Source organism: Streptomyces stelliscabiei, from assembly GCF_014873495.1.
Taxonomy (GTDB): Bacteria; Actinomycetota; Actinomycetes; order Streptomycetales; family Streptomycetaceae; genus Streptomyces; species Streptomyces bottropensis.
On the sequence record NZ_JADBGF010000001.1, the window covers coordinates 1,956,033 to 2,012,820 of the forward strand.

Sequence of the window (56,788 nt, forward strand, 5' to 3'; positions counted from 1 at the left end):
TGATCCTGTTGCTGGCGCTGATGAGCGTCTCCAGCCTGAAGGGTGAGCAGCTGTCCACGGACGGTCTGCAGTACGTCGTGCTCAACGTGCTCGGCCCGACGGCCGGCAAGGCGATGCTGTGGTGCGTCCTGATCGCGGTCACCGTGTGCGCCCTGGCCGTGCACACCGCCGCCGTCCGGCTGACCTTCGCCATGGCCCGGGACAACAACCTGCCCGCCTCCTCGAAGCTCGCCAAGATCCACCCGCGTTTCCAGACGCCGGTGCTGCCGACCGTGATCATCGGTGTGCTGGCGCTGGGCATCCTCGTGGTCAACATCCGTCAGCCGCAGATCTTCACCGTGGTGACCAGCATCGGCATCATCATGATCTACCTGGCCTATCTGGGCGTCACCGTGCCCATGCTCGTGGCGCGGCTGCGCGGCACGTGGCAGCCGGCCGGGGACGGCAGGTTCTCCCTGGGCCGCTGGGGGGTCGTCGTGAACATCCTCGCCGTCGTGTGGGGCGCGGGCATGACCCTCAACCTGATCTGGCCGAGGGCGGCGGTCTACAACGCGGCCGCCCCGTTCCACTGGTACCTGCAGTGGGGCGCGGTCCTCTTCGTCGGGATCATCGCCGGCGGCGGCTTCGCCTACTACTGGTTCATCCAGCGGCACAAGACCGGTGTGCTCGCCGAGCACCGCGTGATCGCGGACGCCGGGCCCACGTCTCCGCCCGTACCGCCGGCCGCCCCGGTGGCCGCTCCGGCGGGTGACTGAGAGCCGGTTTCCTCCCCCAGTCCGACACAGCACAACGGCACGGCAGCACAGCAACGCAGGAGGTCGACCCCCATGAAGGCAGACGAATTCGACTACGTCGTGGTCGGCGGCGGCACCGCGGGAAACGTCGTCGCGGCCAGACTCTCCGAGGATCCGTCGGTCACGGTATGTGTACTCGAAGCGGGCCCCAGTGACGTCGGCGACGACGACGTCCTGAAACTGGAACGCTGGATGGGCCTGCTGGAGTCCGGCTACGACTGGGACTACCCGGTCGAACCGCAGGCCAGCGGCAACAGCTTCATGCGGCACGCGCGGGCGAAGGTCCTCGGCGGCTGCTCCTCCCACAACTCGTGCATCGCCTTCTGGGCGCCGGCGGAAGACCTCGACGACTGGGCGGCCGCAGGCTGTACGGGCTGGTCCGCGGCCGACCTCTTCCCGCTCTACCGGCGCCTGGAGACCAACGACGCGCCGGGCGAGCACCACGGGCGCTCCGGACCGGTGAAGCTGCGCACCATCAAGAGCGAGGACCCGTGCGGCAACGCGCTGCTGGAGGCGTGCGCCCAGGCGGGTATCCCGACGACGCCGTTCAACACGGGGACGACGGTGGTGCGGGGTGCCAACTGGTTCCAGATCAACTCCGACGAGAACAACATCCGGCAGTCCTCCTCGGTGGCGTACCTCCATCCGATCATGGGCAGGCGCCCCAACCTGGAGGTCCGCACCGGGGTCCGCGCCAAGAAGCTGGTGCTGGAGGGGCGTCGCTGTGTCGGCGCCGAGTATCTGGACCCGGACCTCATCCACACCCGGACGGTACGTGCCCGCCGTGAGGTCATCGTCTCCTGCGGCGCGATCGACACCCCGAAGATCCTGATGCTCTCCGGCATCGGCCCCGCCGAACAGCTGCGCGAGGTGGGCGTGGACGTGGTCGTGGACTCGGCGGGCGTCGGCGAGAACCTCCAGGACCACCCCGAGGGCGTCATCATGTGGGAGGCCGCACAGCCGATGCCCACCGAGTCCAACCAGTGGTGGGAGGCGGGCATCTTCTACGACACCGAACCGGGCCTGGACCGCCCCGACCTGATGTTCCATTACGGGTCCGTGCCGTTCGACATGAACACGGCCCGTCACGGCTACCCGACCTCCGAGAACGCGTTCTGTCTGACGCCGAACGTGACGCGGGCGAAGTCCCGGGGCACCGTGCGGCTGCGCACCCGGGACTACCGGGACAAGCCGAAGGTCGACCCGCGCTACTTCACGCACGAGCACGACGTGCGCGTGATGACGTACGGCCTTCGTCTCGCCCGGCAGATCGCGGCGCAGCCGGCGCTGAGCGGCTGGGCGGGGGCCGAACTGGCGCCCGGGCCCGACGTGCGGAGCGACGAGGAACTGCTCGACTACATCCAGAAGACCCACAACACCGTCTACCACCCGGCCTGCACCGTGAAGATGGGCGCGGACGACGACGCCTCGGCGCCGCTGGACGCGCGACTGCGGGTGAAGGGGATCGAGGGGCTGCGGGTCGCGGACGGGTCGGTGATGCCGGATCTGGTGACGGTGAATCCGTGCATCACGACGATGATGATCGGCGAGAAGTGCGCGGATCTTCTGAAAGCCGACGCCTGAGCAGGAGGGTGCCTGGGGGCGTGGGGCGACTGCGGGTCCGTGTCGGCTGATCCCGCAGTCCCCCGCGCCCCTTCAGGGCGCGGTCGTCGTGGGCCTCCTGTACATGCGTGTCGCCGTGATCTCGGTGTGCGCCGCCTCCCCCGCCTGGGGCTGCTTGGGCAGTCCCGGGCGGAGGTGTTCCTCCACGCTGATGTACTTCAGGCCCGCCCTCAGGTCGGCGTCGTTGCGCAGGCGGATCACCAGCGGGAACTCCGCCAGTGCGGTCGTGTCGAAGAGGCCGGTGGTGTAGAGGAGCTGGACGCCGAGCGCGTCGGAGACGGCGCGCTGGAGTTCCAGCAGGTAGGTCGCGTTGGCGCGGCCGATGGGGTTGTCCAGGAACAGCGTGCCCGCGTGGCGGTGCTTGTCCCGGCCCCGGTCGTTGCTGCGGAGCGCGGCCATCGTGCAGTAGAGAGCGATGGCGGCGGTGAGCAGCTGGCCGCCGGAGAAGACGTCGCCCATCTGCCCGACGGGGACACGCTCGGCCCTCAGCACGGCGTCCGGCTTGAGGATCTCCACGGCGATGCCCTTGGGCTGGAGCGCGGCACCGACACCCCGCAGCAGCAGGGACATGCCGTCGCGGCGCATGTCGGAGTTCTTCTTCACGGCCGCGCGGGTCGCCTCGTCGACGACCTCACCGAGCCGCTCGGTGAGCGTGGCCTGGTCGGGTTCCTCGAAGCGGATGCGCAGGAACTCCTGGCCGGACCACTCCCCGAGGCCCTCGGGGAGCCTGGACAGCCGCTGGGCGGAGCGGAGCGTGGCGAGGGCCGATTCCACCAGGCCCCGCAGCCGGTCGACGATCGAGTCCCGGTTGCGTTCCAGCTGGGCCAGCTCGTCCGTGAGGACCCTGAGGCGGGGCGCGAACGCGTCGGCCCACTTCTGGGCGTGCTCGGGGAGCGAGGCCGCGGGCAGCTCGCGGATCTGCTGACGGGCGGGGGTGCGGACCTGCTCGTAGCGCGTGGAGTTGGCGTGGCGCACGAGGATGTCACTGGCCTCGCGTACGGAGCCCTCGGCGGCGGACAGGTCGGCGGCGCAGCCGCGCAGGGAGCGGCGGGCCTCGGCGGCGGCCCTGCGTGCCTCCTCGGGGCCGCCCGGGTAGGGCTCGGGCTCCTCCTGGTCGTCGTCCGTGGAGTGGTCGCGCAGGAGGTCCCGGAGCAGGGCGGCGGTCTCGTCGAAGCCGCCGGCCGCGTCCTCGGCGGCGCGGTGGGACTCCAGCAGCTCGGCGTGGGCCTCGCGGGCCCCGGCCAGCTGCTCGGCCCGGGAGGCGAGTTCGGCGGTGGCGGTGCGCAGCAGGGCCTGGGCGTGCTCGGCGTCGCGCGGGTGCAGGTCCTCGGGCAGCTCGGTGTGCGCGTCGCCGTCCTCGGGGGCGTGCCGCTCGGCCTCGCCACGCAGCCGCCCGAGCTGCTCGCTCGACAGGGACACCCGGCTCTCCAGGAGCTGGACGAGTTCCTCGGCGCGGGCGACGGCGGCCTGCCGGGAGGGCGCGTCGGAGCCGTCGGGGGACTGCAGCAGCTGTTCGGCGCGGTTACGGACCTTGTTGGTCAGCCGGCCGAGTTCGGCGATCGCGGAACTCTCGTCGCTCTCGGCCCGTGCCTGCTCGGCGCGCAGGTCGGCGCCGACGCCGACCTTCTCGTAGACCTGGGAGGCGGCTCGATAGGCCTCGCGGAGGGCCGCGAGGGGGTGCCTGGGCGCGTCGGGGTCGCTCTCCGGTACGTCGTCGGGGGCGCCCGCGATCTCCGCGCGCTCGGCGCGCAGCGCACGCGCCGTACGGCGGGCGTCGTCGGCGGCGCGCTGGGTGGCGCGGCGGTCCTCGTCGGCGGCGCGGGCGCGCTCCAGACAGGACTGGGCGCGGGCCTCGGACTCGGCGGCCTCGTCGGCGAGTTCGCGGAGCTTGACCTGCCAGCCGGCGCGCTCACGCAACCGGTAGGCGAGTCCGGCGAGGGCGTCGGCGGCGCGGCGGGCCTTCTGTGCGGCCTCCTGCCGTTCGTCGCGCACCTGGGCCGCCTCGGCCGCCGCTTCCTCGGTCTCGGCCCGGACGGTCCGTGCCTCCGAGAGCTCCGCCTCGGCCTCCTCGGCGAACGCCCGTGTCTCCCCCGCGGCAGCGGCCAGCTCGGTGAGCCGGCCCGCCGGGCATCCCGTGCGCCACGAGGAGAGCCGGGCCGCCAGCTCCCGGTCCTTGCCGAGCCGGGCCGCCAGCCGGCGGATCTCCTCGTCCCGCTCGGTCGCCCGCGCGCGCAGCGTCCGGCGCTCCTCGTCGGCGGCGTGCTCGTCGTGCATGGCCGGGTTGGGCGGGACGAGGAACACGTCCGAGGAGAAGCCGTCGCCCGCGTCGACCGGCGGCGTCGGGGCCAGCAGGGCGGCCGCCGTGCCGACGGCGACGGCGGACCTCGGCAGCAGTGCCGCCTCGCTCAGTGCCTCGCGGGCCCGGGCGTGGGAGGCCGGGTCGGTGATGATGACCCCGTCGACCAGCTCCGGGCGGGCGGCGAGCACGCGTGCGTGGTCGACCGGGTCCACGGCCTGGGCGAGGTAGCGCCAGCCGGGCAGGGCCGGGATGCCGTGCTCGCCGAGGAACTCGACCGTGGCCAGGACGTCGGGGCCCGGCGGCAGCAGCCCGCCGTCGCCGAGGGCGCCCAGGATGCGGGAGTCGTCGGCCGCGGCGGTGCGCAGCTCGAAGAGGTGGCGCTCGGCGGACGTCACGTTGTCGTCGAGGAGTTCGCGCAGTTCGTCGGCGAAGCGGTCCAGCTCCTCGGGGGTGAGGGGGCCGGTGGCGAGTTCGCGTGCGACGGCGTCGGCCGCGGAGCGCCGGGCGCGGGCGGCGGGCACGGAGACACTCTTCCCCCCGGTCGCCGTGTCGGCCCGGCCGACGGCGCCGGTGGTGACATCGCCCGAGCCGAGGGGGCCGGGTCCGGCCGGGCCCTCTGTGCCGCCGACGTGGCCCGGGGCGCCCCGCGTGCCGTCGTCGGCACCGGCGTCGGCGTCGGTCTCGGCCCCGCCCCGGCGAGGCCCCGGCACGCCGCCCGTTCCCCGGCCGGCGGCACCCGGCAGGCTCAGCAGCTCCGCCAGCCGCTCCTCCCCCGCCAGGGCCTCCGCCGTGCGGCGCTCCGCGTCGTAGGCCCGTTCGGCGGCGGTCGCCGCGTCCGCCGCGCGGGCGGCCGTCAGCTCCGCGCGGGACTCGGCGGAGGCGGCCTCCCGGGCGTGCTCGGAGGCGCGACGCGAGGCCTCGCGCGCCGTGTCCCAGTCGGCCACGGCCGTCTTCTCGGCGTCGCTCGCGGCGAGGGCGGCACGGGCCGGGTCGGCGTCGGGCGCGGTGTCGTCGAGCCAGCCCGCGCGGACGGCCTCGGCGGTCTCCTGCTCGACCTCGCCGAGCCGCTGCCTGAGGTGCCCGACCTCGCTGCGGGCGCGCTGCGCCTCGGTGGCGGCGACGGTCGCGTCCCGGTGGGCGGCCTCACCGACCTCTTGCAGGGCGACCGACTTCTCCTCGCCCTCGTTCGCCAGGTTCTCGGCGCTCTCGGCGGCGGCGTGCAGAGCGCGGACGAGGTCGACGGCGGCCTTGGCGCGGGCGGCGAGCGCGGGGGCCGCGTCCCGTTCGGCCTCCTGGATGGCCGCTGCCACCCGGGCGACGCGGTCGGCGGCGGCCCGGTGCCTGAGCACGGCCTCGGCGGCCTGCCAGGCGGCGTGCAGGGTGCGCGCGTCGGCCAGCTCCCGCTTCTGCGCGGCGGCCGACTTCTCGGCGGCGGCCAGCGCCAACGAGGCGTGTCGGTAGGCGAGTTCGGCCGCGATCAGTGCGCTGCGGTCACAGGCGGCCTCGCAGTGGGTCACCGCGTACGCGGCGGCGGTGGTCCGCTGGGCGAGGTCGGTGCCCCGCAGCCGCTCCCGGGCGGCCCGCGCCGAAAGGCGTCGTGCCAGGGTGCGTGTGCGCCGCTCGGCTCCCGCGTGGATGTCCCGGGCCCGTGCGCGGCCCTCGGCGGCCTCGACGATCCGGCCCAGCAGATCCACGGACCCGGCGGTGAAGTCCCGCTCGGCGATCAGCTCCGCCCGCCGCCCGAGCTTGTTGCCGAACCCGCCGACCAGGTCGGCGAGCCCGTCCGTGTCACGGGTGTCGGTGACGGCCCGCAGCAGCAGGTCGGTGAAGTCGGAGTCCTTCTTCACCGCGAAGAGTCCGGCGGCCTCGCCCTCGTCGGCGTTCATCTCCCGCTGGTAGCGGAAGAGTTCCGGATCGAGGCCGAGGTCGGTCAGATGCTCGTTCCAGCGGTCGTGGATCTCCTCCCAGTGCACTTCGAGGTGCGGATACGCCTTGCCCGCCTCGGTGAGGGCGTCCCGGAAGCCCTTCATGGTCCGCCGCCGGCCCTGCGCGCCGGAGGCGCCCTCGACGGGCGGGCGGACGGTGGTGGACTCGGCCACGGGCAGGTTGTCGAGGCTCAGTCCCGGACCGGGCCGGAAGGAGTACCAGGCCTCGGCGAACTTCCGCGGGTCGCCGGAGACCTGCCGGCCCCGCCACTCGCTCACCTTGCCCACGACGACGCACTCGCCGGTCAGCGTGTGCTGCCACTCCAGGGCGACGTGCCCGCAGTCGTCGGCCAGCAGGAACTTGCGCAGCACACCAGAGCTGGCGCCGCCCAGGGTGTTGCGGTGGCCCGGCAGCATCACCGAGAAGATCAGCTTGAGCAGGACGGACTTGCCGCCGCCGTTCTCCAGGAAGAGGACACCGGCGGGTGCCGGCCGACGCGGCGGCCCGGTGGGCTCGTCCTCGAAGAACTCCGCCTGCTGCGGCGCGGGGTCGGGCACGTGAGCGCCGACACCCCGCAGATCCAGCACGGTGTCGGCGTAGCGCGCACCGGCCGGCCCGATGGAGTAGAGGCGGATCCGGGACAGCTCGTACATGGCGGCGGACTTTCGCGGTCGTAAGGGTGGTTCGTGCGGTGCGGTCGTCAGGCTGGTTCGTGCGGTGCGGTCGTGACGGCGGGCCGACGTCGGGCGGGGTCGTAGGGGCGGACGGGTGGTCGTGGTGCTCAGGAGCGACCTTGGAGCGACGGGGACCGATCGGTGCGCTCAGGAGTGGAACGGCAGGCCGGCGTCGGCCACCAGCTCCAGATCGTCGGTGTCCTCGGCGGGCAGCAGCGTGGCCGAGCCGTCGGTGACGGGCACGATGCCCAGCTCCAGCAGTTCGGCCATCGCGGCGCTGCCCGCCATGTCCCGCACCTGGAGCTGGTAACGCGCGGTCGTCCGGTACGTACCGCCGTTGTCGTCGCCGGTGCGCTGCAGGAACCCCGAGTCGGTCAGGAAGCCCACGGCCTTGCCGATGATGCCGGTGGTGGACCCGGCCAGGCGGCGCGCGTCCTTGGTGGCGCCGGTGGAGCTGCGTCTGGCCCAGATCCGCCAGGCCGACTCCAGGCCCGGTGCGTCGGTCGCCGGGTCGGTGTTCTCGCCCTGTTCCTCGGCGCGCTCCTCCAGCCGGCGGCAGGCCTGCCGGACGAAGGCGTCGACCCCGTTGACCGATACCCGCCCGATGTACCCGTCGTCCGCGAGGTCCTCCGGCCGGGGGAACGCCATGGCGGCCACGGCGAGATGGGCCAGCCCGTGCAGGAACCGGTCCACCGAGTCCGCCGCCGTCCGTCGCGCGTAGTCCCCCATCCGCACGGCGAAGACGGAGTCCTCGGCCGCCGTCACCGCCATGCCCGCCCGCGGTGACACCTCCAGCACGACCAGTCCCAGCCCGGTGGCCACGGCATCGGCGAGCCGCGCGAACCCCGGATCCTCCCGGTACCGCCGCAACAGCTCTCCGTACTCCTGGTCACGGGCGGGCTGCAGCTTCGGCTGCAGCCCGAAGGCGACGAGCCGGGCGGCGTCGGCGGCATCGGCGGGTGTGAGGGCGGCAGCCACCGGAGCGGTGGCCGTCTCCGGCTCACTCCACTCGACATGCTCACTCACGGCAGGAACTCCTCGATCTCATCACCAGGCGGTACGGCAAGCGACTCTCCAGGGGCGCGGTACACCGTGCGGGGCACCGCGCGATCAGCCACGAACAACCCGCACACGAACGACGGCCGGAACCCCGGCGGCGTCCTCACGCCGCCTCCCTGTCCGCCGCCATCCCCGCGGAATCCAGCAGGGCCATCCCCACGATCAGATCCGCCCCACCGAACTCGGGATCGTCCAGCTCCACCCCGTCGTCCACGGCGAACAACAGCTTCTCCTCGCCCTGCCGATAGGCCGTACCGACGGGCGGGCTGGCCGCGTGAACCGCCAACAGGGCCACCAGGTAGGGCAGTTCAGGATCCTGGAGGCGGGCCTCGGCCAACAGGCCGGACAGCCGGCGCGGCGCGTCCGCCGGCAGATCCAGCAGGCGCTTCGCCGCCGCCAGCTGCTCCTCACTGAACCGGCTGTCGTCGGGTGTGGCGATCAGATCCGGCTCGGGCATCTCAGCCCCGAGGTGTTCCCGCTCCACCGGGGGCGTGAACAGCAGCTCGACGAGGTCCCCGACCCGCACGGACCCCGGCGTGCGCAGGCCCGTACCGCGTGCGAAGAACGCGTCGGTCACCCGCCGGGCCTCCTCCACGGGCAGCGGAAGCAGGGGCGCGAGGAGATGGCCGTAGAGGTCCGTCCCCGAGGTCGTCATCGGCGTGGCGAAGGCCTGCCGGTCCTGCTCCGCGCGGAACAGCGGTCCGGCCTCCAGCAGCCGGGACTGCAGCTGCGTGTGGCGGCGGATGCAGTCCTTGACGATGTCCACGAGCTCGGCGGCGCGCCGCTTGTGCTCGGGTTCCTCGGACTCGTCGCGGGCCTTGCGGATGTTGGTGAGGATCGCGTTCTCGTGGCGGTAGCGGTCGGCGACGTGGTCGAGTGCCTCGGCGATCATGTCGGGCACGGTCCGGAGCCAGTCGACCGCCCGCACGTTGCGCCGGGTGGCGTCCAGTGCCCTGCGCAGGGTCTCGGAGTACTGCACGGTCCGGTAGCGGGCCTGCTCCGCGGCGAGCTGGGCGTCGGCGAGCCGGCCCCGGCTGATCAGGACCTCCAGCTTGACCTCGGCGGCGATCTGGGCGCTGGTGACATCGGTGTCGAGGGCGCCCACCAGGACGTTGACGGCCTCGTCGGTCGTCCGGAGGTAGACACCGCCGCCGTAGCCGGGGACCTCCTCGATCAGTTTGAAGTCGTAGTCGCGGCGGACGTAGGTGCCGTCGGACGCGAACGTCCCGTACACGGCCCGGAAGCCGCGGTCGACACTGCCGACGTTGATCAGGTTCTCCAGGACCCAGCGGGCCACCCGCTCGTGCTCCTCGACGGGCCGCCGCGGTGCCTGGGCGGCGATGCGCGGGATGAGGCGGGCGACGATCTGGTCGTGGTCCGCGCCCGTGTCGAAGTCCATGTTCAGGGTGACCAGGTCGATGGCGGCGAGGGCGACCTCCGCCATGCCGTACACCGAGTACTCACCGGCGAGGTTCGCCTTGCGCGCGTCCAGGTCGTGCAGCGGCGCGGTGCAGGCGAGCGCGCGCAGCCGCCGCGCCAGACCCTCGTCGGCGGCCGGGCCCGGTGCCGGGCGCGGCCCCGCGCCGGGCTGGGGCGGAACGCTGTCCGTCGATGCGGGTGAAGTCACGGTGCACAGAGTAGGTCCTGGGTCCGACAACGACCCAAATCGTTCCGCCGGGCGGGGCCGGGACGCCTCCGCCCGAGCCGTGCGTCGCCTCAGGAGACGTCGGCCACCCGTCGCCCGTACACCGTGACCAGGTTCTTCAGCGAGTCGTCCAGGTACGCCGCCAGCAGCCGCTCGGCCTCCTCCCGCTCCCCCCGCTGCAGGGTCCGCAGGATGAGAAGGTTGCGCGCCAGGTACGGCTCGTACAGCTCGCGCGGATCGTCCACCACGTGGAAGGCGAGCCGGAGTTCGGCGAAGACGCTGCGCATCAGTTCGTCGGTGCGGGCGCTGCCGGCGAGGGCGACCAGTTCGCGGTGGAAGTGGATGTTGGCGGTGGAGACGCCTTTCCAGTCGTCCTCGTCGGCCGCGCGCTGCCCTTCCGCGACGGCTTCGGCGAGCCGGTCGAGCCCGTACGGCGGGGCTCCGAGGCCGCGTACGACGGCGCATTCGACGAGGCGGCGGGTGCGGTAGATGTCCTCGACGTCCTCGACGGTCAGGACCCGCACGAAGACTCCGCGGTTGAGCTCGTGGACGAGGAGCCGTTCGTGGGTGAGCAGGCGGAACGCCTCGCGGAGGGTGTTGCGGGAGACGCCGAGGGCGCCGCCGATGCTGTCCTCGGACAGCCGTGTCCCGGGCGGGAAGAAGCCCTCGGCGATCCGGCTGCGGAGGATGTCCGAGACTCGCTCGGCGGTGCTGGTGCGACCCAGGAGGGCGCGGTCGTCGGCAAGTCCGGTCAGTTCGGCGGCCATGCCGGAATTCAATCGCAGACTCGAGAACGAGACAACATAGGTATTGAAGGATCGTTCAACGATCCTCTACCTTGCTGGACAGGCGCCCCTCCGTTCGACGCTCGGCGCCACACGTTCCGGCCCGGCCCGGCTCCCTGTCTCACGCACTCTCCCCCTCACCGCGAGGTGCCCATGAGTACGACCCCTCCCTCCCCGGTCCCGACCTCCACACCCCAGCCCGACACGGCCCCACCGGCCTTCGACGACGGCGCGTTCGGCTGGCTGCGCGCCCTCGGCCCGCGCGGCCGCCGCGCCTTCGGCGGTGCGTTCGGCGGCTATGCGCTCGACTCGTACGACTACTTCACGCTGCCGCTGAGCATGGTCGCGCTCACGGCCTACTTCGGCCTGGACGACGGCCAGACCGGGCTGTTCACCACGGTCACCCTGGTCGTCTCGGCGATCGGCGGCGCCGCCGCGGGCGTGCTCGCGGACCGGATCGGGCGGGTCAAGGCCCTGATGATCACCGTGGTGACCTACGCGGTGTTCACCGTGGCCTGCGGCTTCGCGCCCAACTACGAGACGCTGCTGGTCTTCCGCGCCCTTCAGGGGCTGGGCTTCGGCGGGGAGTGGGCGGTCGGCGCGATCCTGGTCGCCGAGTACGCGAGCGCCAAGCACCGGGGGCGTACGCTCGGCGCGATCCAGAGCTCCTGGGCGGTCGGGTGGGGACTGGCCGTGATCGTGTACACGACCGTCTTCTCCTTCCTCGACGACGACCTGGCCTGGCGCGTGATGTTCTGGACCGGCGCGCTGCCCGCGCTCCTGGTGATCTGGGTGCGCCGCTCGGTCGAGGACGCCCCGCAGGCCGCCGCCGCGCGGGAGAGGAGCGCCGAGAAGGGCTCGTTCGCCGCGATCTTCCGACGGGGCACGGCCGCCTCGCCCGGTCTGCTGCGCACCACGGTCTTCGCGGTGCTGCTCTCCACCGGCGTCCAGGGCGGCTACTACACGCTGGCGACCTGGGTGCCCACGTATCTCAAGACGGAGCGGGGCCTGTCGGTCGTCGGCACCGGCGGCTACCTCACCTTCCTCATCTCCGGCGCCTTCATCGGCTATCTGACCGGCGGCTACCTCACCGACCGTCTGGGCCGCCGACGCAACATCTGGCTCTTCGCCGTGCTCTCGGCGCTGTGCATCCTGGCGTACGCGAACATCCCGAGCAGCGCGGACACCCTTCTCCTGGTGCTCGGCTTCCCGCTGGGGTTCTGCATGTCGGCGATCTTCAGCGGCTTCGGCTCGTTCCTCAGCGAGCTGTACCCGTCGGCCGTCCGGGGCACCGGGCAGGGCTTCACGTACAACACCGGGCGGGCCGTGGGGGCCGTCTTCCCCACCACGGTCGGCTTCCTGGCCGACAGCTGGGGCGTGGGCGGCGCGCTGATCTTCGGCGCGCTCGGCTACGGCCTCGCGGCGGTGGCCCTGCTCGGCCTCCCGGAGACGCGCGGAAAGGAACTCGTGTGAACCGCATGACGACCGACCACCGCCCCGCGGCCCGCACGCCCCGGAACCGGCCCACCGCCTCCGCCCCGCACGACCCGCCCCTCACCTCCGTCGATCCGCACGCGCACGCGTGGACCCCCGAGAAGGCCCGCGCCCGGTTCCGTTCGGGGGTCGCCGGCTCCACCGCCGGGGTCGCCGCCGGCCACACCCAGGCCAACCTGATCTCGGTGCCCGCCGACTGGGCGTACGACATGCTGCTGTTCTGCCAGCGCAACCCCAAACCCTGTCCCGTGCTCGACGTGACGGACGCCGGCGCGTGGACGACGCCGCTCGCTCCGGGCGCGGACCTGCGCACCGACCTGCCGCGCTACCGGGTGTGGGAGCACGGCGAGCCGGTGGCGGAGCCGACGGACGTGGTCGACGTCTGGCGGGAGGACCTGGTGTCGTTCCTGATCGGGTGCAGTTTCACCTTCGAGTCGGCGCTGACCGGGGCGGGCGTCCCGATGCGCCACATCGAGCAGGGCCGCAACGTCTCCATGTACGTCACCGACCGCCGGTGCCGGCCCGCCGGGCGGATGCGCGGCCCGATGGTGGTGTCGATGCGTCCGGTGCCGCCCGAGCACCTGGCCACCGCGATCCGCGAGAGCAGCCTGCTGCCGGCCGTGCACGGCGGCCCGGTGCACTGCGGCGATCCGGCGGGCCTCGGCATCGCGGACCTGTCCCGCCCGGACTTCGGCGACCCGGTGGACGCGGAGCCGGACGACATCCCGGTGTTCTGGGCCTGCGGAGTGACACCGCAGGCCGCGGTGACGGCCTCGCGCCCGCCGTTCGCGATCACCCACGCGCCGGGCCAGATGTTCCTGACCGACGCCCGCGACGAGCAGTACCGCGTCCTCTGACGAACAAGCAGGAGAATGGCATTCATGAGCTCCATCGATCTCAACGCCGACCTCGGCGAGGGCTTCGGGCGCTGGACGCTGACCGACGACGAACAGCTGCTGTCCGTCGTCACCAGCGCCAATGTGGCCTGCGGTTTCCACGCCGGGGACGCGGCCACCATGCGGCGGGTCTGCGAGCTGGCGGCCGAGCGCGGCGTACGGGTCGGGGCCCAGGTCTCGTACCGCGACCTGGCGGGCTTCGGGCGGCGCGCGATGGACGTGCCGTCCGCCGAACTGGCGGCCGAGGTGGCGTACCAGATCGGCGCCCTGGAGGTCTTCGCCCGCGCGGCGGGCACGCGCGTGTCGTACGTGAAGCCGCACGGCGCGCTCTACAACCGGGTCGTGCACGACGCGGAGCAGGCGGCGGCGGTGGTCGACGGGGTGCTCCTCGCCGACGCCACGCTGCCCGTCCTCGGCCTGCCCGGCTCGCGTCTCCTCGCGCTGGCCGAGGGGGCGGGGCTGCCCGCCGTCACCGAGGCGTTCGCGGACCGCGCCTACACCGACGAGGGCACGCTGGTACCGCGCGGCCGTGAGGGCGCCGTGATCACGGACGCCGACGCGGTGGTGGCCCGCTCGGTGGGTCTCGCCGGCGAGGGCACGGTCACGTCGCACTCCGGCACGCGCATCACCGTCCGGGCCCGCTCCCTGTGCCTGCACGGCGACACTCCGGGCGCGGTGGAACTGGCCCGGCGGGTACGGGCCGAGCTGGCGGCGACGGGCGTGCGTGTGGAGGCGTTCTCATGAGGGCGCTCCCGGTCGGGGACCGCGCGCTGCTGATCGAGGTGGGCACCGACGAGGAGGCGCAGGCGCTCCACGCCGAGCTGCTGCGCCGCCGCGAGACGGGCGAGCTGTCGGCGGCCGAGATCGTCCCCGCCGCCCGGACGGTCCTCCTGGACGGCCTCACCGACCCGACCCGCCTCGCCGGACGCCTCGCCTCCTGGGACATCCCGCCCCTCCCCCCGCGCGCTCGGGACGTCGTGGAGATCCCGGTCCGCTACGACGGCCCCGACCTGCCGGACGTCGCCGCCCACTGGGGTGTCGACGTCGCCGAGGTCGCCCGTCTCCACGCCGCGGCCGAGTACCGGGTGGCCTTCTGCGGCTTCGCCCCCGGCTTCGGCTACCTCACGGGGCTGCCCCGGGAGGTCCCGCGCCGGGCCACTCCCCGTACGGCGGTCCCCTCGGGATCGGTCGCGCTGGCCGGCCCGTACACCGGCGTGTACCCGCGTGCCTCCCCGGGCGGCTGGCAGCTGATCGGTACGACGGACGCCGTGCTGTGGGACACCGCGCGCGTGCCGGCCGCCCTGCTGGCGCCGGGCACGCGGGTGCGCTTCACACCCGAGGGGGCATCGTGACGGACCACGCCCTCGTGGTGGTCCGGGCGGGCGCCCTGACCACCGTCCAGGACCGGGGCCGCCCCGGCCTGGCCCACCTCGGCGTACCCCGGTCGGGAGCGCTCGACGCGCCCGCGGCCGAGCTGGCCGGACGTCTGGTGGGCAATCCCCCCGGGGCCGCCGTCCTGGAGACCACCCTCAACGGCTGCTCCGTGCGCCCCCGCTCCACGGTCACCATGGCCGTCTGCGGGGCCCCCTGCGCCGTCACCCTGGACGGCCGCCCGGCCCCGTGGGGAGCCCCGCTACGGGTCCCCGGCGGGGCGCTCCTCGACATCGGCGCCGCCCGTTGCGGCGTGCGCAGCTACCTCGCCGTCGCCGGCGGCGTGACCGTGGAGCCGGTCCTCGGCAGCCGCGCCACGGACCTGCTGTCGGGCCTCGGCCCGCCGCCGCTGACGGACGGCACGGTGCTCCCGCTCGGCCGTCCGGGCCACCCCCACGCGCGCGTGGACGTCGTCCCGCATCCGGCGCCGCCCTCCGAACTCGTCCTGCGCGTGACCCTCGGCCCGCGCGACGACTGGTTCACGGACACGGCCCTGCGCACCCTCACCCGGCGCCCCTATGCCGTCTCGTCGGCGAGCAACCGCATCGGGCTGCGCACGGAGGGGCCCGCCCTGGAGCGCCTGCGCGCGGGTGAACTGCCCAGTGAGGGGATGGTGCTGGGAGCGGTCCAGGTGCCGCCGGACGGCCGCCCGGTGGTCTTCCTGGCCGACCACCCGACCACCGGGGGCTACCCGGTGATCGCGGTCGTCGACCCGGCGGACCTGCCCGCCGCGGCCCAGGCCACGCCGGGCACCCCGGTGCGGTTCGTCGCCGTGGGGCACCGCCGCTGACCGGTCCTCCGGCGCCGGCTCACGCCACCTCCGGGCTCGGGTCGGCCACGGTCAGCGCGGCGAGGGCCGCCGCCACCGCGTGGGAGGCGGACAGGTCCAGCCGGGCGCTGGTGCCGCGGGCCGTGTGGCGTACCTCGGCGGCGGCGAGGGTGAGGAGCTGCGGCAGGAGGTCGGTGCAGCGCCGGGCCACCCAGGCCGTCCCCGCGGTGGCCAGCCACCGCAGGCCGTCGCCGCGCGTGGGCGCCGGGGACCCGGGCTCGGCGGCGGGCGCCGGTCCCGTGGCGATCCCCGCCCCCGTGAGCAGCGCGTGGAAGCGGAGGGCGAACTGCCGGTGCCCCCGCTCACCGGGGTGCAGCCGGTCCGCGCTCCACAGCGCACGGTCCGTCAGCCAGGCACCCTCCGAGGCGTGCAGATGCACCGCCCCGTGCCGCTCGGACAGGGCGTGGACGACGGTGTTGACGGCCCGCTGCCGCCGGGCGAGGGGCCGGGCGAGCGCCCCGGGCAGGCCGAGCATCGCCCCGGGGTCGGGCAGGCACGCGGTGAGCAGCACCACGTCCCGCTCCCGGAGGGCCCCGTAGATCTCGTCGAGGCGGGCGGCGACGGCGTGGATGTCGAAGGTGCAGCGCAGGGTGTCGTTGACGCCGATGACGACGGAGGCGATGTCCGGGCGGAGGGCGAGCGCGGCGGGCAGTTGGCGGTCGAGCACTTCGCGGGTCTGGGCGCCGCTGACGGCCAGGTTGACGAACTGTGTACCGGGGCCGAGCCCGTCGGCGAGCAGCGCGGCCCAGCCCCGCCGACGCCCCCCGACCGGGTCGCCCACGCCCTCGGTGAGGGAGTCGCCGAGGGCCACGAACCGTGCGGCTCTCATCCGACGCCCTTCCGTACCGGGCGCCCGACGGTCGCGTCGTGCGCGGCGAGGAACGCGTCCACCGCGCTCTGCCAGCCGAAGCACGCGGCACGCGCGCGTGCCGCTGCCCTGCGGTCGGTCTCGGACCGGTCGAGCAGCAGCTCGACGGCGTCCGCGAAGGACTCCCCGTCGTCCGCCGCCGTCGCCCCGGCCGAGCCGATCACCTCGGGCAGCGCGGACGACGAGCTGGCCACCACGGGCGTGCCGCAGGCCATGGCCTCCAGCGCGGCCAGCCCGAACGTCTCGGCGGGGCCGGGAGCCAGGGCCACGTCGGCGGAGGCCTGCAGGGCGCCCAGCACGTCGCGGTCACCGACGTGCCCGAGGAAGGTCACCGGGAGCCCCTTCGCCCGCTGTTCGAGCCTGCCGCGCAGCGGCCCGTCACCGGCGACGACCAGCACGGCCCGCCGTCCGCGCCGGATCAGCGCCTCCAGCGCCGCGAGGGCCGTACCGGGCCGCTTCTCGACGGACAGCCGGGAGCACATCACGAGCAGGATCTCGCCCCCGCGCGCGTACCGCCCGCGCAGCGCCGCGTCCCGGAGGGCGGGGTGCCGTCCCACGAGATCGACGCCCAGCGGTGCCCGGACGACGTTCCGGGCACCGATCCGTACGAACTCCCGTTCGGCGAACTCGGTGGTGCACACCACCCGCGCGTAGGTGTGGGCCGTACGGACGTTGAGGGCGTCGGAGGCCCGCCGGGCCATGCCCTCGGAGAGGCCCCAGGCGCGCAGCACGCCGTCGGCGGTCTCGTGCGAGACCATCACGGCGCGCACCCTGGCCCGCCGGGCCCACGCCCCGGTCCAGCGCAGCGTGGTCCGGTCGGAGACCTCCAGCCGGTCGGGCCCCAGCGACTCCAGAAGGCCGGCCACCCGCCGCCTGTCCATGAGGACCCGGTAGCCACCGGTCCCCGGCAGCAGCGGTCCGGGCAGGGTGATCACCCTGCCCTGCTCGGTCGCGCTGTCGGTGTACCGCTCGCCGGGCACGACGAGCACGGCCTCGTGCCCGGCGGCCTCGTACCCCGTGCCGAGTTCCCGCAGCGCGGTGCGCAGACCGCCCGAGGAGGGCGCGACGAAGTTGGCGAGCCGTACGATCCGCAGCTTCCGTGCGGCGTCCCCGCTCACGCGGCCACCGCCGTCCGCGTCGACAGCACGTCGGCGTAGTGCCCGAGGAGCTGGTCACCGACGGCCGCCCAGGTGCGCCCCTCGACCATGGCCCGCCCTGCTGACCCGTACACGGCCCGCAGCTCCGCGTCGTCGGCCAGGGACCGCACGGCGTCGCGTACGGCCGCCACGTCGCGCGGCGGGACCAGGAGCCCCGTGCGCCCGTGGGCGACGAGGTCCAGCGGCCCTCCGGCGGCCGGCGCCACCACGGGGACTCCGCTGGCCATGGCCTCCTGCACGGTCTGGCAGAAGGTCTCGAAGGGGCCGGTGTGGGCGAAGACGTCGAAGGAGGCGAAGATCCGGGCGAGTTCGTCGCCGGTGCGGCGGCCGAGGAACACGGCCCCGGGCAGGGCCTCGCGCAGGCCCGGCTCGCTGGGCCCGTCGCCCACGATCACGACCTTCACACCGTCCAGACCGCACACTCCGCCGAGCAGTTCGACCTGCTTCTCGGGAGCGAGGCGGCCGACGTAGCCGACGATCAGCTCGCCGCCCGGTGCCAGTCGGCGGCGCAGCGCCTCGTCGCGCAGCTGGGGGCGGAACCGGACGGTGTCCACCCCGCGCGGCCACAGGCTGACCCGGGGCACACCGTGTGTCTCCAGGTCGCGCAGGGCCGCGCTGGACGGGGCGAGGGTGCGGTCGGCGGCGGCGTGCACGGAGCGGATGCGCCGCCAGGCCGCCGCCTCACCGGCGTGGACGTAGGTGCGGGCGTAACCGGCGAGATCGGTCTGGTAGATCGCGACGGCGGGGACACCGAGGCGGGCGGCGGCCGCCATGCCCCGGACACCGAGGACGAAGGGGCTGGCCAGGTGGACGATGTCGGCCCGGTGTTCGACGATCGCCGCGGCGACCCGGCGGCTGGGGAGGGCGACGCGGACCTGGGGATAGCCCGGGAGCGGGAGGGAGGGGACACGGACGACGGGGCACGGTGCCTGGAGGTCGGCTCCGGCCCCGGTTCCCTGGGCGGTGGCCGGGGCCACGACGAGCGGGGCGTGCCCCCGCGCGACGAGGTGCCGCGCGGTCTGCAGGGCGCAGTGGGCCACGCCGTTCACATCGGGGGGAAAGGACTCGGTCACTATGACGACACGCATACCCGTGTTGTCGTCGCACCGGACGTGGCCGCGTCAACGTGGATCTTTCCTGGCGGGGAACGTCCCATGAGCGTTGCGCTGCACACCTGTCCAGGTCAGACCGTGTCCATGCCCTCCTGACCTCCGGGTCGCCGAGCGTTCACATGGCGGGCATGTCGGGGCCGATCCGACTGCGTACGGCGCTCTGGACGTCGTCCTCCTCGGCCGGGTCGGCGGCGAGCCGGCGGAGCTGGTCGACGACGCGCGTGTCACCGGTCTCGGCGTGCCGGGCGGCGATCTCGCGGGTGGTCTCCTCACAGTCCCAGAGGCACTCGACGGCGAAGCCGGCCGGGAAGGAGGGGTCGGTGGCGGCGAGCGCGCGGGCGGCGCGGCCGCGGAGATGGGAGGAGGCGGTCTCGCGGTAGATATGGCGCAGGACGGGCGCGGCGCACGCGATGCCGAGGCGGCCGGTGCCGTCGACGAGCGTCCACAGGGTCGGCGCGTCGGGCCCTTCGCCCCGTACGGCCTCCCGCAGCGCGCCCAGCACCAGGTCGCTGTCCTTGGCTCCGCCGAGGCAGGCGAGCAGGCGTCCGGCGGCGGCGCCCAGCGGGTCGGGCCGGTGCACCCAGCCACGCGCCCGGTCGACGGCGGCCAGGCTGCGCATCCGTTCGAAGGCGGCGACGGCGGCCTCCACGACCGTCGTCGTCCCGTCGGTCACGGCGCCCTCGATCAGGTCGAGGGCGTCCGGATCGTTGCCGTCGGCGAGGTAGCGCAAGGCGGTGCAGCGGGCGCCGTCGTCCCCGGTCCGGGCCGCGAGGAGGATCTCGGGCCGGTCCTCGGGGCCGGCGACGGCCGTGAGACACCGGGCGGCCGGCACATGGAGGACGGCTCCGCGTTCGATGCCCTGCTGGGCCCACTCGAACACGGCCCTGACGCTCCACCCCGGCCGGGGCCCGCTCGGCCGCATCTGCCGCTGCCAGCGGTCGAAGCAGCCGGTCTCCTGGGCGGCCCGCACGCGGGTGGCGACCGCCTCCCGGGGATCGTCGGCCCACAGCCGCCAGGGCCGCGGTTCGAAGGCGTCGCGGACGGCGGCGGCCAGCTCGGCCTCGCCCTCCGGGTCTGTGGTGAAGCGGGCCAGCACGGGTTCGGCGAGGGCGCGCAGCCCTTCGTCGTCGTCCCTGAGGGCCAGCTCGTCGAGGGCCCAGGCCCAGCTCGTGCCGGCAGCGGCGTACCTGCGCAGCAGTTCGAGCGCGTCCCGCCTGCCGTACGAGGCGAGGTGCCCGAGGACCGCGAGGGCCAGCCCGGTGCGTGACTCGTCGGAGTCCAGCACGTCCTCGGCGTCGAAGAGGTGCCGCTCGATCTCGTCCAGCTCGCCGCTCAGGTCGAGGTAGAGACGGGCGTAGTACAGGGAGCGGTTCTCCACCTGCCAGTCGTGGCGGGGGTCGCTCAGCACACAGTGGTTCAGTGCCGCGAGCGCCTCGGCCCGCGGGGCGGTGAGCGCGTGCAGGGTGCCGTCGCCGCGGCCCCGCTGCAGCAGGCCGAGCAGCGTACCGCTGGGCGCTATGACCGGTTCGAACATGGGAAACAGCCTCACATCAAGCGTCGACGCAACCGGGGATCTTGCTTTACCTGGCCGCGTGACAACACGTCGGAGCGCCCGCCGTCTCTTGCTTGCTGTAGACCATCTTCCTCTGCCTCTCGTCGGTGGCCCATGCGGACCGCGTCACGGCCCACGCGGTGCGGCAACACCTGCCCAGCCATCATGTCCGTGAATCACGACGTCATGATGACCCGGCGGTTCTTCCTACCGCGACCGAAATATCCGGCGGCCCCGTTCCGCCTCCCCCGTCTTTCGTGTTCTCCCTGGTCAGAACCTGTGGATCAGTGTGCTGCGAACAGTTCGAGCAGTTCTGTCTTACCGAACATCCGTGCGGTATCGATCGCGTTCGGAGTGCCCGCGGCCGGATCGGCCCCGCTGTCCAGAAGGACCCGGACGACACTCTCCTCACCCTTGAAGACCGCCCCGGCCAGGGGGGTCTGCCCCCGGTCGTTGACGCGGTCGGCCTCTCCGCCACGGGCCAGGAGGGCCCGCACCGCGTCGGCGTGACCGTGGTACGCGGCGAGCATCACGAGCGAGTCGCCGCGGTCGTTGGTGAGGTCGGCCGGAACGCCCGCGTCGACGTACGCCACGAGCGCCTCGGTCTGGCCCCGTCGGGCCAGATCGAAGATCCTCGTCGCCAGCTCCACGACCTCCGGGTCGGGGGCTTCGCTCATCGCCGGGACCACCTCTCACAAACGCACTTCGAGCCGAACGGGTGAATCGCCAGAGTACTGGCTTCCCGCACGCGGCAGCGGACACAGCCGAGGCAAAGATCACACCGAGTCCCGTCCCGCGCAACAGCCCGGCCCGGACGGCCCAACCAGGATTCGGCCACTCGGGCGAAATCAGCCGAATTTCACTCTTTTGCACCTTTTATCGTATGGATACATGCCGTGACTCTGGAAGAACTCATGGTGACTGTCCCCATCAACCAGGAGAACCCACATGATCCTGAACATCTCAGGCGTCGTCCTGCTCGGCGTCATCGTCTTCCTGTTCTTCCGCAAGGACGGCCTGAAGGCCTCGCACTGCATCGTCGTCACCCTCTTCGGGTTCTACCTCGCCAGCACGGGTATCGCCCCGAGCATCACAGCGGGCGGCGAAAGCCTCGCGAGCCTCCTCGGCGGGATCAAGTTCTGACCCCGTCCCCATCCGCACGCACCCCCCAGGAGACAGCCGTGGCCCGGGTCCCCCTCCCCCGCATTCTGAGCAGCGGCGGCGCGCACCTCGCCAGGAGCCGGGAGCTGGCCCGGACGGCCGCCGACGGCGCCACCGACGTCCTCCACCCGTTGATCACGATCACGCGTGGACTGCGCCGGCTGGTCGCCGCCGGGCGGCTCAGATGGGCACAGACCCCGAAGGACCGTCGCGGGTCACTGCTCTTCCTGGCGGCCTCGGTCGTCCTGGTCGTGACCCTGGTGCCGTACGGCCCGCTGCTCGCCGTCATCGCCCTGATGGCGGCGGCAGCCTGGGCGGGCCGCGCCGGCGCCGTCGCGGAGCCGACCGGCCCCGACGAGTCGCAGACCCAGCGCCTGCGGTCCCTCTACGAGGCCCTGGTCCCCTACTTCTCGTCCCCCGAGGACCCCGAGCCCCTCTACGCGCACGGGGGCGCCTGGGAGGACGCCTTCCCCACCTACGCGTTCGACGGAACCGGCCGCGTCAACCGGCTGCTGATCCGGTATCCCGCCTACTTCACCGACGGCGAGGCGGAGTCCCGCGCGCGGATCGAGCAGCTGCTGCACGCCAAGTCCGGCCGCGGCCGGGAGTACCGCTTCACCTGGGACGAGGAGGGCAACGAACTCACCGTCGCCGTCCTCCCCCCGCTCGCCTGCGACATCACCGCCCAGCGCTTCGTCACGGCACCGGGCGAGACGGTCCTCGGCTTCACCGACGCCGTCCACGTCCAGCGCACCCTCCCCCTCTCCTGCGGAGAGGAGCGGCGCGACGTGCCGCCGGTCGTCTGGCGCACCGGCGCACGCTCCACCGAACCCCACCTGCTGGCCGTGGGCGGACCCGGCAGCGGCACGACGACCCTCCTGCGCTGCATCGCCCTCCAGGCCCTGCAGCACGGCGACGTCGTCATCGTCGAGGGAGGCGGCAGCGGCGAGTACGCCTGCCTCACGGGCCGCGACGGCGTCCTCGCCGTCGAGAGCGGGCTCGGTGGAGCCCTGGCGAGCCTGGAGTGGGCCTCCCAGGAGACCGAACGCCGGCTGATCGCCACGAACGCCGCCCGTCAGGCGGGACATCCCGCGCCGGACGACATCCGCCGCCCTCTCTGGCTCCTCCTCGACCGCCCGAGCGTGCTGAGCCACCTCGCCGCGGCCGACGGCCGGCGCGACCCGCAGTCCCTGCTCCAGGTCCCCCTGCGGCACGGCCGCGCGGTCAACGTCACCGTCGTGATCACCGAACAGTTCGACCATCTGGACACCCTCACGGACGCGGTACGCGGGCAGACCCGCGCGCGCGTCGTCCTGGGCCCGGCCTCGCCCGAGCAGATGGAGACGGTCCTGGGCACGGCACCCCCCACCACCCCCGCCCCGGACGTCCCCCCGGGGCGCGGCTACGCCCGCCTGGGCACGGCCCCCACCCTCCGCCTCCAGGTCCCCGCCACCCCGGACCCCCACGACGAGAACACCCCCGAGGCCCACCGTCAGGCGATCCTCGACCTGCTCCCGCCGCACACGACCCCGGCGGACGCTCTCACCAAGGCCGCGCCGGTGGAGACCTGAGGCCCCGTCAGGCCACGAACGTCCGCGGCCCCTCGCTCCCGCCCGACGCGCCGTCACGCACCAGCCGCGCCGCCGCGGCCAGGCGCGCGGCCGCCTCCTCGGCGACCGCTCCCCCCACGGTGAACGGCAGGCGCACATACCCCTCGAAGGCCCCGTCGACCCCGAACCGGGGCCCGGAGGGCACCCGCACCCCGACCCGCTCGCCCACCTCCGCGAGCCGCGACCCCGACAGGCCCCCGGTACGGACCCACAGGGTCAGCCCGCCCCTCGGCTCCGCGAACTCCCAGTCCGGCAGTTCCCGGCGCACCGCCGCCACCAGCGCGTCCCGGTTGTCCCGGGCCTGCTCCCGCCGGATTCCCACGGCCTGCGCCCAACCCCCGGTACTCATCAGCCAGTTCACGGCCAGCTGTTCCAGCACGGGTGTCCCCAGATCGGCGTACGCCCGTGCCGCGACGAGGCTCCGGATGACATCCGGTGCCGCCCGCACCCACCCGATCCGCATCCCCGCCCAGAACGCCTTGCTCGCCGACCCGACCGTGATGACGGTGGATCCCGCCGGATCGAACGCGCACACGGGGCGCGGCATCTCCACATCGTCGTCGAGCCACAACTCGCTCATCGTCTCGTCGGCCACGAGCACCGTCCCGGCGCCCCGGGCCGCGTCGACGAGCCCCCGGCGCCGGTCCTCGTCGGCGAGGGCCCCGGTGGGGTTGTGGAAGTCGGCGACGACATAGGCGAGCCGGGGCGCCGCGTCCCGCAGGACCTGCCGCCACCGGTCCATGTCCCACCCGGCGAGCCCGTCGGCCATGGCGACCGGCACCAGCCGCGCCCCCGCCTCCCGCATCAACTGCAGGATGTTGGCGTACGACGGCGACTCCACCGCGATCCGCTCCCCGCGTCCCGCGAAGAGGTGACAGATCGCGTCCATGGCGCCCATGGCCCCGGTCGTGACCATGATCTGCTCGGGCATCGTCGGAATGCCGCGAGCGGTGTAGCGGTCGGCGAGCATGGCGCGCAGCGCGGGCAGGCCGGCCGGGTAGTCGCCGTGCGTGTGGGCGTAGGGCGGCAGTTCCTCCAGCGCGCCCTGCACGGCCCTGGTGAGCCAGGGCTCGGGGGCGGGCAGGGCCGCACAGCCCAGGTCGATCATGGAACCGAGCGCCTCGGGCGGCAGCGGTTCCAGTCCGCGCGCGGGCAGCGGATTCCCGGCCGGTACGGCCGTCCAGCTGCCCGCTCCCCGCCGGGACTCCAGGAACCCCTCGGTGCGCAGCGCCTCGTAGGCCGCCGCGACGGTCGTACGGCTGACGGTGAGGGCCAGTGCCAGTTCCCGTTCGGCGGGCAGCCGGGCGGCCACCGGCACCCGGCCCTCCAGGACCAGCAGCCGGATGCCGTCGGCCAGCGCACGGTAGGCGGGCGGGCGGCGGGTGCCGGGCCCGGCGGGGCGCTCCTGTTGCGAGGTGAGCAGCCGCGCGAGCTGAGCCGCCCCCACCGCCGAAGTCCACTGCGCCATGATTTCCAGTCCACCTTCCCCGAATTGGCCATGGATGGCTTGACTCTCCAAGCCACACAGTGTCATGTGTCAGGCCACCGGCACCACCCAGGGGGAAGCCTTGCCCGCCGCACAGCACGAGCCGCCGCACGATCCGCAGCCGGACCCGCGACCGGACCCGCAGAACCGGCGGGACGGACACCGTCCGCAGCCCCGCCGTCTGGGCCGGCGGCTGACCCAGCTCTACACGGGCCTCGCCCTCTACGGCGCCAGCTCCGCCCTCCTCGTGCAGGCCGGCCTCGGTCTGGAACCGTGGAACGTGCTGCACCAGGGCCTGGCGGAGCTGACCGGCCTGACCATCGGCGTGGTCTCGATCGTCGTGGGCGCGCTGGTGCTCCTGCTGTGGATCCCGCTGCGCCAGCGTCCGGGCCTCGGCACGGTCTCGAACGTCTTCGTGGTCGGCATCGCGATGGACGCCACCCTGGCCCTGGTGCCCGAGGCGCACACCATGGCCGTGCGGATCCCCCTGCTCGTCGCGGGGATCGTGCTGAACGGCGTGGCGACCGGCCTCTACATCGCGGCGCGCTTCGGACCGGGCCCGCGCGACGGCCTGATGACGGGACTGCACCGCCGTACCGGACGCTCGGTCCGGCTGATGCGGACCGCCGTGGAGGTGGCGGTGCTGGCGACGGGCTTCGCCCTCGGCGGCACGGTCGGCGTGGGAACCGCTCTCTACGCCCTCTCCATCGGCCCGCTGGCCCAGCTCTTCCTGCGCCTGTTCGCCGTCCCCTCGGAATCCGGCAGCACTGTCGTTGCCACCGGGCCGTCGAAGCGGGCCATACTGCCCGGGTGACCGCCCTCGTACGCCACCCCTACCTCGACCATCCCGGCCCGATCGCCTTCGCCCACCGGGGCGGGGCGGCGGACGGCCTGGAGAACACGATGGCCCAGTTCCGTCGGGCGGTGGAGTCGGGGTACCGCTACATCGAGACCGACGTCCACGCCACGCTCGACGGCAAGCTGGTCGCCTTCCACGACTCGACCCTGGACCGGATGACCGACGGGGCGGGCCGGATAGCTGATCTGCCGTGGAAGGAGATACGGCACGCGCGCGTGGCGGGCGCCGAGCCGGTGCCCCTCTTCGAGGACCTCCTGGAGGCGTTCCCCGAGGTCCGCTGGAACGTGGACCTGAAGGCGGAGCCCGCGCTCCACCCCCTGCTCAACCTGATCGCCCGCACCGGGTCCTGGGACCGCGTCTGCGTCGGCTCCTTCTCCGAGTCCCGGGTCGCCCGCGCCCAGCGCCTCGCCGGACCGCGTCTGGCCACCTCGTACGGCACGGGCGGCGTGCTGGGCCTGCGGCTGCGGTCCTGGGGCCTGCCGGCCGCGCTGCGCCGTACGGCGGTCGCCGCACAGGTGCCCGAAGCGCAGTCCGGGGTGCCGGTGGTCGACCGCCGGTTCGTGCGCGCCGCCCACGCGCGCGGGCTGCAGGTCCATGTCTGGACCGTGAACGAACCGCAACGTATGCACCGGCTGCTGGACCTGGGCGTCGATGGCATCATGACCGATCACATCGACACGCTGCGCGGGGTGCTTGAGGACCGGGGGACCTGGGTCTGACGCCTCGCGCGGCCCTGCAGGGGGAAGCGAGGGGCACGGGTGGGCACCGACACCGTGCGGACGGACCCGGCCGACGAGGCCGCGGGCAGGCGGCGCGAACAGCGCGGCTAGTACTTCTACGACTGGGCCTGCTCCGTCTACTCGACCAGCGTCCTGACCGTGTTCCTCGGTCCCTATCTGACCGAGGTCGCCAAGTCCGCCGCAGACGCGGACGGTTACGTCCACCCGCTGGGCATATCGGTCCGCGCCGGCTCCTTCTTCGCGTACTCGGTGTCCCTGTCGGTGATCCTCGCCGTCGTGATCATGCCACTGGTGGGCGCGGCCGCCGACCGCACCGGCCGCAAGAAGCCCCTCCTGGGCGCGGCCGCCTACGTCGGCGCCGGCGCGACCGCAGGCATGTTCTTCCTGGACGGCGAGCGCTACCTGCTCGGCGGGATCCTGCTGATCATCGCGAACGCGGCGCAGTCCGTGGCGATGATGCTCTACAACTCCTATCTCCCGCAGATCGCGCCCCCGGAGGAACGCGACGCCGTCTCCTCGCGAGGCTGGGCGTTCGGCTACGCGGCCGGTTCCCTGGTCCTGGTCGGGAACCTGATCCTCTTCACCGCCCACGACTCCTTCGGCGTCTCCGAGGGCATGGCCGTGCGTATCTGTCTGGCCTCGGCCGGCCTGTGGTGGGGCGCGTTCACCCTGATCCCGCTCAGCCGCCTGCGCGACCGCCGCGGCCCCGCGGGCGGGTCCGAGGGGTCGAGGGAGGCGACCGCCCCCGGTCTGCGCCAGCTCGCCGCGACCGTCCGGGACATGCGCCGCCACCCGCTGACCCTGGGCTTCCTCCTCGCCTACCTCGTCTACAACGACGGCATCCAGACGGTGATCTCCCAGGCCTCGGTCTACGGCTCCGAGGAACTCGACCTGGAGCAGTCCACGCTCATCGTGGCGGTCCTGCTGGTGCAGATCCTCGCGGTGGGCGGGGCCCTCGGCATGGGCCGGCTCGCCCGCCGCTACGGCGCCAAGCGGACGATCCTCGGCTCCCTGGTCGCGTGGACGCTGATCCTCGGCGTCGGCTACTTCCTCCCGGCGGGCGCCCCCGTCTGGTTCTTCGTCCTCGCCTCGGGCATCGGCCTGGTCCTCGGCGGCAGCCAGGCCCTCTCCCGCTCGCTCTTCTCCCACCTCGTCCCGCCGGGGAAGGAGGCGGAATACTTCTCCGCGTACGAGATGAGCGACCGCGGCATGAGCTGGCTCGGCCCGCTGCTGTTCGGTGTGACGTACCAGCTGACCGGAAGTTATCGGGACGCGATCATCTCCCTGGTGGTCTTCTTCGTCCTGGGATTCGCCCTGCTCGCGAGGGTTCCGGTGCGCCGGGCGATCAGCGACGCGGGCAATCCCGTACCGGACAGGATTTAGCGCCGGGAGCGAAAGGGCTGTAGTGTACGCGTTTGGCCTGCCAGGCGTACCGTTACTGCGCGTCAAAGATGCCGAAACGCTGGGTGACATCTGCTGTCAGATGTGACAAACCGGGCGCGGGTGGGTACAACAAGGGCGGCTACGACGGCGACGCTTGACCCGGAACGGGACACGCAACGGGAATCTTTACCGCCGACCGGACGTTGACCGGATGACGACGACAGCGACACCTGTCCTGTGGGCGACAAGCCCGGGAGGCACGATTCATGAGTGAGCGAGCTCTTCGCGGCACGCGCCTCGTGGTGACCAGCTACGAGACGGACCGCGGCATCGACTTGGCTCCGCGCCAGGCCGTGGAGTACGCATGCGAGAAGGGGCACCGCTTCGAGATGCCCTTCTCGGTCGAGGCGGAGATTCCGCCGGAGTGGGAGTGCAAGGTCTGCGGGGCCCAAGCACTCCTCGTGGACGGCGACGGCCCTGAGGAAAAGAAGGCCAAGCCCGCGCGTACACATTGGGACATGCTGATGGAGCGGCGCACCCGTGAGGAACTCGAAGAGGTCCTCGAAGAGCGCCTTGCGGTTCTCCGCTCCGGCGCGATGAACATCGCGGTACATCCGCGAGACAGCCGCAAGTCCGCATAGCCCCTCAGGGGGCTGGACGATCCACACAGCGCAACCGAACAGACCGCGGGCGCCGTACGAACCTGTACGGCGCCCGCGGTCTTTGCTGTGCGCCTGATCCACCTGGGGCGCGCTGTCAGGTGCGGGGCCCGGGGACTTCTCGCGCCGTTCTCCGCGCCCTTGAGGAAGCGGGGCTGCGCCCCGGCTCTCCCAGGACCCGTCAGCGGTTCAGCGGGGGATGGGGGCCGGGCGGTGGCGCGTCGTCCCGGATCACCTCGCCCTGCACGACCTTCCCGTCGGGCTGGTGCATCCGCGCCTGCTGGAACGCGCCGGCGAAGTCCCCGGCACCGGCGGCCTCCCGCAGCTTCCGCTCGAACGTCCGCTCGGCATATCGTCCCAGCGCCTTCTGCACCGGCGGAATCAGCAGCACCAGCCCCACCGCGTCGGACACCAGCCCGGGCAGCATCAGCAGCAAACCCCCCAGCATCAGGAACCCGTTGCCCTCGCTGCGCCCCGCACCGGCGCCGGGCGCACCCGCGCCCCCCTGCTGCTGTTGCAGTGTCTCGGCCAGCGCCCGGAACGCCCGCCGCCCGGCCCGCTTGACCACCGCGGAACCCGCGACGAACCCGGCGACGAGGAGCAGGAAGACCGTGAACCCACCGGCCGCGCCCGCGACCACGGTGAGCAGCCAGATCTCCAGGACCAGCCACGCCGCGACTCCCAGCGGCAGAAACGTGCGCAGCCGGGATCGCCGGGGCCGGGCGGGGTACGTCGAGGACGGAACGCCAGTCGTCATGCTCCCAGTGTGCCTGGCCCCTGCTCAGCACGGGATAAGGGCAGAGCCCGGGACAGCGAGGGTGATCAGGCCTTCTTGTCGTCCCGGCCCAGCACCTTGCCGATCCGCTCCCCCACGCCCCACGCCGTGACCCGCCACAGGGCCTCGACGAGGATGTCGCGGCTCATCTTGGAGTCGCCCAGCTCGCGCTCGACGAAGGTGATGGGCACCTCGACGACGTGGTAGCCCGCCTTGATCGCGCGGCGCGCGAGGTCGACCTGGAAGCAGTAGCCCTGGGAGGCGACCTCGTCGAGGCCGAGCCCTTCGAGGGTCTCGCTGCGGAAGGCCCGGTAGCCGCCGGTCACGTCACGGACCGGCACGTCGAGCAGGACACGGGAGTAGAGGCTGCCGCCGCGGGAGATGTACTCGCGCGACTTGGGCCAGTTCACCACGCGCCCGCCCGGCACCCAGCGGGAGCCGAGGACGAGGTCGGCGCCCTTGAGGGCGGTCAGCAGCCGGGGCAGCTCCTCGGGCTGGTGGGAGCCGTCGGCGTCCATCTCGATGAGGACGCCGTAGCCGTGCTCCATGCCCCAGCGGAAGCCCGCGAGATAGGCGGCGCCCAGCCCTTCCTTGCCCTTGCGGTGCAGCACCTGGACGCGGTCGTCCTCGGCTGCCAGTTCGTCGGCGAGCTTGCCGGTGCCGTCGGGGCTGTTGTCGTCGGCCACCAGGACGTGCGCCTCGGGAACGGCCTTCCGCACCCGGCCGACGATCGCCTTGATGTTCTCCGCCTCGTTGTAGGTCGGAATGATCACCAAGGCCGTGCCGAGCGGGCCGAACCGCCTCTCCTGGCCTTCCGCCGCGATCGTCCCGTCGCCGTCGTTCACCGCTGCCCCTTCAGGTCCTCCGTGCGCAGAGGACCACCATAGTGGCCACGGCCTGCGCGGAAGTGTCGGCCGTGACCCAAGGGGCCCCGGATCGACAGGGGGTGTGCGCGAGCGCGCTCTGCGTAGTCCCGCGACTCCCCGGAACACCACTGTGCCGTCGGCGCGGGACGGAGTACAGGGGTCGTCGGCTGCGGATGGGGGCCCGACGCCCTTCGGGCCGACCTGGGGCCCGCTGGCTGCGAGACCGAAAGCCGTTGTCTACTGAGCGTCCGGGCCCCACCCGGGTCACACCTACCCGACCTGGCCGGAACGTTCCCTCGCCGGAGCGCGAAGCCTGGGCCTGGCTGCCGGTGGCGGTGCGCCGGTACGGCACACCAACCCTGACCCAGCGGCACTCCGACGACCGCGCGGAAGTTCCCCGGTCGGACGTCCGGTGGTGGACCCGGCAGAACCTACCCGTCGCCTGCGGCCGCCTGTCAACCTCCGTCTGACCTGCGGAGTTCCCCTCAAATGCCTGGTCGGCGGGGAGGAGCCGCAGGTCGTGCGGCGCGCCGCCGGGCCGTCGCCGGGTCCGTGCCGGGCCGGGAGATCACTCGCCCGGCCGTACGAAGACCGTTCGCCCGGCCACCACGGTCCGCAGGCAGACGGGCAGCTCGGTGCCGGGGCTCAGGTCGGGCAGGCCGGGGGTGCCGGAACGGGGGTCGGTCGACCAGCGCGCGACGCGGTCGTCGGGGGCCTGGACGACGAGTTCGCCGGTGCGCCACACCGCGTAGTCCGCGGGCGCGCCCGGGACGAGAACGCCCGCGTCGTCGCGTCCGACCGCCCGCCAGCCGCCCCGCGTGTGCGCCGTGAACGCGGCGCGCACGGACACCCGGTGCTCCGGCGTGCGGTGGAACGCCGCCGCGCGGACGGTCCCCCATGGATCGAGCGGGGTGACCGGACTGTCCGAGCCGAAGGCCAGGGGCACGCCGGCGCGCAGCAGGGCGGCGAACGGGTTGAGGGTGCGGGCCCGCTCCGGGCCGAGCCGCTCGGCGTACATGCCCTCCGCGCCGCCCCACAGCGCGTCGAAGGCCGGCTGGACGGAGGCGGTGAGGCCGAGTTCGGCGAAGGCGGCGACGCTCTCGGGGGCGAGCATCTCGACGTGCTCGACGCGGTGCCGGGCGGCCCTCACCCGGGCCAGGCCGACCTTCTCCGCGGCCGCGCGCACTCCCTCGACGACGGAGGCCACCGCGGCGTCCCCGATGGCGTGGAAGCCCGCCTGGAGGCCCGTCTCGGTGCAGGCGACCACATGGGCGGCGACGGCCGTCGCGTCCAGGTACGCCGTGCCGGTGTGCGCGGCGTCGGCGTACGGCTCGTGCAGACAGGCGGTGTGCGAGCCGAGGGCCCCGTCGACGAAGAGGTCGCCCGCGGCGCCGACGGCTCCGAGGGCGCGGGCCTTGTCGACGTCGCGTTCCGCCCAGTAGCCGACCACGCGCGGGCCCGGCTCCTCGGCGGCGAGCCGGAGCAGTCCCGTGAAGTCGTCCTCGGAGGAGATCTCGGGGCCCGCGCACTCGTGGACCGAGCCGATGCCGAGCGAGCCGGCGTGGGCGAGGGCGGCCCGCTGGGCCTCGGTGCGCTGGGCGGGGGTGAGGGCGCCCAGGGCGGTGGCCCGTACGGCGTGGTGGGCGTCCCGGGTCAGGGGCCCGTCCTCGAAGGAGCCGGCGCCCGGGACCAGGTCGAGCAGGGCGGAGCTGACGACGGCCGAGTGGACGTCGATCCGGCTCAGGTAGAGCGGGCGGCCGCCGGTGGCCTCGTCGAGTTCGGCGCGGGTCGGCGGACGGCCGCCGGGCCAGCGGGCGGCGTCCCAGCCGTGACCGAGGAGGACGCGGTCGGCCGGGCGGGCCGTCGCGAATTCCCGTACGAGAACGAGGGCGGCCTCCAGGGTGGGGGCGCCGGAGAGGTCGAGGCCGGTGAGGGCGAGGCCGGTCGCCGTGGTGTGGACGTGGGCGTCGGTGAACGCCGGGGTGACCAGGGCGCCTTCGAGGTCCTCCACCTCGTCGACGTCGGCGGCGAAGGCGTCGGCGGCGCCCTCGGAGCCGACCCAGGCGATCTGGCCGTGCTCCACGACCATCGCGGTGGCGAACGGGTCGGCGGGGCTGTGGACTTCTCCGCCGCGGAGCAACACGGTCTTCGACGGGGCGGTGCGATCACTCATGGGGACAGTCTCGCTCGTGCCGAGCGCCGCGGTGCACCAGGGCGGAGCTTCCGGGGCGCCCGGCGGTCGCGGGCGTCAGATCCTCGGCGGTCTGGCCTCGTACGGCGTCGACAGGACCACCGTCGTGCGGGTGGACACTCCCGCCAGGGACCGCAGCCGGGCGAGGAGTTCCTCCAGCTCGTGCGGGGTGGCCACGCGGACCTTGAGGATGTAGTTCTCGTCGCCGGCGACGCTGTGGCAGGCCTCGATCTCCGGGACGCCCGCGAGGCGTTCGGCGATGTCGTCGGGGGCGCTGGGGTCGAAGGGTTTGACCGAGATGAACGCGGTCAGCGGCAGCCCGACGGCCTCCGGGTCGACGACCGCGGCATAGCCGCGGATGACGCCACGCTGCTCAAGTCGGCGCACGCGCTGATGCACGGCCGACGTGGACAGGCCCGTGGCCTTGCCCAGGTCGGTGTAGCTCATCCGCCCGTCCGCGACGAGCAGCTGCACGATCTGTCGGTCCAGCTCCTCCATGGCGCAAGAACCTACAGGGCGGTTGATCTCCTTCGATACCTGAGCGGCGCAGGTCATACCCGGTTCGTGATGTGGCCGCGAGCCACTTGTGAGCCATACGGGTGACAGCCTCGCCGTGTCGGGCATCTGCGAGCGGCATGTGACGAAGACCACATCACCCGGACAGGCTCTGTGATGATCTCGTGATTACCTTCGGGACAGGGCGGGAAGTGCTTGCTGTGGTCGGAGGCCGCAGCGCCTTCACGGCCCAGCCCGAGGGGGAGAATCCCATGCAGAATCCCAAGCGCCCTGGTCGAACCGCACCCAAGCGGCTCCAGGCGGTCGTCGATCTTGAGCCGGAGGGCGTCGAACCGGACGACGAGTTCGACGCGTACGACACCTTCGAGATGTACCGGGTCTTCTGCCCGGACTGCGCTCAGCCCATCGCCCTGCTGTCCGACGAGGACCGCCTGCCCGAGCACGCGCTGGTCGTGTCGCCGTGGAACCCGTTCGGGCTCACGGTCTGCGCCGGTACGGGCCGCTCGGCCGGCGACGCCCGCGCCGCGGACGAGACCGTCGAGCCGCAGGCGCAGGAGACCGCCCTGCTGTTGACGCTGCCGCAGGGCCTCGACTGGCGGACGCAGCCGTTCTCGCACGTCGGCGGCCCGGGCTCGCGCCCGATGCGCGTGCCGGTGATGCGGCCTCAGCAGTCCGACCAGCGCCAAGCGGCCTGATCCCGGGGCCGGTTCGGCCCACGGCGTCCGCGCGCCCGACGGGCAGGACTCGTCCTGCCCCCTACGGTTCGGTCGCGAACTCAGAGACGATTCCCGGAAGGGGTGACCGGCCCGCCCGCACGCGCGTTGGCACGGTATGACCCCAACTTTCCCGGTGACCGGGCATCGGCGTCACATCTTTGTGCCGGCTTCGGCAGAATCGCTTCCGCAGGGGCCGGCCCAGCAGCAGGACCCGCCCATCTACCGGGCCCTGCTGCGGACCTGGGCCGACCGCGGCCGCACCCTGCCGGGGCGTCACGACCCGGAGTGGGTGCGGCTGGCGACGCCGCCGAGCGGCCTCGACCAGTTCCGCACCACCGTGGACCCCTTCGGGGCCCCCGACTTCTTCCGCGGTTCCTTCAGCGTGACTCGGGCCCCGCGAGGTGGCGGGCGATGACCATGCGCTGGATCTGGTTGGTGCCCTCCACGATCTGGAGCACCTTCGCCTCACGCATGTACCGCTCGGCGGGGAAGTCCGCCGTGTAGCCGTACCCGCCGAGGATCTGCACGGCGTCCGTGGTGACCTTCATCGCGGCATCGGTGCACAGCAGCTTCGCCATGGCCGCCTGCTTGGAGAACGGCCGGCCCGCGTCGCGCAGCCGGGCCGCGGAGAGGTAGAGCGCCCGGCCCGCCTCTATCTGCGTCGCCATGTCCGCGAGCATGAAACGCAGCCCCTGGAAGTCGGAGATCGGCCGCCCGAACTGCTGCCGCCCGGTGGCGTAGGCGACCGCCTCGTCCAGTGCCGCCTGGGCCACGCCGATCGCGCAGGCCGCGATGCCGAGCCGCCCGGAGTCGAGCGCGGACAGGGCGATCGCGAAACCCTGACCCTCCTCACCGAGGCGCCGGGCGTCACCGACGCGCACCCCGTCGAAGTTGAGCTGCGCGGTGGGTGAGCCCTTCATGCCCATCTTCTTCTCGGGCGCGGCGGCGCTCAGCCCCTCGGCGTCGCCGGGCACCAGGAAGGCGCTGATGCCCCGGGAGCCCTCGCTGCCCGTGCGGGCCATGACCGTGTAGAAGTCGGCGATGCCGCCGTGGGTGATCCAGGCCTTGGTGCCGGTGATCACCCACTCGTCGCCCTCCCGCACGGCCTTCGTCCGCAGGGAGGCGGCGTCCGAGCCGGACGAGGGCTCGGAGAGGCAGTACGCGCCGAGCAGGCCGCCGCCGAGCATCGCCGGCAGATGCTCGACCTGCTGCTCCTTGGTGCCGTAGTTGGCGAGGGCGTGGCAGGCGAGCGTGTGGACGCTCACGCCGAGACCCACGGTGAGGCGGGCCATGGCGAGTTCTTCCAGGACCTGGAGATAGACCTCGTACGGCTGGTCGCCGCCGCCGTGCTCCGAGTCGTACGGCAGGCCGAGCAGCCCCGACTCCGAGAGCAGGCCGAAGAGTTCGCGCGGGAACCGGCTGGCGTCCTCCTCCTCGGCCGCGTGCGGGGCGATCTCCCGCTGTGCGATCTCGCGGACGAGCGAGATCAGATCCCGGGCCTCTTCCGTGGGCAGCTGACGGTCCACCGGCTGCGGGGCGCGGTCGGGCATGGCGACGCTCTCCTCCCTGTCGGGCACTGCGGCGGACACGCACAGGGGATGTCGTGGTGCCACCGGGTCTCACGTGCCACTGCCGATGGTCCTCCTCCGGATCACGGAAGCCGCTGATCAGCGGCGGTGGCGCTAGGAGTATGCCCGATCCGGAGCAGCCCGTCACCGGTTAACGAGCGTTCATTGGGACACATTCGAGAGCCCGCCGCGCGGGGGCGGTATTGGTCCGAACCATTGACCCCAGTGGTCTAGTCCTCTACGTTCTCCCCCAGCGGCGCGGACACGCGTCCACGCCGATCGGCACAGCAGGTCCAGGCAGCACCCTCCCCGCGCCACGCTCCCCTCCCCCGGAGTCACGATGCTCAGACCGCACACCTCCCGCCTCCCCGTCAGGACACTCGTCGCCGCCACGTGTTGCGCCGCACTCGGCGCCGGGCTCCTCGTCGGAGCGGGCACCGCGACCGCCACGCCCGCGAAGCCGAACGCCGGAACCCACGCGCCCGACGCGTCCCGTTCGAAGGTCGTCGGCTACTTCATCGACTGGGGCGTCTACGGCCGCCAGTACTACGTCAAGAACATCGAGACGTCCGGCTCGGCGAAGAAGCTCACCCACATCAACTACGCCTTCGGCAACGTCGTCGACGGCAAGTGCGCGATCGGTGACCCCTGGGCGGACACCGACATGCCGTTCACCGCCGAGGAGTCCGTGGACGGCGTCGCCGACGGCGCGGACCAGTCGCTGAGCGGCAACTTCAACCAGCTGCGCAAGCTGAAGAAGCTGCACCCGAACCTCAAGATCGTCTGGTCCTTCGGCGGCTGGACCTGGTCCGGCGGCTTCGGCGAGGCGGCGAAGGACCCGGCCGCCTTCGCGAACTCCTGCTACGACCTCGTCGAGAACTCCCGGTGGAAGGACGTCTTCGACGGCATCGACATCGACTGGGAGTACCCCAACGCCTGCGGTCTCACCTGCGACACCAGCGGCTCGGAGGCCTTCGAGGACGTGATGGCGGCGCTGCGCAAACGATTCGGCAAGAAGGAGCTGGTCACCGCGGCGATCACAGCCGACGCCAAGAGCGGCGGAAAGATCGACGCGGCGGACTACGCGGGCGCCGCGAAGTACGTCGACTGGTACAACCCGATGACGTACGACTACTTCGGTTCCTGGGACGCGACCACCGCCCCGCACTCCCCGCTGTACCCGTACCCCGGCATCGCCGACAAGGCGTTCAACACCGCCGCGACCATCAAGAAGCTCAGGGGACTCGGCATCCCGCCGTCCAAGCTGCTGCTCGGCATCGGCTTCTACGGGCGGGGCTGGACCGGGGTCACGCGGTCGGCACCCGGCGGCACCGCCACCGGCCCGGCGGCGGGCACGTACGAGGCCGGCTACGAGGACTACAAGGTGCTGAAGGCGACCTGCCCGGCCAACGGGATCGTCGGGGGGACCGCGTACGCCAAGTGCGGTGACGACTGGTGGAGTTACGACACCCCCCGCACCATCAAGGGCAAGATGGCCTACAAGAACGCACAGGGCCTGGGCGGCACCTTCTTCTGGGAGCTGAGCGGCGACACCGCCGACGGTGAGCTGATCAAGGCGATCAAGTAGCCCTCGTGGCGCGTGACGTGGGGCGGGGGCCGGCCGGTGGGCTCCCCGCCCCGGGCGCCCGGCCGCGGTGCCGACGCGCTCAGGCGTCGCGGCGGGCGGGCTCGGGCGTGCGGTAGGCGGGGGCGAGTTCCTCGATGGCGCGCAGCGAGCCGCCCAGCATCTTGACCAGCAGATCGCGCATGGTGTCGCGGGGCAGCTCGGGGCGGGCGATCCAGTCGAGGGTGGCGCCCTCGACCGCGCAGACCCAGCCGAACAGGCCCATGCGGGCCACCGGTTCGATGTCGCTCCTGCCGTACGCGCCCTCGGCGACGGTGGCGACCATCGCCTCGCGGACACCGTCCCTGATGGCGTGCACCTGGGCGTCGAAGCCGACGCCGCCGCTGACGATCGTGCGGTAGGCGGCCTGGTTCTCCTCCGCGTAGCGCAGATAGCCCTCGATGGTCCGGTGCACCCGGTCCACGGGCGGCAGTTCGAGGCCGCTCGCCGCGAACGTGATCAGATCGGCGACGGAGTCCTCGACGATCGCGAGGTAGTAGCCGCGCTTGGACTTGAAGTAGTAGTAGATCAGTCCCTTGGCCACATGCGCCTGCCGTGCGATGTCGTCCATCGACAACGTGTCGTACGAGGTGTCGGCGAACAACTTGCGCCCGATGGAGATGAGTTCGGCGCGGCGGGTCACCGAACGGTCGGTGCCGCGGGCCCGCGGCGGTTCGACACCAAGCTGTTGACTACTATTCAATTTCGGGTCCTGGTCTCCGACTGGCAGCGGGACAACCGCAGTATGGCAGACCCTCACCACCAGCTTGTTCGACTCCGATCGACAGAAGTCGGCCGGCGGATCAGGTCACAGCAGGCCCAGCTGCGTCACCAGCATCGCGACCACCACGACCAGGGTCCAGCCCATGAGGTGTTCGACGATCTTGGGGCCGTCGTCGCGGGGGCCGCCCGTGCCGGTCTGGACACGGTTGGCGGTGGCGGAGGTCGCGGTCATGGCAGCTCGCTGGTGTGATCGGCGTGCGGTGGCGGGTGTCAGGCATGCGGCGGACCGGCCCGCCGTTTCGGTCCACCTTGCCACCGGATGGGCGGTTCGCGGCCGAGAGCTTGGTCACACGTGCGAGCAGACGGACGGCGCGGCCCCGGTCCCCCGGAAGCCGCGCCGCGTCACCGGGCCCGCATCAGCCCGCCCGCGTCAGCAGACGCCCACCGCCGCGAGCGCCGCGCGCTGACGGGCCGTGGGCCGCGCCGGGAAGTACAGGTAGCAGATGCCGCCGGTGCCGGAGACGATCTTGCCGGCGGCGTTGTACCGCTTGGTCCGCAGCCAGATGTTCTCCCACTCGCGGCGCCGGTAGACCCGGCGCACCGCCTCGTTGGTCGGCGAGTTCGGGTCGTTGGCGACCACATCGCCGTCGGCGGTGAAGCCGATGACCGTCATGAGGTGTCCGGCCGTGCCGTAGCCCGCGCCCGTCAGCTCCGCCGCCAGGAAGGACTGGGAGGTGATCGCCGGGATGCCCGCCGCGATCAGGGTCTCCAGGTCGGTGAGCGAGCCCAGGCGGGTCACCACACCCTGCATGTCCTTGTAGGTGGCGGCATACGCGGCATTGAAGGGCCAGTTGCCACAGCCCTCGTACTGGTAGTCGAAGGTGAACCGCGCCGCGTGGCACACCTGCGGGTCCGCGTACTGCGGGTTCACCCAGGCCAGATCCGCGGCGCTGGGCTTCCGGCCCCAGAACTCTATGATCATCTGCGAGGAGGTGGGGCTGCACCAGGCCTCACCGCCGTTGTCGTACTCGGGGTACTGGCCCTTGTGGGTCTCCTGGGAGTAGCGCGGGACGTTCAGCTCCCGCGCGATCCCGGGGACGGAGGCCGGGACGGTGAAGCGGTCGGGCACGTCGGAGCCCATCGCACCGAGCCGCCACACCGTGGGCGTGAGCCGGGTGCCGGGCGTGCGGTACAGGGTCAGACGCAGCCGGTACGAGGCGAGACGCAGGCCGGTGGCCGGGTCGTCGATCGCGAAGGTGTCGGTCCAGACACTGCTCCTGCCGTCCTTCTGGTCGTCGACGGAGGTGCGCCTGATGTCCTGGTCGCCGGCCGCCCATCGGCCGAGCACGTACCAGGGCGTGTCCGTGCCGTCGGAGTACGTGCCCCGCAGCTCGATCTGGACCCAGGTGCCGGCCGGGGTGCGCGCGTTCCAGGACGCGATGACCTCGGTGGCGGGCACGGTGAGCCGGTGGACCGGGGAGGTCCAGGTCGCGTACTCCCAGGCGGCCGTGCGCCCGGTGTGGGGGTCGGTGTGGTCGACCGTGCCGAGCGGCACGTCGATCGCCAGCCCCGGCCGCTCCCCCGCCTCGGCCCGGGTGCCTCCGGGGCTGCCGGAGCGCCAGTCGGTGTAGGTGGTCCAGGAGTGGTAGTCCGTGAGGCGTTCCGGTGCGGGCGCGAGGTGGGCGAGGGCTTCGCCCCGGCCGCTCGTGGTGTCGGCGACCGCCTGCCCCGTCGAACCCCCGGCCGCCGCCGCTGCGGCGGCGGTGACGGCTGCGGTCAGGACGGTTCTGCGGGACGGCTCGGAAAGGCTCGTCATCTGCGGGAGACCCCCAGTGATCCGGAAGGAACAGGTCAGACGCACGGCTGTTCGCCCACTATGGACGGCGGGCGACGGCTTCGGCCAGCACCTCGCGCTTCGCCACGCCCGCCAATATTGGTCGAGACCATTGGCATGGTCAGGGCCGCGCGGCACGGTGTTCAATCCAGGTATGCACATCTCCCCCGGTCCCATGGACCCCGCGGTCGACGCCGTCGCCGCCCGGCTGCGACGGCTGCCGCCCTCCTGCGGACCGGTCCGGCTGGTCGGGGTCGACGGGCACGCCGGCTCCGGGAAGAGCACGTTCGCCGGGCGCCTGGCCGACGCGCTCGGCGGCGCCCCGGTGCTGCACCTCGACGACGTCGCCACGCACGAGGAACTGTTCTCCTGGACCGACCGCCTGCTCGACCAGGTGATCGAGCCGTTCCGGCACGGCCGGAGCGCGCGCTGCGCCCCGTACGACTGGCGTGCGCGCGCGTTCGGTCCCGCGCGTGCCCTGCCGCCCGCGCCCGTGATCGTCGTCGAGGGGGTGGGCGCGGGCCGGCGTGCGCTGCGACCGCACCTGGCGGGGCTGGTGTGGATGGAGGTGCCGGAGGAGATGGCCTGGGCTCGTGGGCGGGCGCGGGACGGTGCGGAACAGAGCGAGTTCTGGGCCGGCTGGGTCCGGGCGGAGCGCCGGCACTTCGCCGAGGACCCTTCTCGGCCGTTCGCCGATCTGCTGATTCGGCCGGGAGACAAGGGCTACGAGATGCTGACGGGACCTGCGACGACTCCCGGAACGAGGCCCTCGCTCACTTAGGGTGACGAGCCATCCGCAATGTGCTGAACCTGTGAAGGCGGCTGTCCGAGAAGTGCCCCGAGTGCCCCAACTCGGCTTGACCGAGGGGCCGTACAGGTCTTACGTTCTCAATGTGCGGTCATCAGTCACCGCCCATCTACGCGAAGCCCCCGGTTGTTCCCCCGTGATCGGGGGCTTCGTTCTGCCCTCTTCCGGCCCTTCCGGAAGGCATGCGGCACGATTCCTTCACCCTCGGTGACCGTCAGCGACGCACCCCGTCCCCTCCCACCTCGCCGGACGAGCACTGCGGCACCCTTCGATGGGCGACCGACCCGCAGGTACGATGCCCAGGGTGCGACCTTCGGACGGCTGCAGCAACGCGCCGGCGCAACTCCCGTCCGCTGCACAGCGGTTCGACGAAGGCTGCCGACGGGCACCGGCCCGTTCGGTTTCCAACGGGGGCACGGTTTGTGGGGGACGTGATGGACTTCGGCTCGCGGGGCCCCGAGGCTCCGGCCGACCTCGCCTGGCTGCGAGGCGTGGACGCCTACACGATGGGCGCCTATCCGCAGGCGGAGGAGGAGTTCCGCGCCGCGGTGCGGATGGATCCCGGGATGGCCGACGGCTGGCTCGGGCTGCACGCGCTGCGGGTGGACACGACGACCGCGCTGCTGAGGATGTTCCGGCACCGGGAGCGCTTCGGGGAGCAGCGCTCGCGACACCGGCGCACCCTCAACTCCTGGTACTGGCTGGGCTGGTGGGTGCAGCCGGTGCTGGAGAGCCCGCGCGATCTGCTGCTCGCGCACGCCTCGCACTGGCTGGACGGACGCCATGTGCCCGAGCTGGACCGGGCGCTGGCGGGGCTGCCGCCGGTCGACGCGGACCACCAGGTGCGCTTCCTGCATGCCTGTCGCGCCTATCTCGTCAAGGACTGGGAGCAGTTGGTGCGGCACACCGACCCGCTGCTCGACGACGCGCTGCTGGGCATCGAGGCGGGCCTCTTCGGTGGTATGGCCCGGGTGCGGCTGGAGACGTACGGACAGGCCGAGCCGCTGCTCTCCGCCGCGCTGATGCGCTGCCGCAGCGAGCAGCCGCAGCGCAAGGAGCTGCGCTACTGGTTGGCGCGTGCCCATGAGGGCACGGGGCGCAGCGCGGCCGCGCTGCCGCTGTACCGGGCCGTGCACCGGGTCGACCCCGCCTTCATGGACACCTCCGCGCGGCTCGCGGCGATCGCCGAGGGCGACGGGTACGACGACGAGGCGAGCGACTTCGCGGCGATCGCGCTCGCCGGGATCGGACAGGACATCCTCGACGGCGACGGACTGGAGCCGTTCTTCGACCCCGAGGGCCGGGACCTCAAGGTCTCCGATCCCGGGCTCCCGCCGCCGGGCGGGCTGCCGCCCGAGGCCGGCGACACCTTCGTACGGGAGAAGTCCGTGGTGCCGGTGCAGCCCGTGTCCCTGCCGGCCGGGCCGACGGATCCGGAACTGCTGGAGGAGGCGCTCGCGGAGCTGGAGCGGATGGTCGGGCTGGAGCCGGTGAAACGGCAGGTCAAGGCGTTGTCCGCGCAGTTGAACATGGCGCGGCTGCGGGCGGGCCAGGGGCTGCCGGTCCAGCCGCCGAAGCGGCACTTCGTCTTCTCCGGACCCTCGGGGACGGGCAAGACGACCGTGGCGCGAATACTGGGCCGGGTCTTCTACGCGCTCGGGCTGCTGGGCGGCGATCATCTCGTGGAGGCGCAGCGCGCGGACCTCGTGGGCGAGTACCTCGGGCAGACCGCCGTGAAGGCCAACGAGCTGATCGACTCGGCGATCGGCGGCGTGCTGTTCGTGGACGAGGCGTACTCCCTGTCCAACTCCGGATACGGGAAGGGCGACGCGTACGGCGACGAGGCGCTGCAGGTGCTGCTGAAGCGGGCCGAGGACAACCGGGATCATCTGGTCGTGATCCTGGCGGGCTATCCGGAGGGCATGGACCGGCTGCTGGCCGCGAACCCCGGGCTGTCCTCCCGGTTCACCACCCGGGTCGACTTCCCCTCCTACCGGCCGCTGGAGCTGACCTCCATCGGGGAGGTGCTCGCCGCGGAGAACGGGGACGTGTGGGACGAGGAGGCGCTCGACGAGCTGCGGTCCGTGTCCGGGCATGTCGTCGATCAGGGGTGGATCGACGAGCTGGGGAACGGGCGGTTCCTGCGGACGCTGTACGAGAAGAGCTGTGCGTACCGGGATCTGCGGCTGTCGGGGTATCCGACGATTCCCACGCGGGACGATCTGTCGACGTTGCGGCTGCCGGATCTCATGCAGGCGTATGGAGAGGTGTTGTCGGGGCGGGGGCCGGGGGAGGCTTCGGCGATGTGAGGCGGGGGGTGGTCCGGGGATTCTTCTCGCCCCCCGCCGCCCCCACCCATCCCCAGGGGCTGCGCGCCCCCTCCACCCCCGCTCAAAGACTCGGGGCTCCGCCCCGGACCCCGTTCGCGCAGTTCCCCGCGCCCCTGAAAGGCGACAGGGGCGCGGGGCAGCGTGGTCAGCTCGCCAGGACCTCCTCCGGGGTCTCGCTGCCCCTTGGTTCGGCCAGGCGGACCGGGTGTACCTCGCGGTGGGCCGGGTCACGGACCTCGCCGACGATGAGTTCCAGGACATCCTCCAGGGCGACCAGGCCCAGCACCTTGCCGGAGGAGTCCGCCACCTGGGCGAGGTGGGTGGCGGCCCGGCGCATGACGGTCAGCGCGTCGTCCAGCGGGAGTTCCGCGCGGAGGGTGGTCATGGGGCGCCAGACCTGCTGGGGGACCGCGCGGTCGGAGTCCTCCAGGTCGAGGACGTCCTTGACGTGGAGGTAGCGGCCCATGAAGGCGCCGTTCTCGGCGACGACCGGGAAGCGTGAGTAGCCCGTGCGGGCGGTCAGGGCGACGACCTGGGCGGGGGTCACCGAGGGGACCACCGTCACCAGGGAGTCACGCCTCAGCAGGACGTCCGTCACCGGGCGGGAGCCCAGCTCCAGCGCGTCCTCCAGGCGTTCCTGCTCCTCGGGGTCGAGCAGCCCGGCCTGGCCGGAGTCCTCCACCAGCCGCACCAGCTGGACACTGGTGAAGACCGCCTCGACCTCGTCCTTGGGCTCGACGTGGAAGAGCTTCAGCACGAGGCGGGCACCGGCGCCGAGGCCGATCGTGACCGGCTTGCACAGCCTCGCGAAGGCCACCAGCGCCGGGCTCAGCCACAGCGCCGTCTTCTCCGGCGCCGCCATCGCCAGGTTCTTCGGCAGCATCTCGCCGATGACCAGGTGCAGGAAGACGACGGCGGCCAGGGCGATCACATAGCCCAGGGGATGGATCATGCCGTGCGGCAGTCGGATCGCCTCGAAGACGGGCTCCAGCAGCTGCGCCACCGTCGGCTCGGCCACCGCGCCCAGCGTCAGCGAGCAGACGGTGATGCCGAACTGGGCCGCCGCCATCATCTGGGGCAGGTTCTCCAGGCCGTAGAGGACCTGGCGGGCCCGTGTGGTCCCGAGCGGTTCGATCTGGCTGCGGCGGACCGAGACCAGGGCGAACTCGGCGCCGACGAAGAAGCCGTTGGCGAGCACGAGGAGCAGGGCGAACAGGAGTTGGAGCATGCTCATCGGGCTGCCTCCGCGAGTGGGGCGGAGTCCGTGGCGGGGGCGGTGCGCACCAGGCGTACGCGCTCCGCCCGGTAGTGCCCGACCTGCCGCACCGCGAGCCGCCAGCCGGGCAGCTCGGCCTTGTCACCCGGCGCGGGGATACGGCCGAGGAGGTCGGCGACGAGGCCGGCGACCGTCTCGTAGGGGCCCTCCGGGACGTCGAGGCCGATGCGCTGGAGCGCGTCGACCCGACAGCTGCCGTCGGCGTCCCAGGCGAGGCGGCCGTCCTCGGGCGGGGCGGCGGCGAGTTCGGGCCGCTCGTGCCCGTCGTGCTCGTCGCGGACCTCGCCGACCAGTTCCTCGACGATGTCCTCCAGGGTCACCACCCCGGCCGTGCCGCCGTACTCGTCGACGACGACGGCGATGGGCTGCTCGCTGCGCAGCCTGGCCAGGAGCGGCTGCACCGGAAGCGACTCCGGGACCAGCAGCGGGGCCTTCGCGATACGCCCGACCGGGGTGTGCAGCCGTTCATGGGCCGGGATCGCGAGGGCGTCCTTGAGGTGGGCCATGCCGACGATCTCGTCGATCCGCTCCCGGTAGACGGGGAAGCGGGAGAGGCCCGTGGCCCGGGTCAGGTTGACCACGTCCTCGGCGGTGGCCGACGACTGCAGGGCGCTGACCTTCACGCGCGGCGTCATCACGTTCTCCGCGGTCAGCTCGCCCAGGGAGAGGGTGCGGACGAAGAGGTCGGCCGTGTCCTGTTCCAGCGCGCCGGCCTGGGCCGAGTGCCGGGCGAGGGAGACCAGTTCGCCGGGGGTGCGGGCGGAGGCCAGCTCGTCGGTGGGTTCGACGCCGAAGGCGCGGACCAGACGGTTGGCGACCGCGTTGAGCGCGGCGATGACCGGGCGGAAGAGGCGGGAGAAGACGTACTGGGGGCCCGCGACGAAACGGGCGACCTGCATCGGCTTCGACACCGCCCAGTTCTTGGGCACCAGCTCGCCGATCACCATCTGCACGGCGGAGGCCAGCAGCATGCCGACGACCACGGCGATCCCGGAGACCGCGCCTTCGGGTATGCCGAGGGCGGTGAAGGGGCCGTGGAGTATCTCCGCGAGCGCCGGTTCGGCGAGCATGCCGACGACGAGGGAGGTGATGGTGATGCCGAGCTGGGTGCCGGAGAGCTGGAACGACAGCTCCTTGAGCGCGTCCACCACCTTGTGGGCCCGGCGGTCACCCTCGGCCGCGGCCTTCTCGGCCTCCGCCCGTTCGACCGTCACGAGGCCGAACTCGGCGGCCACGAAGAAGCCGTTGGCGAGGATCAGCAGGAACGCGGCTCCGAGGAGCAACAGGGAGATGATCATGCCGCCGCCTCGATGGGCCTGGAGGGGGCGGCGCAGGTACTACAGGACGATCCGTCCATCGCTGGAAGGAGTCACTCCTCGAACTAGCAGGGAGCCCCTGCCTTCCGGGGGCGGAACGGCAGAAGCGGAGGCGCGACGAAAACGTCTCCGCCAACAGATTAATCAAGACAGGGGCCACTGCGGCAGGGGCGGCGGCCCTGAGTCGGCCCTGATCTTGCTCCGGTCCCCCTCCGGGCCGTCCCCGATGTGCGCAAGCGTCGGGCCCCGATAGCTGAGCAGGGTCAGTCCTGACACTGCTCCGGCTCGGTGACCGACCGGGCCTCGACCAGCGCCCGGAGCGTCCGGGCGTCCTCGATGGCGCGCTTCTTGGCGATGCCCGGCTGGATGCCGAGCGCGGGCAGGCTGGTGCCGTCGGTCAGGTCGAGGAAGACCCAGGGGTCGCCGACCCGCAGGTTCACCTGCACGATCTCCGCCCAGCCCAGGTGCCGCCGCCCGGCGATGTTGACGACGGTCACACCGGATTCGTCGGCGACCACCCGGGGCCGGGAGAGCACACCCAGCACCCCGGCGAGCATGGCCGCCGTGAAGACGAAGCTGAGCCGCTCCCCGGGACCGAGCGTCGGCAGCAGCAGCGCGACCACCGTGATGACCACGAAGATCGCGCCCGCGGCCGACAGCAGCACGGCGCGGGTGCGGCCCGGCCGAAAAGTGACCGGCAGGGCGGGGAGGGCGGACTGGTCCGGCATGGCGTGCGGCTCCCGGCCGTCAGAGGCGGCAGGCGTGGATGGCGGTGGTCAGGATGGCCCGCGCGCCGATGTCGTACAGATCGTCCATGATCCGCTGGGCCTCCTTGGCCGGGACCATGGCGCGGACGGCGACCCAGCCCTCGTTGTGCAGCGGCGAGACGGTCGGGGATTCCAGGCCCGGTGTGAGGGCGACGGCCTTCTCCAGCTGCTCGACGCGGCAGTCGTAGTCCATCATCACGTACGTCCGGGCGACGAGGACGCCCTGGAGGCGGCGCAGGAACTGCTGCACCTTGGGCTCGTTCTCCGACTCCGCGGACGTGTCGGCGCCGACACGGCGGATGACGACGGCCTCGGACTTCATGATCGGCTCGCCGAACACCTCGAGGCCCGCGTTGCGCAGGGAGGTGCCGGTCTCGACGACGTCGGCGATGACCTCGGCGACCCCCAGTTCGATGGCAGTCTCGACGGCTCCGTCGAGGTGGACCACGGAGGCGTCGATGCCGTTGTCCGCGAGGTGCCCGGCGACGATGCCCTCGTAGGAGGTGGCGACCGTCTTGCCCTTGAGGTCCTCGACGCCGTTCGCCGTCCCCGGCTTGGAGGCGAAGCGGAAGGTGGAGCGGGCGAAGCCGAGCGGGAGGATCTCCTCGGCGTTGGCGCCGGAGTCGATGAGCAGGTCCCGGCCGGTGATGCCGATGTCGAGGCGGCCGGAGGAGACGTAGATCGCGATGTCGCGGGGGCGGAGGTAGAAGAACTCCACCTCGTTGACCGGGTCGACGATCCGCAGCTCCTTGGACTCCCGGCGCTGCTGGTAGCCGGCCTCATGCAGCATCTCCCCCGCAGGTCCGGACAGGGAACCCTTGTTGGGGACGGCGATGCGCAGCATGAGGCGAGCTTCCTTCGTTCGTTCGGGAGGGGATGCGTGCGGTGCGGTTCAGAGGTGGGCGTACACGTCGTCCAGGGAGATGCCGCGGGCGACCATCATCACCTGGACGTGGTACAGCAGCTGCGAGATCTCCTCGGCGGCCGCTTCCTTGCCCTCGTACTCGGCGGCCATCCAGACCTCGGCGGCCTCTTCGACGACCTTCTTGCCGATGGCATGGACGCCCTTGCCGACCAGCTCTGCGGTGCGGGAAGTGGCGGGGTCGCCGGTGGCGGCCTTGTGCTGGAGCTCGGTGAACAGCTCCTCGAACGTCTTCTTGGACATGGTGAGGCTCACCCTACGCGCAACCGGCCCCGCCTCAGCGCCAGGGTTCAGATACTGAGCGGAGGGTGGCCGCGGTCGCCACCGCCGCCGTCACCGCCTCGTGGCCCTTGTCCTCGTTCGAGCCCTCGATGCCGGCGCGGTCCAGGGCCTGCTCCTCGGTGTCGCAGGTCAGTACCCCCATGCCGACGGGGACGCCGGTGTCGACGGAGACCTGGGTGAGGCCCTGGGTGACGCCCTGGCACACGTACTCGAAGTGGGGGGTGCCGCCGCGGATGACGACGCCGAGGGCCACGATGGCGTCGTAGCCGCGGCCCGCGAGGACCTTGGCGACGACCGGGAGTTCCCAGCTGCCGGGGACCCGCAGGAGGGTCGGCTCGTCGATGCCCAGGTCGTGCAGGGCGCGCAGGGCGCCTTCGACGAGGCCGTCCATCACCTTCTCGTGCCACTGGGCCGCGATGACCGCGACGCGCAGGTCGCCGCAGTTGCTTACGGACAGTTCGGGTGCGCCCTTGCCGCTCACGTTGCTCCTTGGTTCCTGGGACTGCTGTTCGTGGATCTTGCCGCTGGTTGTTACTGGTTGCCGCAGGTGGACGCCGTGGTGGTGTCCAGCCAGGGCAGGTCGTGGCCCATCCGGTCGCGCTTGGTGCGCAGGTAGCGGAGGTTGTGCTCGCCCGCGCGGACCGGCATCGGTTCACGGTCGGTGACGCGCAGGCCGTGCCGGACGAGGGCGTCGGTCTTCTCGGGGTTGTTGGTCATCAGGCGCAGGCTGCGTACGCCCAGGTCCACGAGGATCTGCGCGCCGGCGCCGTAGTCGCGGGCGTCGGCGGGCAGGCCCAGCTCCAGGTTGGCGTCGAGGGTGTCGCGGCCGCGCTCCTGGAGTTCGTAGGCGCGCAGCTTGGACAGCAGTCCGATGCCCCGGCCCTCGTGGCCGCGCAGATAGACGACGACGCCACGGCCCTCGGCGGCGACGCGTTCGAGGGAGGTCCCCAGCTGGGGGCCGCAGTCGCAGCGCAGCGAGTGGAAGATGTCACCGGTGAGGCATTCGGAGTGGACGCGCACGAGGACGTCCTCGCCGTCGCCGATCTCACCGTGGACGAGGGCGACGTGCTCCACGCCGTCGACGGTGGAGCGGTAGCCGTATGCCGTGAAGTCGCCGAACTCGGTGGGCAGTTGGGTCTTCGCCTCGCGCCTGACGGTGGGCTCGGCGGAGCGGCGGTAGGTGATGAGGTCCTCGATGGAGATGATCGTCAGACCGTGCTTGCGGGCGAAGGGGATCAGCTCGGGCAGGCGCAGCATCCGGCCGTCCTCGCCGGCGATCTCGACGATCGCCCCGGCCGGGCGCAGACCCGCGAGCCGGGCGAGGTCGACGGCGGCCTCGGTGTGGCCGTTCCGCACGAGCACCCCGCCGGTGCGGGCGCGCAGCGGGAAGATGTGGCCGGGGCGGACGAAGTCGCCCGGCTCGGCGGTACCGGAGGCCAGGAGCTGCAGGGTGGTGGCGCGGTCGGCGGCGGAGATGCCGGTGGTGACGCCGTGCCGCGGGGCCGCGTCGACCGTGACGGTGAAGGCCGTACGCATGGACTCGGTGTTCTGCTGCACCATCTGCGGCAGTTCGAGCCGGTCCAGCTCGTCGCCCTCCATGGGGGCGCAGATCATGCCCCGGCACTCGCTCATCATGAAGGCGATGATCTCGGGGGTGGCCTTCTCGGCGGCGACGACGAGGTCGCCCTCGTTCTCGCGGTCCTCGTCGTCGACGACGACGACCGGGCGGCCGGCCGCGATGTCGGCGATGGCCTGCTCGACGGGGTCGAGCGCGAAGCTCTCGATGTCGCTGGTGCTGTACAGGATCGGCGCCGTGGTCATGCCGGGGCTCCTTCCAGAGCGGGCTTGCGCGAGCGCAGCCACCAGTCGCGCATGCCCCACAGGACGAGCGCGCCGTAGATGATGTAGACGAAACCGGAGAAGGCGTAGCCGTTGGCGAAGTTGAGCGGGACGCCCACGAGGTCGACCAGCAGCCAGGCGAACCAGAACTCGACCATGCCGCGTGCCTGGGCGTACATGGCGACGATGGTGCCGGTGAAGATGTACGCGTCCGGCCAGGGGTCCCAGGACAGGGTCGGGTACGCGGTGAAGAGCGCGCCGACGGCGAGGGTGCCGAGCACGGCGCCGGCGATCAGGTAGCCGCGCTCGCGCCAGGTGGCGAAGCGCGGGGTGATGGCGCCGTCCGCGGACCGCCCCTTCGTACGGCTCCACTGCCACCAGCCGTACGCGGCGACGGCCATGACGATGACCTGCTTGCCGGCGCTGCCGGTCAGATGGCCGACGAAGGCGCCGAAGAGGACGAGGCCGGAGAGGAACTGCACGGGCCAGTTCCACAGGGAGCGGACCGCGCCGAGGGCGAGGGCGATCAGGCCGAGGATGTTGCCGATCATGTCCGACCAGAGGATCTGCTGGCCGAAGGCGGTGAAGGCGACGGTGTTCAGGGAGTTCACTGTCCCGCTCCCCGGGCTCCCGCCGCCCCCTGGTCGCCCAGCAGACGCTCGACGTACTTGGCGATGACGTCGACCTCGAGGTTGACCGGGTCGCCGGGCTGCTTGCGGCCGAGCGTGGTCAGGTCGAGCGTGGTCGGGATGAGGCTGACGGTGAAGTGGTCCGGACCGGCGTCGACGACGGTGAGGCTGATGCCGTCGACGGTGATGGAGCCCTTCTCGACGACGTACCGGGTGAGGTCCGCGGGGAGCGAGATCTTGACGATCTCCCAGTTCTCGGACGGCTTGCGCTCGATGACCTCGCCCGTGCCGTCGACGTGCCCCTGCACGATGTGCCCGCCGAGGCGGTCGCCGACGGCCATGGGGCGTTCGAGGTTGACGCGGGATCCGACGGTGAGGGCGCCGAGGCTGGAGCGTTGCAGGCTCTCCGCCATGACGTCGGCGGTGAACCAGTCGTCCTCGTGCTCCACGACCGTGAGACAGACACCGTTGACGGCGATGGAGTCGCCGTGGCGCGCGCCCTCGGTGACGACGGGGCCGCGCAGACGGAAGCGGGAGGAGTCGCCGAGCTTCTCGACGGCGGTGACCTCACCCAGCTCTTCGACGATTCCGGTGAACACTTCCCGGGTCCTCCTGCCTCATAGGGCACGGACTCCGGGGCTGTCGAAGACGACAGACATGAGCGGACAGCGGCACACAGGGAGCGACGCCGCGTGAAGACCCACCCCTGGTGGGGTAGGCCAAAAACAGACGGCGACGCGCACGAATGCCCGCCCGCCGCGCACTGCCTCCCATCCGGACTTTAACCGTCGGTCCAGGAATTTCACCTGGTCAACCGGCCGCTGGAAGCGACCGGGTCGCGGACTGTAACCGCCGGTTCGGACTTTCACCGACCCCGGAGTGCGCTGCTTCTGGTACAGAGCCAGTGTGCCACGCCCGATCGGCGCCCATGCGGGTGAGAACTGTGGGGTGGCTCACAGGGCGTGTCGCTGGACTTCTCCGACGGAAGCTGACCGGCTTCGGCTATCACTGACCAAGGGTCAACTTTCGCACCACCGTCCCCACTCGGAGATGGTTCGACCCCCGCCCGGAGGGGACTCGACCCATTGACCTGCTTGGTCTAGTCCTTTTAAAGTCTGCGGTCGCGGTACCCGCCCAGAACGGCCCGGCGACGGTGACGACGGCCCTTGCCCCGTCGCCGGGTCCCACCCGGCGGGCTGCGCCTGTCCCCCGTTCGTGGCAGCGGTGTCGTCACGGACGTGCGGGTCGCGCCGAACCCGGACAAGCTGGAGTTCGCGGGCGCGTGCAGCCGACCGCCGCGCGTCGACCCGGTCGCCACCTGTAAAGGGGATGGACGGCATGACCACGATCCTGGTGACCGGCGGCACCGGTGTCCTCGGCAGGCCCGTGACCGAGCGGCTGCGGGCGGACGGGCACGAGGTGCGGGTGCTCAGCCGGCACACGCGGCCGTACGCCGTCGATCTCGTCGTGGGCGGGAGCGGGCTGGACACGGCCGTGGCGGGGGTCGACACGATCGTGCACTGTGCGACATCGCCGCGCGGGGGTGACGAGAAGGCGGCGGAGAACCTGATCGCGGCGGCGCGGCGGGCCGGGGTGCGGCATCTGGTCTACATCTCGATCGTCGGCGTGGACCGGGTGCCGTTCGGCTACTACCGGTCCAAGCTGGCCGTGGAGCGGCAGGTCGAGGAGTCGGGGCCGGACTGGACGATCCTGCGGGCGACCCAGTTCCACGACCTGCTGGTGATGCTGTTCGCGGGGTTGTCCAAGCCTCCGGTCATGCTGCTCCCCGCCGGGGTGAGCGACCAGCCCGTCGCCGTCGCCGAGGTCGCCGAGCGCCTCGCGGAGCTGGCCGTGGGCGCCCCCGCCGGCCGCGTCGACGACCTGGGCGGCCCCGAGGTCCTGACCTTCCCCCAGCTGGCCCGCGCCTACCTGGCCGCCACCGGGCGCCGCCGTCCTCTGCTGAACGTCCCGCTGTTCGGCAAGGCGTACCGGGCCTTCCGCGCCGGTGGCCACCTCGCGCCGGGGCGGGCCGTGGGGAAGGGGACGTTCGGGGAGCACCTGACGGCCCGGTTCGGGGAGGGGCGCAGGAAAGGCTGAGGTGACGGAAGGGGTGAAGCGGGGAGAGGGGGCCGGGGCTGCCCCTGCGGCCGAGAGCCTCGGGAGCTTCGGGACCGCCGGGACTCAGGGCACCGGTCCGCCCCCGCGTCACCGGGTGGGCGGTGCGAACAGTTCGTCCTGTGCGGCCTCACGGGCCATGAGCAGCGCGCCGCGCAGGACCGCCGCCCCGCCGAGGCCCCCGGCCCGCACCTCGGTCGGCAACGGCGACATCGCCGCCAGCCGCTGTCCCACTCTGCCGGCCAGTTCCACCCCACCGGCCTGCCCCACCTCACCACCGAGCACCACGCACCCGGGGTCGAGCACGGCGACGACGGAGGCCGCGCCGATGGCCACCCGGTCGGCCAGGGCGTCGAGGAAACGGGCACGGTCGGGTTCGCCCGGCGGCAGGCCGGGTCCGGGCTGCCGGGTGGCGGTGTCGCTCGGCGGGGGGCCGGCCGTCGCCGCCCGTACCAGCGTCGCCGCGTACGGCTCGCTCGGCACGGCCTCGGCGGTGACGCCGTGGGCCGTGGCCAGGGCCGCCACCGCCGTCGCGCCGGCCAGGGAGTGGAAGCCGCCCTCGCAGTCGGTGGCCGAGGGGACCGTGGTCGTACCGGGGACCGGGAGGAAACCGATCTCGCCCGTGCCGCCGGAGGCGCCCCGGCGGAGGTGGCCGTCGAGGACGACGGCGGCGCCGGTGCCGAGGCCGAGCCAGAGCAGGACGAAGGTGTCACGGTCGCGGGCGGCGCCGTCCCGCTGCTCGGCGAGGGCCGCGAGGTTGGTCTCGTTCTCGACGAGGACGCGGGCCGGGAGCCGTTCACCGAGCGCGGCGACCAGCCGGCGGTGCCACGCGGGAAGGCCGCTGGAGTCGCGGAGTTCGCCCGTGGCCGGGTCGATCAGGCCGGGGGCACCGATCGCCACCGTGTGCAGCCGGTCGGCGCCCGCCTCCTTCGCGGCACGCTCCACCAGGGCGACCGCCTGCTCCACGGCAGGTCCCGTGCCGGCGTCGCCCGCGATCGGTACCGACGCCCGCGCCAGCTCCGTACCGAGCAGGTCGGCGACGACGACGGTGACGCTCTCGGTGCGCACGTCGAGCGCGGCGAGATGCGCGCGGTCGGCGACGATGCCGTAGAGGCGGGCGTTGGGGCCGCGTCGCTGCTCCCCCGACTCCCCCACGACGCCGATCAGTCCGGCGGCCGTGAGGCGCTCCACGAGGTCGGCGACCGTGGGCCGGGACAGGCCGGTGAGCTGCTTCAACTGCCCGGCCGTCAGCGGACCTTCCTGCTGCAGCAGCCGCAGGGCGAGCCGGTCGTTGATGGCTCGGGCGGTACTGGGTGATGCGGGCATGCCGGGATCCTCCCAGATCTGCGGCGCCGCACGGCCGGTGGCCCTCACAGGGCGCTCCCTATCTATCAGGCAGGGTTCCTGATAGTTTACGCCACGCGACGACGCCGGGTGGGCGCAGGACATCGGGGGAACCGGAAGTCCGCGGTCCTGAGCCGCTCCATCGACGGCGTCCGCACGGGAGATCGGCGGCCGGTACGGGTGCGAGGGCCATGACGGCCTCGGCGCTCGTCATGCGTGCCGACGACTCGGCGCATCGAGACACAGGGAGGCGGGAGAATGAGTGTGGTGGTCCACGAGCAGCGCGAGGTGAGGCGGGCGCGGTACGCCGTGGCGGCCGTGTTCGCGGTGCACGGCGCCGTCACCGGCTCGTTCGCGACCCGCGTGCCGTGGATCCAGGACCACGCGGGGGTCGGCGCGGGCCAACTGGGCCTCGCTCTCGCCTTCCCGGCGATCGGCGCGTCCCTGGCGATGCCGCTCGCGGGCCGGATCAGCCACCGCTTCGGCGCCCGCACGGCGCTGCGCGGACTGCTCGCCCTGTGGACGCTCGCACTGATCCTGCCGTCCCTGTCACCGAACCTCTGGACGCTCTGCCTCGCGCTGTTCGTGTACGGGGCGTCGGCGGGCATGGCGGACGTCGCGATGAACGCGCTCGGAGTCGAGGTGGAGAGCCGCCTCGGCAAGTCGATCATGTCGGGCCTGCACGGTATGTGGAGCGCGGGCGCCCTCGTCGGCTCGGCGGCCGGCACCCTCGCCGCCCACCTGGGCTCGGACGCCCGGCTGCACCACGCGCTCGCGGCGGCCACGCTCACCGTCCTCGGTCTGGTCGCCTGCCGATGGGTCCTGGATCTCAGGCCCACCGAGGACGAGGAGCCGCCGCCCCGGTTCGCGCTGCCGCCGAAGTCGGCGCTGCTGATCGGCGCGGTCGGGTTCTGCGCGGTGTTCGCGGAAGGGGCGGCGCTGGACTGGTCGGCGGTCTATCTGCGGGACCAGCTGGAGACCTCGGCCGGGCTCGCGGCGGCGTGCACCACCGGTTTCATGCTGACCATGGCGGTGGCCCGGCTCGCGGGCGACGCGGTGGTCGACCGCTTCGGTACCGTCCGTACCGTACGGGCGAGCGGTGCCCTGGCCGTGCTCGGCGGGATCCTGATCGTCGTCGCGAACCAGCCGGCGGTCGCGATGGGCGGCTTCGCGCTGATGGGCCTCGGCATCGCGGTCGTCGTCCCGCTCTGCTTCGCCGCCGCGGGCCGCAGCGGGCCGAACCCCAGCCTGGCCATCGCGGGCGTGGCGACCATCACGTACACCTCCGGGCTGGTCGCGCCGAGCGCGATCGGCGGTCTGGCCGAACTGACCAGTCTGGTCGTGTCGTTCGGCCTGGTCACCGTGCTGGCGTGCGGTCTGGTCGTCTTCGCGGGGGTGCTGCGCACCAGTGATCGGGACCGTCCCCGGGTCGCCCGGACGGGCTCTGCGGTCCCCGACCCGAAGCACTGACGCGCACGTCCGTCCCCGTGGGATCTGCCGGCCCCGTGCCCCTACCCCCGTGCCAGCTCGTACGCGTACCCCGGTGAGAACGCCCCCGCCCTCCCCCGGCAGCCGTCGGACTCGCCCGGCAGTTTCACCCACAGGTAGGCGTCGACGCGGGACTCTCCGGTGGTGAGGGTCGGTGGCCGGCCGAGGCCGCGGTCGGCGGGGTCGCACCACTGGCCGTCGGCCGGGGGGCCGTTGCCGTTGCGGCTGGTGTCGATGACGGCGCCGAGGCCCGACGGGCCGCCGAGGGCGTCGAGGACCCGGCGGTCGTAGGCGATCTCGGCCTCCGTGCGGTTGAAGTTGGACACGTTGCTGAAGATGCCGTCGGAGCCGTCGGGCGAGGCGGCGCCCGCCCGGCGCAGGAGCGCGGCCTGTTCGGCCGGGGCGTTCCACCGCGAGTGCCCGGCGTCGTGGTAGACGCGGGCTCGGGGGTCGGCCGCCTTCAGGACGCGTCCGGCACGGGCCAGCGAGGCGAAGCGGTCGGCACGCGCGCCCGTGGACAGACAGTCGGACTGTGCGATCGCGTCCGGCTCCAGGAGCACGATGACGTCGCCCGAACCGAGCCCGGCGGCGAACGCGTCGATCCACGCGTCGTACGCGTCCAGGCTCGACGCCCCGCCCTGCGAGGCCCCTCCGCAGTCCCGGCCCGGGATCGCGTACGCCACGAGCACCGGGATCTGTCCCCGCGCGGCACCCGCGGAGGCGACCGCCGCGACCCGCGAGGTGGTGGTGGCCGGCGTGGGATCGGTGAACCAGACGGCGGCCGGGCGTGCGGCGATGTCGTTCTCGATGGCGCTGCCGCGCGGATCGTCCGGGTGGGCCCGAACCCAGTCGAGGACCTGGGAGTCGGGGTGACGGTAGAGCGTCCCGGGGCCGGAGACGGGCGGCGATCCGGTCCGGTCCGCCGACGGCCGCACAGCGGTCTTCCCGGACGGGGCGGGCGACTTCCTGGGGGACGGCGAGGCCGAGACCCGCGAGGGGGACGGCGGGCGGGGGGTCCGCCCGGCCGACGCGGTGGGCCCGGTCGTCCCCGCCGCCTCGAAGGGGAGTCCGGTCGCGCGGCTCGCCCGCGGCCGGGCCTCGTCGGCGCCCGGCTCACCGCCGAGCGCGGCCACCATCCCGGTCACGGTTGCCACGACGGCCATGGCCGCCGCCGCTGCCACCACGGCGCCGCGCCGCGCCGCCCGCCTGCGCTCGGCCCGGCGTGCGGCCAGACGCTGGGCGCGTGAGCCTGACACGTGATGCTCCCCCTGCTCCCCGGACCGCGCGCGCTGCGTCGGCTTCCCGGCACCTCCGGCACATCGCCGGCCGCGCCCGCGTTACCCCGTTTCGGGGACGCGGCGGGCACGGCGGCGCCGGTGGCAGCCTAGGCCTGGGACCCTGCCCCCTATGGCGCAGTCGGAACAATTCACCTATTCCGTGGACCCGGTGGACTCGGTGGACTCGGTCGTCTCCCGTATGCGCGCCCTGGACGCGGTCCTCCCCGCGCAGGACGGGATCGCCGTCTTCAACCGCGTCTACCTCACCGTCACGGAGGCCATCGACCGGCGGCTGGACTCCGGTCACTTCCCGGACACCGAGGCCGCGATCACCTTGGACGTGCTCTTCGCCGAGCGGTATCTGCGGGTCGCCGAGGGCGAACGCGCGCCCGCGTGCTGGCGGCCGTTGCTGCAGTTCCGACGTCATCCCGGCGTACGGCCGCTGCAGTTCGCCCTCTGCGGCATCAACGCGCACATCGGCCACGATCTCGCGCTGGCCGTCGTGGACACCTGTCGTACGCTCGGCTGCGAACCCGCCGATCTGGAGGACGAGTTCGAGCATGTGGGCGATGTCCTCGTGTCGCTGGAGGAGCGCGTCCGCGAGGAGCTGATGCCGGGCCCCGATCTCCTGCAGATCGCCGATCCGCTCACCCATCTGCTCGGCGCGTGGAGCCTGGAACGCGCCCGAGAGGCCACCTGGTCGGCCGCCCGCGCGCTGTGGGCACTGCGCGGACTCCCCGATCTCGCCGAGGAGTCCGCCCTGCGCCTGGACGCCGCGGTGGGCCTGACGGGCCGCATGCTGCTGACCCCCCTGCCGGACTGCCCCCACCCAGGGGCCCTCGACAGGCCCTAGTCCTCCGGCAGTTCGACGGGCGCGATCTCGTCGTAGACGTCCCCGGGCCCGGGGTTGGTCGCGTCGGTGGCGCCGCCGAAGTGGTTCATGACGCCCCAGACCGCGTTGAGCGCGGTCTGGATCGCGCCCTCGGCCCAGCCGGCCGTCCAGGAGATGTCGTCGCCGGCGAGGAAGATGCCCCGCTTGTCCTCGGGCAGCCGGTCCTGCATGAAGTGCGTGAACAGGCGCCGCTGGTAGCGGTAGTGGCCGGGCAGGTTCGCCTTGAACGCGCCCATGAAGTAGGGCTCGTTCTCCCAGGAGACCGTCACCGGGCTGCCGATGACGTGGCTGCGGATGTCGACGTTCGGGTAGATCTCGCCGAGCGACTTCAGCATGACCTCCATCCGCTCGTTCGCGGACAGCGGCAGCCACTTGAGGCTGTCGTCGCACCAGGTGTAGGAGAGGCAGATGACGGCCGGCTTGTCGGGACCGTCGTCGAGGAGATAGGTCCCGCGCGTCATACGGTCGGTGAGGGTCATCGACATGACGTCCCGGCCGGTGCGCTCGTCCTTGTCCAGCCAGAACGGACGGTCCACGGGGACGAACAGCTTCGAGGACTCCATGTAGTGGGTCCGCTCGATCGCCGTCCAGTGGTCGATCGGGAAGAGCGAGTCGTCGCAGGCGATCTTCGACAGCAGCATCCAGGAC

At 72.7% G+C, this 56,788-nt stretch carries 50 protein-coding genes, 1 pseudogene and 1 riboswitch (2 of these 52 only partly in view); of the genes and pseudogenes, 21 read left to right on the top strand and 30 right to left on the bottom strand.

Annotation, left to right across the window (positions count from 1 at the left end; translation table 11 throughout):
• Positions 1–755: the 3' end of an APC family permease gene (locus H4687_RS08485; RefSeq protein WP_046919910.1), read on the top strand. It extends 838 nt beyond the left edge of the window; the window shows 755 of its 1,593 coding nt (coding positions 839–1,593); the start codon falls outside the window, past its left edge; the stop codon is at positions 753–755.
• A 72-nt stretch (positions 756–827) separates the two neighbouring features.
• Positions 828–2,378 carry a GMC family oxidoreductase gene (locus tag H4687_RS08490; RefSeq protein WP_046919909.1) on the top strand — a complete coding sequence of 517 codons (1,551 nt, stop codon included), beginning with the start codon at positions 828–830 and terminating at the stop codon, positions 2,376–2,378.
• A gap of 72 nt (positions 2,379–2,450) precedes the next feature.
• Here the strand turns inward: H4687_RS08490 and H4687_RS08495 are convergent, their stop codons facing one another.
• The 4 genes from H4687_RS08495 to H4687_RS08510 all read right to left on the bottom strand — a co-directional run bounded on the left by H4687_RS08495 (position 2,451) and on the right by H4687_RS08510 (position 10,787).
• A complete protein-coding gene (locus H4687_RS08495; RefSeq protein WP_046919908.1) occupies positions 2,451–7,295 on the bottom strand; it encodes a hypothetical protein in 4,845 nt (1,614 codons plus the stop codon).
• A gap of 168 nt (positions 7,296–7,463) precedes the next feature.
• Positions 7,464–8,342: a hypothetical protein gene (locus H4687_RS08500; RefSeq protein WP_046919907.1), complete on the bottom strand. Its 879-nt coding sequence runs from the start codon at positions 8,340–8,342 to the stop codon at positions 7,464–7,466.
• A gap of 136 nt (positions 8,343–8,478) precedes the next feature.
• Positions 8,479–10,002: a membrane protein gene (locus H4687_RS08505; RefSeq protein ID WP_046919906.1), complete on the bottom strand. Its 1,524-nt coding sequence runs from the start codon at positions 10,000–10,002 to the stop codon at positions 8,479–8,481.
• An 89-nt stretch (positions 10,003–10,091) separates the two neighbouring features.
• A complete protein-coding gene (locus tag H4687_RS08510) occupies positions 10,092–10,787 on the bottom strand; it encodes a GntR family transcriptional regulator (protein ID WP_046919905.1) in 696 nt (231 codons plus the stop codon).
• Between the two features lie 171 nt (positions 10,788–10,958).
• Here H4687_RS08510 and H4687_RS08515 point away from each other — a divergent pair, with 171 nt between their 5' ends.
• The 5 genes from H4687_RS08515 to H4687_RS08535 are packed head-to-tail and all read left to right on the top strand — an operon-like array spanning position 10,959 to position 15,416.
• On the top strand, positions 10,959–12,278 hold the full coding sequence (locus tag H4687_RS08515; RefSeq protein ID WP_050398539.1) for an MFS transporter: 1,320 nt from the start codon (positions 10,959–10,961) through the stop codon (positions 12,276–12,278).
• A complete protein-coding gene (locus H4687_RS08520; RefSeq protein WP_046918842.1) occupies positions 12,275–13,156 on the top strand; it encodes a putative hydro-lyase in 882 nt (293 codons plus the stop codon). Before H4687_RS08515 ends, H4687_RS08520 begins: the two co-directional genes overlap by 4 nt.
• Before the next feature lie 24 nt (positions 13,157–13,180).
• Positions 13,181–13,939, top strand: coding sequence for a LamB/YcsF family protein (locus H4687_RS08525; protein WP_046918843.1), 759 nt, complete (start codon positions 13,181–13,183; stop codon positions 13,937–13,939).
• Positions 13,936–14,547 carry a 5-oxoprolinase subunit B family protein gene (locus H4687_RS08530; protein ID WP_046918844.1) on the top strand — a complete coding sequence of 204 codons (612 nt, stop codon included), beginning with the start codon at positions 13,936–13,938 and terminating at the stop codon, positions 14,545–14,547. Before H4687_RS08525 ends, H4687_RS08530 begins: the two co-directional genes overlap by 4 nt.
• Positions 14,544–15,416, top strand: coding sequence for a 5-oxoprolinase subunit C family protein (locus H4687_RS08535; protein WP_046918845.1), 873 nt, complete (start codon positions 14,544–14,546; stop codon positions 15,414–15,416). Before H4687_RS08530 ends, H4687_RS08535 begins: the two co-directional genes overlap by 4 nt.
• A gap of 19 nt (positions 15,417–15,435) precedes the next feature.
• On the opposite strand, the gene H4687_RS08540 is transcribed toward H4687_RS08535, so the two are convergent.
• From H4687_RS08540 to H4687_RS08560, 5 genes are all read right to left on the bottom strand, one after another.
• On the bottom strand, positions 15,436–16,284 hold the full coding sequence (locus H4687_RS08540; RefSeq protein ID WP_046918846.1) for an SGNH/GDSL hydrolase family protein: 849 nt from the start codon (positions 16,282–16,284) through the stop codon (positions 15,436–15,438).
• The gene (locus H4687_RS08545; RefSeq protein WP_046918847.1) at positions 16,281–17,441 is read right to left on the bottom strand and encodes a glycosyltransferase; all 1,161 of its coding nucleotides are present in this window, start codon (positions 17,439–17,441) and stop codon (positions 16,281–16,283) included. Before H4687_RS08545 ends, H4687_RS08540 begins: the two co-directional genes overlap by 4 nt.
• Complete coding sequence (locus H4687_RS08550; protein ID WP_046918848.1) at positions 17,438–18,568, bottom strand: glycosyltransferase family 4 protein; 1,131 nt, start codon at positions 18,566–18,568, stop codon at positions 17,438–17,440. The genes H4687_RS08545 and H4687_RS08550 overlap by 4 nt, the downstream gene beginning before the upstream one ends.
• Before the next feature lie 139 nt (positions 18,569–18,707).
• Positions 18,708–20,126: a hypothetical protein gene (locus H4687_RS08555; RefSeq protein ID WP_046918849.1), complete on the bottom strand. Its 1,419-nt coding sequence runs from the start codon at positions 20,124–20,126 to the stop codon at positions 18,708–18,710.
• A gap of 302 nt (positions 20,127–20,428) precedes the next feature.
• Entirely contained in the window at positions 20,429–20,821 is a 393-nt protein-coding gene (locus H4687_RS08560) for an ankyrin repeat domain-containing protein (protein WP_046918850.1), read from the bottom strand.
• A gap of 271 nt (positions 20,822–21,092) precedes the next feature.
• Between H4687_RS08560 and H4687_RS08565 the strand changes: the two genes are divergently transcribed.
• Positions 21,093–21,287: a hypothetical protein gene (locus tag H4687_RS08565; protein WP_005485586.1), complete on the top strand. Its 195-nt coding sequence runs from the start codon at positions 21,093–21,095 to the stop codon at positions 21,285–21,287.
• Positions 21,288–21,325: 38 nt separating this feature from the next.
• On the top strand, positions 21,326–22,876 hold the full coding sequence (locus tag H4687_RS08570; RefSeq protein WP_050398537.1) for a hypothetical protein: 1,551 nt from the start codon (positions 21,326–21,328) through the stop codon (positions 22,874–22,876).
• Positions 22,877–22,883: 7 nt separating this feature from the next.
• On the opposite strand, the gene H4687_RS08575 is transcribed toward H4687_RS08570, so the two are convergent.
• Positions 22,884–24,383 carry an SCO1417 family MocR-like transcription factor gene (locus H4687_RS08575; protein WP_046915088.1) on the bottom strand — a complete coding sequence of 500 codons (1,500 nt, stop codon included), beginning with the start codon at positions 24,381–24,383 and terminating at the stop codon, positions 22,884–22,886.
• Between the two features lie 100 nt (positions 24,384–24,483).
• On the opposite strand from H4687_RS08575, the gene yczE reads away from it, so the two are divergent.
• From yczE to H4687_RS08595, 4 genes and pseudogenes are all read left to right on the top strand, one after another.
• Positions 24,484–25,215 (top strand): membrane protein YczE, encoded by a 732-nt coding sequence (gene yczE / locus H4687_RS08580; RefSeq protein WP_225966636.1) that lies wholly within the window; start codon positions 24,484–24,486, stop codon positions 25,213–25,215.
• Complete coding sequence (locus H4687_RS08585; RefSeq protein ID WP_046915087.1) at positions 25,212–25,979, top strand: glycerophosphodiester phosphodiesterase; 768 nt, start codon at positions 25,212–25,214, stop codon at positions 25,977–25,979. The genes yczE and H4687_RS08585 overlap by 4 nt, the downstream gene beginning before the upstream one ends.
• 39 nt (positions 25,980–26,018) lie before the next feature.
• Positions 26,019–27,383: pseudogene (locus H4687_RS08590) on the top strand (MFS transporter).
• A 266-nt stretch (positions 27,384–27,649) separates the two neighbouring features.
• A complete protein-coding gene (locus H4687_RS08595) occupies positions 27,650–28,024 on the top strand; it encodes an RNA polymerase-binding protein RbpA (RefSeq protein ID WP_003977404.1) in 375 nt (124 codons plus the stop codon).
• Between the two features lie 199 nt (positions 28,025–28,223).
• Here the strand turns inward: H4687_RS08595 and fxsA are convergent, their stop codons facing one another.
• The 4 genes from fxsA to H4687_RS08615 form a co-directional block, all read right to left on the bottom strand.
• Entirely contained in the window at positions 28,224–28,799 is a 576-nt protein-coding gene (gene fxsA, locus H4687_RS08600) for an FxsA family membrane protein (RefSeq protein ID WP_046915086.1), read from the bottom strand.
• Positions 28,800–28,864: 65 nt separating this feature from the next.
• Positions 28,865–29,662, bottom strand: a complete 798-nt coding sequence (locus H4687_RS08605) for a polyprenol monophosphomannose synthase (protein WP_046915085.1) — start codon at positions 29,660–29,662, stop codon at positions 28,865–28,867.
• Positions 29,663–30,251: 589 nt separating this feature from the next.
• Positions 30,252–31,856, bottom strand: a complete 1,605-nt coding sequence (locus tag H4687_RS08610) for an amidohydrolase (RefSeq protein WP_046915084.1) — start codon at positions 31,854–31,856, stop codon at positions 30,252–30,254.
• Positions 31,857–31,931: 75 nt separating this feature from the next.
• Positions 31,932–32,372, bottom strand: a complete 441-nt coding sequence (locus H4687_RS08615) for an Lrp/AsnC family transcriptional regulator (RefSeq protein WP_005485572.1) — start codon at positions 32,370–32,372, stop codon at positions 31,932–31,934.
• A 269-nt stretch (positions 32,373–32,641) separates the two neighbouring features.
• Between H4687_RS08615 and H4687_RS08620 the strand changes: the two genes are divergently transcribed.
• The gene (locus tag H4687_RS08620) at positions 32,642–33,085 is read left to right on the top strand and encodes a hypothetical protein (protein WP_046915090.1); all 444 of its coding nucleotides are present in this window, start codon (positions 32,642–32,644) and stop codon (positions 33,083–33,085) included.
• Between the two features lie 136 nt (positions 33,086–33,221).
• Positions 33,222–33,521 carry a hypothetical protein gene (locus H4687_RS46305; RefSeq protein WP_046915083.1) on the top strand — a complete coding sequence of 100 codons (300 nt, stop codon included), beginning with the start codon at positions 33,222–33,224 and terminating at the stop codon, positions 33,519–33,521.
• Here H4687_RS46305 and H4687_RS08625 read toward each other — a convergent pair.
• Positions 33,484–34,656, bottom strand: a complete 1,173-nt coding sequence (locus tag H4687_RS08625) for an acyl-CoA dehydrogenase family protein (RefSeq protein ID WP_046915082.1) — start codon at positions 34,654–34,656, stop codon at positions 33,484–33,486. The two genes, H4687_RS46305 and H4687_RS08625, sit on opposite strands and share 38 nt — an antisense overlap.
• Positions 34,657–35,014: 358 nt before the next feature.
• On the opposite strand from H4687_RS08625, the gene H4687_RS08630 reads away from it, so the two are divergent.
• Entirely contained in the window at positions 35,015–36,262 is a 1,248-nt protein-coding gene (locus H4687_RS08630; protein ID WP_046915081.1) for a glycoside hydrolase family 18 protein, read from the top strand.
• A 79-nt stretch (positions 36,263–36,341) separates the two neighbouring features.
• Here H4687_RS08630 and H4687_RS08635 read toward each other — a convergent pair whose 3' ends face one another.
• The 3 genes from H4687_RS08635 to H4687_RS08645 all read right to left on the bottom strand — a co-directional run bounded on the left by H4687_RS08635 (position 36,342) and on the right by H4687_RS08645 (position 38,837).
• Positions 36,342–37,001, bottom strand: coding sequence for a TetR/AcrR family transcriptional regulator (locus tag H4687_RS08635; protein ID WP_179860179.1), 660 nt, complete (start codon positions 36,999–37,001; stop codon positions 36,342–36,344).
• 105 nt (positions 37,002–37,106) lie between these two features.
• Positions 37,107–37,253, bottom strand: a complete 147-nt coding sequence (locus H4687_RS08640) for an SCO1431 family membrane protein (protein WP_005485564.1) — start codon at positions 37,251–37,253, stop codon at positions 37,107–37,109.
• A 198-nt stretch (positions 37,254–37,451) separates the two neighbouring features.
• On the bottom strand, positions 37,452–38,837 hold the full coding sequence (locus H4687_RS08645) for a peptidase C39 family protein (RefSeq protein ID WP_046915079.1): 1,386 nt from the start codon (positions 38,835–38,837) through the stop codon (positions 37,452–37,454).
• Positions 38,838–39,009: 172 nt separating this feature from the next.
• Between H4687_RS08645 and H4687_RS08650 the strand changes: the two genes are divergently transcribed.
• A complete protein-coding gene (locus H4687_RS08650; RefSeq protein ID WP_225966637.1) occupies positions 39,010–39,636 on the top strand; it encodes a uridine kinase family protein in 627 nt (208 codons plus the stop codon).
• Positions 39,637–40,097: 461 nt separating this feature from the next.
• Entirely contained in the window at positions 40,098–41,972 is a 1,875-nt protein-coding gene (locus tag H4687_RS08655) for an AAA family ATPase (RefSeq protein WP_050398536.1), read from the top strand.
• 166 nt (positions 41,973–42,138) lie between these two features.
• On the opposite strand, the gene H4687_RS08660 is transcribed toward H4687_RS08655, so the two are convergent.
• The 9 genes from H4687_RS08660 to H4687_RS08700 form a co-directional block, all read right to left on the bottom strand.
• A complete protein-coding gene (locus H4687_RS08660) occupies positions 42,139–43,227 on the bottom strand; it encodes a hemolysin family protein (protein WP_046915180.1) in 1,089 nt (362 codons plus the stop codon).
• Positions 43,224–44,567, bottom strand: a complete 1,344-nt coding sequence (locus H4687_RS08665) for a hemolysin family protein (RefSeq protein WP_046915179.1) — start codon at positions 44,565–44,567, stop codon at positions 43,224–43,226. Before H4687_RS08665 ends, H4687_RS08660 begins: the two co-directional genes overlap by 4 nt.
• A 281-nt stretch (positions 44,568–44,848) precedes the next feature.
• Positions 44,849–45,313 (bottom strand): PH domain-containing protein, encoded by a 465-nt coding sequence (locus H4687_RS08670; protein WP_046915178.1) that lies wholly within the window; start codon positions 45,311–45,313, stop codon positions 44,849–44,851.
• 19 nt (positions 45,314–45,332) lie between these two features.
• Positions 45,333–46,196, bottom strand: coding sequence for an ATP phosphoribosyltransferase (gene hisG / locus H4687_RS08675; RefSeq protein ID WP_005485552.1), 864 nt, complete (start codon positions 46,194–46,196; stop codon positions 45,333–45,335).
• Positions 46,197–46,244: 48 nt separating this feature from the next.
• Positions 46,245–46,517, bottom strand: coding sequence for a phosphoribosyl-ATP diphosphatase (locus tag H4687_RS08680; RefSeq protein WP_026249121.1), 273 nt, complete (start codon positions 46,515–46,517; stop codon positions 46,245–46,247).
• 34 nt (positions 46,518–46,551) lie between these two features.
• Complete coding sequence (ribH, locus tag H4687_RS08685; protein ID WP_046915177.1) at positions 46,552–47,037, bottom strand: 6,7-dimethyl-8-ribityllumazine synthase; 486 nt, start codon at positions 47,035–47,037, stop codon at positions 46,552–46,554.
• A 50-nt stretch (positions 47,038–47,087) separates the two neighbouring features.
• Positions 47,088–48,377: a bifunctional 3,4-dihydroxy-2-butanone-4-phosphate synthase/GTP cyclohydrolase II gene (locus H4687_RS08690; RefSeq protein WP_046915176.1), complete on the bottom strand. Its 1,290-nt coding sequence runs from the start codon at positions 48,375–48,377 to the stop codon at positions 47,088–47,090.
• Positions 48,374–49,006, bottom strand: a complete 633-nt coding sequence (locus H4687_RS08695; protein ID WP_046915175.1) for a nicotinamide mononucleotide transporter family protein — start codon at positions 49,004–49,006, stop codon at positions 48,374–48,376. The genes H4687_RS08690 and H4687_RS08695 overlap by 4 nt, the downstream gene beginning before the upstream one ends.
• Positions 49,003–49,623 carry a riboflavin synthase gene (locus H4687_RS08700; protein WP_046915174.1) on the bottom strand — a complete coding sequence of 207 codons (621 nt, stop codon included), beginning with the start codon at positions 49,621–49,623 and terminating at the stop codon, positions 49,003–49,005. The genes H4687_RS08695 and H4687_RS08700 overlap by 4 nt, the downstream gene beginning before the upstream one ends.
• 157 nt (positions 49,624–49,780) lie before the next feature.
• Positions 49,781–49,911: riboswitch (FMN riboswitch) on the bottom strand.
• A 451-nt stretch (positions 49,912–50,362) separates the two neighbouring features.
• On the opposite strand from H4687_RS08700, the gene H4687_RS08705 reads away from it, so the two are divergent.
• Entirely contained in the window at positions 50,363–51,121 is a 759-nt protein-coding gene (locus tag H4687_RS08705) for an SDR family oxidoreductase (RefSeq protein ID WP_046915182.1), read from the top strand.
• A gap of 108 nt (positions 51,122–51,229) precedes the next feature.
• On the opposite strand, the gene H4687_RS08710 is transcribed toward H4687_RS08705, so the two are convergent.
• Positions 51,230–52,465: an ROK family transcriptional regulator gene (locus tag H4687_RS08710; RefSeq protein WP_046915181.1), complete on the bottom strand. Its 1,236-nt coding sequence runs from the start codon at positions 52,463–52,465 to the stop codon at positions 51,230–51,232.
• A 276-nt stretch (positions 52,466–52,741) separates the two neighbouring features.
• Between H4687_RS08710 and H4687_RS08715 the strand changes: the two genes are divergently transcribed.
• Positions 52,742–53,953, top strand: coding sequence for an MFS transporter (locus tag H4687_RS08715; RefSeq protein ID WP_046915173.1), 1,212 nt, complete (start codon positions 52,742–52,744; stop codon positions 53,951–53,953).
• Between the two features lie 41 nt (positions 53,954–53,994).
• Here the strand turns inward: H4687_RS08715 and H4687_RS08720 are convergent, their stop codons facing one another.
• Positions 53,995–55,155: a glycoside hydrolase family 6 protein gene (locus tag H4687_RS08720; protein ID WP_050398546.1), complete on the bottom strand. Its 1,161-nt coding sequence runs from the start codon at positions 55,153–55,155 to the stop codon at positions 53,995–53,997.
• Positions 55,156–55,378: 223 nt separating this feature from the next.
• On the opposite strand from H4687_RS08720, the gene H4687_RS08725 reads away from it, so the two are divergent.
• On the top strand, positions 55,379–56,101 hold the full coding sequence (locus tag H4687_RS08725) for a DUF5995 family protein (protein ID WP_046919979.1): 723 nt from the start codon (positions 55,379–55,381) through the stop codon (positions 56,099–56,101).
• Here H4687_RS08725 and H4687_RS08730 read toward each other — a convergent pair.
• Positions 56,098–56,788 carry the 3' end of a flavin monoamine oxidase family protein gene (locus tag H4687_RS08730; protein ID WP_046919978.1) on the bottom strand. 1,007 nt of this gene lie beyond the right edge of the window, so only the last 691 of its 1,698 coding nucleotides appear in the window; its start codon lies beyond the right edge, outside the window; the stop codon is at positions 56,098–56,100. The two genes, H4687_RS08725 and H4687_RS08730, sit on opposite strands and share 4 nt — an antisense overlap.

Bases quoted from the DNA above. Each gene is read 5' to 3' on its own strand.
- H4687_RS08490 (WP_046919909.1), top strand. From the start codon at position 828: ATGAAGGCAGACGAATTCGACTACGTCGTGGTCGGCGGCGGCACCGCG.
- H4687_RS08495 (WP_046919908.1), bottom strand. From the start codon at position 7,295: ATGTACGAGCTGTCCCGGATCCGCCTCTACTCCATCGGGCCGGCCGGT.
- H4687_RS08510 (WP_046919905.1), bottom strand. From the start codon at position 10,787: ATGGCCGCCGAACTGACCGGACTTGCCGACGACCGCGCCCTCCTGGGT.
- H4687_RS08515 (WP_050398539.1), top strand. From the start codon at position 10,959: ATGAGTACGACCCCTCCCTCCCCGGTCCCGACCTCCACACCCCAGCCC.
- H4687_RS08525 (WP_046918843.1), top strand. From the start codon at position 13,181: ATGAGCTCCATCGATCTCAACGCCGACCTCGGCGAGGGCTTCGGGCGC.
- H4687_RS08530 (WP_046918844.1), top strand. From the start codon at position 13,936: ATGAGGGCGCTCCCGGTCGGGGACCGCGCGCTGCTGATCGAGGTGGGC.
- H4687_RS08540 (WP_046918846.1), bottom strand. From the start codon at position 16,284: ATGAGAGCCGCACGGTTCGTGGCCCTCGGCGACTCCCTCACCGAGGGC.
- H4687_RS08550 (WP_046918848.1), bottom strand. From the start codon at position 18,568: ATGCGTGTCGTCATAGTGACCGAGTCCTTTCCCCCCGATGTGAACGGC.
- H4687_RS08555 (WP_046918849.1), bottom strand. From the start codon at position 20,126: ATGTTCGAACCGGTCATAGCGCCCAGCGGTACGCTGCTCGGCCTGCTG.
- H4687_RS08560 (WP_046918850.1), bottom strand. From the start codon at position 20,821: ATGAGCGAAGCCCCCGACCCGGAGGTCGTGGAGCTGGCGACGAGGATC.
- H4687_RS08565 (WP_005485586.1), top strand. From the start codon at position 21,093: ATGATCCTGAACATCTCAGGCGTCGTCCTGCTCGGCGTCATCGTCTTC.
- H4687_RS08575 (WP_046915088.1), bottom strand. From the start codon at position 24,383: ATGGCGCAGTGGACTTCGGCGGTGGGGGCGGCTCAGCTCGCGCGGCTG.
- H4687_RS08595 (WP_003977404.1), top strand. From the start codon at position 27,650: ATGAGTGAGCGAGCTCTTCGCGGCACGCGCCTCGTGGTGACCAGCTAC.
- fxsA (WP_046915086.1), bottom strand. From the start codon at position 28,799: ATGACGACTGGCGTTCCGTCCTCGACGTACCCCGCCCGGCCCCGGCGA.
- H4687_RS08610 (WP_046915084.1), bottom strand. From the start codon at position 31,856: ATGAGTGATCGCACCGCCCCGTCGAAGACCGTGTTGCTCCGCGGCGGA.
- H4687_RS08615 (WP_005485572.1), bottom strand. From the start codon at position 32,372: ATGGAGGAGCTGGACCGACAGATCGTGCAGCTGCTCGTCGCGGACGGG.
- H4687_RS08620 (WP_046915090.1), top strand. From the start codon at position 32,642: ATGCAGAATCCCAAGCGCCCTGGTCGAACCGCACCCAAGCGGCTCCAG.
- H4687_RS46305 (WP_046915083.1), top strand. From the start codon at position 33,222: ATGACCCCAACTTTCCCGGTGACCGGGCATCGGCGTCACATCTTTGTG.
- H4687_RS08625 (WP_046915082.1), bottom strand. From the start codon at position 34,656: ATGCCCGACCGCGCCCCGCAGCCGGTGGACCGTCAGCTGCCCACGGAA.
- H4687_RS08630 (WP_046915081.1), top strand. From the start codon at position 35,015: ATGCTCAGACCGCACACCTCCCGCCTCCCCGTCAGGACACTCGTCGCC.
- H4687_RS08640 (WP_005485564.1), bottom strand. From the start codon at position 37,253: ATGACCGCGACCTCCGCCACCGCCAACCGTGTCCAGACCGGCACGGGC.
- H4687_RS08645 (WP_046915079.1), bottom strand. From the start codon at position 38,837: ATGACGAGCCTTTCCGAGCCGTCCCGCAGAACCGTCCTGACCGCAGCC.
- H4687_RS08650 (WP_225966637.1), top strand. From the start codon at position 39,010: ATGCACATCTCCCCCGGTCCCATGGACCCCGCGGTCGACGCCGTCGCC.
- H4687_RS08655 (WP_050398536.1), top strand. From the start codon at position 40,098: ATGGACTTCGGCTCGCGGGGCCCCGAGGCTCCGGCCGACCTCGCCTGG.
- H4687_RS08660 (WP_046915180.1), bottom strand. From the start codon at position 43,227: ATGAGCATGCTCCAACTCCTGTTCGCCCTGCTCCTCGTGCTCGCCAAC.
- H4687_RS08665 (WP_046915179.1), bottom strand. From the start codon at position 44,567: ATGATCATCTCCCTGTTGCTCCTCGGAGCCGCGTTCCTGCTGATCCTC.
- H4687_RS08670 (WP_046915178.1), bottom strand. From the start codon at position 45,313: ATGCCGGACCAGTCCGCCCTCCCCGCCCTGCCGGTCACTTTTCGGCCG.
- hisG (WP_005485552.1), bottom strand. From the start codon at position 46,196: ATGCTGCGCATCGCCGTCCCCAACAAGGGTTCCCTGTCCGGACCTGCG.
- H4687_RS08680 (WP_026249121.1), bottom strand. From the start codon at position 46,517: ATGTCCAAGAAGACGTTCGAGGAGCTGTTCACCGAGCTCCAGCACAAG.
- H4687_RS08690 (WP_046915176.1), bottom strand. From the start codon at position 48,377: ATGACCACGGCGCCGATCCTGTACAGCACCAGCGACATCGAGAGCTTC.
- H4687_RS08705 (WP_046915182.1), top strand. From the start codon at position 50,363: ATGACCACGATCCTGGTGACCGGCGGCACCGGTGTCCTCGGCAGGCCC.
- H4687_RS08710 (WP_046915181.1), bottom strand. From the start codon at position 52,465: ATGCCCGCATCACCCAGTACCGCCCGAGCCATCAACGACCGGCTCGCC.
- H4687_RS08715 (WP_046915173.1), top strand. From the start codon at position 52,742: ATGAGTGTGGTGGTCCACGAGCAGCGCGAGGTGAGGCGGGCGCGGTAC.
- H4687_RS08725 (WP_046919979.1), top strand. From the start codon at position 55,379: ATGGCGCAGTCGGAACAATTCACCTATTCCGTGGACCCGGTGGACTCG.